At 67.3% G+C, this 45,375-nt stretch carries 55 protein-coding genes and 1 tRNA gene; 25 read left to right on the forward strand and 31 right to left on the reverse strand.

The window, feature by feature from the left end:
- Nucleotides 1-191: 191 nt before the first annotated feature.
- Both L107_RS16420 and L107_RS14015 read left to right on the forward strand, forming a co-directional pair.
- Nucleotides 192-425 (forward strand): hypothetical protein, encoded by a 234-nt coding sequence (locus L107_RS16420; protein ID WP_201295909.1) that lies wholly within the window; start codon nt 192-194, stop codon nt 423-425.
- Nucleotides 426-430: 5 nt separating this feature from the next.
- Nucleotides 431-1,174, forward strand: coding sequence for a pentapeptide repeat-containing protein (locus L107_RS14015; protein WP_159819856.1), 744 nt, complete (start codon nt 431-433; stop codon nt 1,172-1,174).
- Between the two features lie 7 nt (nt 1,175-1,181).
- Here L107_RS14015 and L107_RS14020 read toward each other — a convergent pair whose 3' ends face one another.
- The gene (locus L107_RS14020) at nt 1,182-1,574 is read right to left on the reverse strand and encodes a PilZ domain-containing protein (RefSeq protein ID WP_370515498.1); all 393 of its coding nucleotides are present in this window, start codon (nt 1,572-1,574) and stop codon (nt 1,182-1,184) included.
- A 287-nt stretch (nt 1,575-1,861) separates the two neighbouring features.
- On the opposite strand from L107_RS14020, the gene L107_RS14025 reads away from it, so the two are divergent.
- Nucleotides 1,862-2,032: a hypothetical protein gene (locus L107_RS14025; RefSeq protein WP_159819860.1), complete on the forward strand. Its 171-nt coding sequence runs from the start codon at nt 1,862-1,864 to the stop codon at nt 2,030-2,032.
- 18 nt (nt 2,033-2,050) lie between these two features.
- Here L107_RS14025 and L107_RS14030 read toward each other — a convergent pair whose 3' ends face one another.
- The 5 genes from L107_RS14030 to L107_RS14050 all read right to left on the reverse strand — a co-directional run bounded on the left by L107_RS14030 (nt 2,051) and on the right by L107_RS14050 (nt 6,604).
- Nucleotides 2,051-2,563, reverse strand: coding sequence for a hypothetical protein (locus tag L107_RS14030; protein ID WP_159819862.1), 513 nt, complete (start codon nt 2,561-2,563; stop codon nt 2,051-2,053).
- A gap of 44 nt (nt 2,564-2,607) precedes the next feature.
- Entirely contained in the window at nt 2,608-3,573 is a 966-nt protein-coding gene (locus L107_RS14035; RefSeq protein WP_159819864.1) for a histone deacetylase, read from the reverse strand.
- Nucleotides 3,573-4,193 carry a DUF3598 family protein gene (locus L107_RS14040; protein ID WP_159819866.1) on the reverse strand — a complete coding sequence of 207 codons (621 nt, stop codon included), beginning with the start codon at nt 4,191-4,193 and terminating at the stop codon, nt 3,573-3,575. Before L107_RS14040 ends, L107_RS14035 begins: the two co-directional genes overlap by 1 nt.
- 79 nt (nt 4,194-4,272) lie before the next feature.
- Nucleotides 4,273-5,556, reverse strand: a complete 1,284-nt coding sequence (gene arsJ / locus L107_RS14045; RefSeq protein ID WP_159819868.1) for an organoarsenical effux MFS transporter ArsJ — start codon at nt 5,554-5,556, stop codon at nt 4,273-4,275.
- A gap of 7 nt (nt 5,557-5,563) precedes the next feature.
- Nucleotides 5,564-6,604, reverse strand: coding sequence for an ArsJ-associated glyceraldehyde-3-phosphate dehydrogenase (locus L107_RS14050; RefSeq protein WP_159819950.1), 1,041 nt, complete (start codon nt 6,602-6,604; stop codon nt 5,564-5,566).
- Nucleotides 6,605-6,656: 52 nt separating this feature from the next.
- Here L107_RS14050 and L107_RS14055 point away from each other — a divergent pair, with 52 nt between their 5' ends.
- From L107_RS14055 to L107_RS14075, 5 genes are read left to right on the forward strand one after another with little or no spacing between them, the layout of a single operon-like run.
- A complete protein-coding gene (locus L107_RS14055) occupies nt 6,657-7,010 on the forward strand; it encodes a helix-turn-helix transcriptional regulator (protein ID WP_159819870.1) in 354 nt (117 codons plus the stop codon).
- On the forward strand, nt 7,007-8,068 hold the full coding sequence (locus tag L107_RS14060; protein ID WP_159819872.1) for a permease: 1,062 nt from the start codon (nt 7,007-7,009) through the stop codon (nt 8,066-8,068). The genes L107_RS14055 and L107_RS14060 overlap by 4 nt, the downstream gene beginning before the upstream one ends.
- A 12-nt stretch (nt 8,069-8,080) precedes the next feature.
- The gene (locus L107_RS14065) at nt 8,081-8,326 is read left to right on the forward strand and encodes a thioredoxin family protein (protein WP_159819874.1); all 246 of its coding nucleotides are present in this window, start codon (nt 8,081-8,083) and stop codon (nt 8,324-8,326) included.
- Nucleotides 8,327-8,353: 27 nt separating this feature from the next.
- Entirely contained in the window at nt 8,354-9,211 is an 858-nt protein-coding gene (locus L107_RS14070) for an arsenic resistance protein (RefSeq protein WP_159819876.1), read from the forward strand.
- A 59-nt stretch (nt 9,212-9,270) separates the two neighbouring features.
- Complete coding sequence (locus L107_RS14075) at nt 9,271-9,675, forward strand: YccF domain-containing protein (RefSeq protein WP_159819878.1); 405 nt, start codon at nt 9,271-9,273, stop codon at nt 9,673-9,675.
- Here the strand turns inward: L107_RS14075 and L107_RS14080 are convergent.
- The 13 genes from L107_RS14080 to L107_RS14140 form a co-directional block, all read right to left on the reverse strand.
- Nucleotides 9,672-9,821 (reverse strand): PIN domain-containing protein, encoded by a 150-nt coding sequence (locus L107_RS14080; RefSeq protein WP_370515500.1) that lies wholly within the window; start codon nt 9,819-9,821, stop codon nt 9,672-9,674. The two genes, L107_RS14075 and L107_RS14080, sit on opposite strands and share 4 nt — an antisense overlap.
- Before the next feature lie 15 nt (nt 9,822-9,836).
- Nucleotides 9,837-10,181, reverse strand: coding sequence for an AbrB/MazE/SpoVT family DNA-binding domain-containing protein (locus L107_RS14085; protein WP_159819882.1), 345 nt, complete (start codon nt 10,179-10,181; stop codon nt 9,837-9,839).
- A 223-nt stretch (nt 10,182-10,404) separates the two neighbouring features.
- Complete coding sequence (locus L107_RS14090; RefSeq protein WP_159819884.1) at nt 10,405-10,581, reverse strand: hypothetical protein; 177 nt, start codon at nt 10,579-10,581, stop codon at nt 10,405-10,407.
- A gap of 8 nt (nt 10,582-10,589) precedes the next feature.
- A complete protein-coding gene (locus L107_RS14095; protein ID WP_159819886.1) occupies nt 10,590-10,853 on the reverse strand; it encodes a hypothetical protein in 264 nt (87 codons plus the stop codon).
- Nucleotides 10,854-11,024: 171 nt separating this feature from the next.
- The gene (locus L107_RS14100) at nt 11,025-11,546 is read right to left on the reverse strand and encodes a hypothetical protein (RefSeq protein WP_159819887.1); all 522 of its coding nucleotides are present in this window, start codon (nt 11,544-11,546) and stop codon (nt 11,025-11,027) included.
- A 50-nt stretch (nt 11,547-11,596) separates the two neighbouring features.
- Nucleotides 11,597-11,896 carry a hypothetical protein gene (locus L107_RS14105; RefSeq protein WP_159819889.1) on the reverse strand — a complete coding sequence of 100 codons (300 nt, stop codon included), beginning with the start codon at nt 11,894-11,896 and terminating at the stop codon, nt 11,597-11,599.
- Between the two features lie 384 nt (nt 11,897-12,280).
- Nucleotides 12,281-14,053 (reverse strand): hypothetical protein, encoded by a 1,773-nt coding sequence (locus tag L107_RS14110; protein WP_159819891.1) that lies wholly within the window; start codon nt 14,051-14,053, stop codon nt 12,281-12,283.
- The gene (locus L107_RS14115; protein WP_236550712.1) at nt 14,050-14,700 is read right to left on the reverse strand and encodes a hypothetical protein; all 651 of its coding nucleotides are present in this window, start codon (nt 14,698-14,700) and stop codon (nt 14,050-14,052) included. Before L107_RS14115 ends, L107_RS14110 begins: the two co-directional genes overlap by 4 nt.
- 169 nt (nt 14,701-14,869) lie before the next feature.
- A complete protein-coding gene (locus L107_RS14120) occupies nt 14,870-15,676 on the reverse strand; it encodes a helix-turn-helix domain-containing protein (protein ID WP_159819895.1) in 807 nt (268 codons plus the stop codon).
- A gap of 580 nt (nt 15,677-16,256) precedes the next feature.
- Nucleotides 16,257-16,409 (reverse strand): hypothetical protein, encoded by a 153-nt coding sequence (locus L107_RS14125; protein WP_159819897.1) that lies wholly within the window; start codon nt 16,407-16,409, stop codon nt 16,257-16,259.
- Between the two features lie 305 nt (nt 16,410-16,714).
- Nucleotides 16,715-18,946 carry an AAA family ATPase gene (locus tag L107_RS14130; protein WP_159819899.1) on the reverse strand — a complete coding sequence of 744 codons (2,232 nt, stop codon included), beginning with the start codon at nt 18,944-18,946 and terminating at the stop codon, nt 16,715-16,717.
- A 318-nt stretch (nt 18,947-19,264) separates the two neighbouring features.
- Nucleotides 19,265-20,491: a hypothetical protein gene (locus tag L107_RS14135; protein ID WP_159819901.1), complete on the reverse strand. Its 1,227-nt coding sequence runs from the start codon at nt 20,489-20,491 to the stop codon at nt 19,265-19,267.
- Nucleotides 20,492-20,636: 145 nt separating this feature from the next.
- Nucleotides 20,637-20,710: transfer RNA gene (locus tag L107_RS14140), tRNA-Arg, on the reverse strand.
- Nucleotides 20,711-20,793: 83 nt separating this feature from the next.
- Here L107_RS14140 and L107_RS14145 point away from each other — a divergent pair.
- Nucleotides 20,794-21,666 carry a hypothetical protein gene (locus L107_RS14145; protein WP_159819903.1) on the forward strand — a complete coding sequence of 291 codons (873 nt, stop codon included), beginning with the start codon at nt 20,794-20,796 and terminating at the stop codon, nt 21,664-21,666.
- A 3-nt stretch (nt 21,667-21,669) separates the two neighbouring features.
- Here L107_RS14145 and L107_RS14150 read toward each other — a convergent pair whose 3' ends face one another.
- Both L107_RS14150 and rsmI read right to left on the reverse strand, forming a co-directional pair.
- The gene (locus tag L107_RS14150) at nt 21,670-21,909 is read right to left on the reverse strand and encodes a hypothetical protein (protein ID WP_159819905.1); all 240 of its coding nucleotides are present in this window, start codon (nt 21,907-21,909) and stop codon (nt 21,670-21,672) included.
- 24 nt (nt 21,910-21,933) lie between these two features.
- Nucleotides 21,934-22,788 carry a 16S rRNA (cytidine(1402)-2'-O)-methyltransferase gene (gene rsmI / locus L107_RS14155; RefSeq protein ID WP_201295910.1) on the reverse strand — a complete coding sequence of 285 codons (855 nt, stop codon included), beginning with the start codon at nt 22,786-22,788 and terminating at the stop codon, nt 21,934-21,936.
- Between the two features lie 32 nt (nt 22,789-22,820).
- Between rsmI and L107_RS14160 the strand changes: the two genes are divergently transcribed.
- Nucleotides 22,821-23,735 carry a 3'(2'),5'-bisphosphate nucleotidase CysQ gene (locus L107_RS14160; RefSeq protein ID WP_159819909.1) on the forward strand — a complete coding sequence of 305 codons (915 nt, stop codon included), beginning with the start codon at nt 22,821-22,823 and terminating at the stop codon, nt 23,733-23,735.
- Between the two features lie 35 nt (nt 23,736-23,770).
- Here the strand turns inward: L107_RS14160 and L107_RS14165 are convergent, their stop codons facing one another.
- The 4 genes from L107_RS14165 to rseP all read right to left on the reverse strand — a co-directional run bounded on the left by L107_RS14165 (nt 23,771) and on the right by rseP (nt 28,146).
- Nucleotides 23,771-25,900 carry a polyribonucleotide nucleotidyltransferase gene (locus L107_RS14165; protein WP_159819911.1) on the reverse strand — a complete coding sequence of 710 codons (2,130 nt, stop codon included), beginning with the start codon at nt 25,898-25,900 and terminating at the stop codon, nt 23,771-23,773.
- Between the two features lie 130 nt (nt 25,901-26,030).
- Nucleotides 26,031-26,333 (reverse strand): 30S ribosomal protein S14, encoded by a 303-nt coding sequence (gene rpsN / locus L107_RS14170; RefSeq protein ID WP_043325519.1) that lies wholly within the window; start codon nt 26,331-26,333, stop codon nt 26,031-26,033.
- Between the two features lie 75 nt (nt 26,334-26,408).
- On the reverse strand, nt 26,409-27,056 hold the full coding sequence (gene nth, locus L107_RS14175; RefSeq protein ID WP_159819913.1) for an endonuclease III: 648 nt from the start codon (nt 27,054-27,056) through the stop codon (nt 26,409-26,411).
- A gap of 1 nt (nt 27,057) precedes the next feature.
- On the reverse strand, nt 27,058-28,146 hold the full coding sequence (rseP, locus tag L107_RS14180; RefSeq protein ID WP_159819914.1) for an RIP metalloprotease RseP: 1,089 nt from the start codon (nt 28,144-28,146) through the stop codon (nt 27,058-27,060).
- A gap of 116 nt (nt 28,147-28,262) precedes the next feature.
- Between rseP and L107_RS14185 the strand changes: the two genes are divergently transcribed.
- Nucleotides 28,263-28,676 carry a PilZ domain-containing protein gene (locus L107_RS14185; RefSeq protein ID WP_159819916.1) on the forward strand — a complete coding sequence of 138 codons (414 nt, stop codon included), beginning with the start codon at nt 28,263-28,265 and terminating at the stop codon, nt 28,674-28,676.
- 200 nt (nt 28,677-28,876) lie between these two features.
- Nucleotides 28,877-31,573 (forward strand): hypothetical protein, encoded by a 2,697-nt coding sequence (locus L107_RS14190; protein WP_159819918.1) that lies wholly within the window; start codon nt 28,877-28,879, stop codon nt 31,571-31,573.
- Between the two features lie 7 nt (nt 31,574-31,580).
- On the opposite strand, the gene L107_RS16740 is transcribed toward L107_RS14190, so the two are convergent.
- The gene (locus L107_RS16740; RefSeq protein WP_236550713.1) at nt 31,581-32,087 is read right to left on the reverse strand and encodes a hypothetical protein; all 507 of its coding nucleotides are present in this window, start codon (nt 32,085-32,087) and stop codon (nt 31,581-31,583) included.
- 189 nt (nt 32,088-32,276) lie between these two features.
- Here L107_RS16740 and L107_RS14200 point away from each other — a divergent pair, with 189 nt between their 5' ends.
- From L107_RS14200 to L107_RS14210, 3 genes are read left to right on the forward strand one after another with little or no spacing between them, the layout of a single operon-like run.
- Nucleotides 32,277-32,813: a hypothetical protein gene (locus L107_RS14200; RefSeq protein ID WP_159819922.1), complete on the forward strand. Its 537-nt coding sequence runs from the start codon at nt 32,277-32,279 to the stop codon at nt 32,811-32,813.
- Nucleotides 32,810-33,454 carry a prepilin-type N-terminal cleavage/methylation domain-containing protein gene (locus L107_RS14205; protein WP_159819924.1) on the forward strand — a complete coding sequence of 215 codons (645 nt, stop codon included), beginning with the start codon at nt 32,810-32,812 and terminating at the stop codon, nt 33,452-33,454. Before L107_RS14200 ends, L107_RS14205 begins: the two co-directional genes overlap by 4 nt.
- 9 nt (nt 33,455-33,463) lie before the next feature.
- Complete coding sequence (locus tag L107_RS14210) at nt 33,464-35,110, forward strand: methyltransferase regulatory domain-containing protein (RefSeq protein ID WP_159819926.1); 1,647 nt, start codon at nt 33,464-33,466, stop codon at nt 35,108-35,110.
- Here L107_RS14210 and serS read toward each other — a convergent pair.
- Nucleotides 35,077-36,363, reverse strand: coding sequence for a serine--tRNA ligase (serS, locus tag L107_RS14215; protein WP_159819952.1), 1,287 nt, complete (start codon nt 36,361-36,363; stop codon nt 35,077-35,079). The genes L107_RS14210 and serS overlap by 34 nt on opposite strands.
- Before the next feature lie 125 nt (nt 36,364-36,488).
- On the opposite strand from serS, the gene L107_RS14220 reads away from it, so the two are divergent.
- Complete coding sequence (locus L107_RS14220; protein WP_159819928.1) at nt 36,489-36,740, forward strand: type II toxin-antitoxin system Phd/YefM family antitoxin; 252 nt, start codon at nt 36,489-36,491, stop codon at nt 36,738-36,740.
- Nucleotides 36,737-37,207, forward strand: a complete 471-nt coding sequence (locus tag L107_RS14225) for a type II toxin-antitoxin system VapC family toxin (RefSeq protein WP_159819930.1) — start codon at nt 36,737-36,739, stop codon at nt 37,205-37,207. The genes L107_RS14220 and L107_RS14225 overlap by 4 nt, the downstream gene beginning before the upstream one ends.
- A 57-nt stretch (nt 37,208-37,264) precedes the next feature.
- On the opposite strand, the gene L107_RS14230 is transcribed toward L107_RS14225, so the two are convergent.
- The gene (locus L107_RS14230) at nt 37,265-37,567 is read right to left on the reverse strand and encodes a NifU family protein (protein ID WP_370515499.1); all 303 of its coding nucleotides are present in this window, start codon (nt 37,565-37,567) and stop codon (nt 37,265-37,267) included.
- A gap of 120 nt (nt 37,568-37,687) precedes the next feature.
- Between L107_RS14230 and L107_RS14235 the strand changes: the two genes are divergently transcribed.
- Nucleotides 37,688-39,253, forward strand: a complete 1,566-nt coding sequence (locus L107_RS14235; protein ID WP_159819932.1) for a class I SAM-dependent methyltransferase — start codon at nt 37,688-37,690, stop codon at nt 39,251-39,253.
- A gap of 76 nt (nt 39,254-39,329) precedes the next feature.
- Nucleotides 39,330-41,138, forward strand: coding sequence for a translation elongation factor 4 (gene lepA / locus L107_RS14240; RefSeq protein WP_159819934.1), 1,809 nt, complete (start codon nt 39,330-39,332; stop codon nt 41,136-41,138).
- Nucleotides 41,139-41,308: 170 nt separating this feature from the next.
- On the opposite strand, the gene L107_RS14245 is transcribed toward lepA, so the two are convergent.
- Nucleotides 41,309-41,908 carry a hypothetical protein gene (locus L107_RS14245; protein ID WP_159819936.1) on the reverse strand — a complete coding sequence of 200 codons (600 nt, stop codon included), beginning with the start codon at nt 41,906-41,908 and terminating at the stop codon, nt 41,309-41,311.
- A 95-nt stretch (nt 41,909-42,003) separates the two neighbouring features.
- Here L107_RS14245 and L107_RS14250 point away from each other — a divergent pair, with 95 nt between their 5' ends.
- The 6 genes from L107_RS14250 (at nt 42,004) to L107_RS14275 (ending at nt 44,721) form a co-directional block, all read left to right on the forward strand.
- Nucleotides 42,004-42,516 carry a hypothetical protein gene (locus L107_RS14250; protein ID WP_159819938.1) on the forward strand — a complete coding sequence of 171 codons (513 nt, stop codon included), beginning with the start codon at nt 42,004-42,006 and terminating at the stop codon, nt 42,514-42,516.
- Nucleotides 42,513-42,917 (forward strand): hypothetical protein, encoded by a 405-nt coding sequence (locus L107_RS14255; RefSeq protein ID WP_159819940.1) that lies wholly within the window; start codon nt 42,513-42,515, stop codon nt 42,915-42,917. Before L107_RS14250 ends, L107_RS14255 begins: the two co-directional genes overlap by 4 nt.
- On the forward strand, nt 42,904-43,398 hold the full coding sequence (locus L107_RS14260) for a GspH/FimT family protein (protein WP_159819942.1): 495 nt from the start codon (nt 42,904-42,906) through the stop codon (nt 43,396-43,398). The genes L107_RS14255 and L107_RS14260 overlap by 14 nt, the downstream gene beginning before the upstream one ends.
- 32 nt (nt 43,399-43,430) lie before the next feature.
- Nucleotides 43,431-44,009: a type II secretion system protein J gene (locus L107_RS14265; RefSeq protein WP_159819944.1), complete on the forward strand. Its 579-nt coding sequence runs from the start codon at nt 43,431-43,433 to the stop codon at nt 44,007-44,009.
- A gap of 119 nt (nt 44,010-44,128) precedes the next feature.
- Entirely contained in the window at nt 44,129-44,329 is a 201-nt protein-coding gene (locus tag L107_RS14270) for a hypothetical protein (RefSeq protein ID WP_236550714.1), read from the forward strand.
- Nucleotides 44,329-44,721, forward strand: coding sequence for a type II toxin-antitoxin system VapC family toxin (locus L107_RS14275; protein ID WP_236550715.1), 393 nt, complete (start codon nt 44,329-44,331; stop codon nt 44,719-44,721). Before L107_RS14270 ends, L107_RS14275 begins: the two co-directional genes overlap by 1 nt.
- Nucleotides 44,722-44,836: 115 nt before the next feature.
- Here the strand turns inward: L107_RS14275 and L107_RS16820 are convergent, their stop codons facing one another.
- On the reverse strand, nt 44,837-44,977 hold the full coding sequence (locus L107_RS16820; protein ID WP_370515501.1) for a hypothetical protein: 141 nt from the start codon (nt 44,975-44,977) through the stop codon (nt 44,837-44,839).
- Between the two features lie 53 nt (nt 44,978-45,030).
- Nucleotides 45,031-45,237, reverse strand: coding sequence for a Uma2 family endonuclease (locus L107_RS16825; protein ID WP_255451621.1), 207 nt, complete (start codon nt 45,235-45,237; stop codon nt 45,031-45,033).
- Between the last annotated feature and the right edge of the window lie 138 nt (nt 45,238-45,375).

Below are 45,375 nucleotides of genomic sequence, written 5' to 3' on the forward strand. Positions count from 1 at the left end.
ATCTCCTGGAACCTTCCAACCCCCTGCTCGCGCAGGGGGTTTTTTCATGGCGACACGGCTCATGGCGACGCGGTCCGGCTGGGCGTGGCTGGGCCTCCCCGTCGCTGTGGCAGCGTGGTCTGACGGAGCTCCGCTGCCGGCGGTCCGCTCGAGCTCCGGCCCCCACGGCTGGCCCCGACGGCACGCGACCCATGAACGCTGACGCTGGTCCCGATCCCCTGCCGTCCTGGCGGGAGGGCCGCGTCAAGGCGCGACTGCTGAAGTTTGGGTCCCCCGTCAGGACCACTGGGGCCCCGGCCTACGACCGTGCCTCCCGCTTCGGCCGGCTGGACAAGGGCCTGGATCTGGCCCGACGCCATGGATGGTGCCTGGTCAGCCTGCGGCGCGACTGGGACCGGACCTTCCCTTGTTCCGCCCAGGACTGACCCCGATGCGCAGGCCCTCCCCCTCCTCCACCTGGTACGCCCGCCAGAAACGGCGGCGCGCTTCGCCGTTCTTCCGGCTGCTGGATCGCTCCTTCGCTTTCCGGGTGCTGGTGGCCGCCGTGCTCTCCTTCGGATTGCTGGCCCTGGTCAACCGTTTCGAGAACTGCCATGCCCAGGCTGGTCAGGCCGATTGTCTGACCAGCAACGTGCTGGAGATCATCAGCGTCGGCACCGTCGAGTCGTTCAGCATCGTCACGGCGGCGATCTTCTATCTGCTCGAGGCCGGACAGCGCAAGGAGAAGGAACATCATGAGATGTTCGAACTCCTGCTCACCCAGGGCCAGGCCGGGGCCTCCAACAGCCTGGGTCGACTTCGGGCCCTGGAGATGTTTTCCGCCGATGGCATCTGGCAGGACGGCTTTGATCTGGAGGGATCGGATCTCGAGGGTCTGAGGATCCCGTTCAGCCGCTGGCGTGGCGCCAATTTCTGCAACACCGTGCTGCGCAACGCCGACTGCCGAGGCGCTGATCTGGCCCAGTCCGATTTCCGCCTCTCCGATCTGAGCGGGGCGGATCTCAGGGGCGCCGATCTGCGCGGCGCCGATTTCACCGGGGCGATTCTCCATCAGGCGGATCTGCGGGGCGCCCTGGTGGAGGGGGCCCAGTTCCGCGGGGCCCAGCTCAGCCGGACGCTCACCGATGGTCCGCTCCCGGGGCTGGAGGATGGATCGGGAACGGACACCGGCTGATCCAGGCTCAGGCGACGAGCCTGGTGAGGGCGTCCTGGGAGAGCGAGGCGTTGACGAAAGCAAGGCCCACGTAGGTGTTGAAGCCGGTGTTTCGCACCCAGCGCACCTTGGAGCGCAGGGTCAGCTTCGAGCCGGCTTCGTAGTTGCGGGCTTCGAAGATGACGGTGTCGTCCTCCTTGACGTCCAGGCTGCCCTGACGCAGGACACAGGCCCCCCGCTCGCTGACGTCACGGAGATTGACGAACACCGATTGCCTCGAGGCCAGGGTGAGGCTGACGGAGACGCCCACCGGCACAGGGTGACGGGGACTGGCACGCTTCCCTTCGGGATGCTGATCCTGGGACATGAAGAAGGCACAAGGCACCCCTGCCTTGAAGCGCCAGCGAGAGGTGGTGACCATTCTAGATCCGGTGCCTGAAGACGCTACCCCCTGGGACCCCGTCCCCGCGGCCCCCTGGCCAGGGGAGGCCGCCTTATCCGCTAGGGTCAATGGATCCGGCAGAAGCCGGCGAACCTGTTGTTCGCCTTCGCCGGAGCCAGCACCGAGCCGCCCCGCGCTTCCTGGGGTCGGTCCACCAGGTCCAACGTCGGTCCATCAGGTCCAACAGTGGTTGCCGTGTGCGATTCCCCGCGGGGGAACGGCAGCCTCCCGGTGCGAGATCCATATCCCTTGTCCAAACCTTCCGAATGAACACCCTCTCCAGGCGCCCGTCCGCCGCGACCCGCCCCAGCTCCAGCCCCGCCGCCGCCGGCCGGGGCCCCCACGCCTACCCCTGCTGCCCCCTGGCGGCCCGGCCTGTCCGCCACGATCTCTGCCAGCATCCCGTCACCTGGGAGGACCTGCTCGGCCGCCGCTGAGGGCGGCGGCGTCCCTGCTCAATCGTCGTCGTCACGGCCGCGGCGCTTGTCCAGCACGTAGACGCGGCCATCGGGGGTCACCAGCCGTTTCCCCGGCTGACGGGAGGCCCGCCAGCGATCGCGTGCTTCCTCGGCACGCCTGAGCTGCCGGGCCTGGGCGGCCCGCACCCGCGGCGCGTAGGTGTTGCGGTACCACTCGTCCTGGACGAACAGGACCGGCACCGTGCAGGCCTGGTACAGCCCGCAGTAGCGGCCCCAGTCGCGGGCCTGCTGGGGGGGCACCCGCAGGTAGATGGGCTCGATCGCGGACGGGCCCCAGCGGTTGCTGCCCAAGGACGGCCTGGCGATCACCGGGCCGTAGCCAAGCACCGGCGGTGGGGCCAGGTTGCCGATGGTGATCCGGCCGAAGTAACCGGACTGCCCCAGGGGCACGGTCAGGGAGGTCTGGGCCTGGACCGGGGCGTAGACGATCCCTGCGCCGCAGACCACCACCAGGGCGGCGTGGAGCAGGCGGGAGGAACGGCTGATCATGGCGGAAGCTCCGAGGCCCCACCAGGAAAACGCCCCCGTATGACTCAGCCCTGACCGGGGCGGGGACCATCTGTGACCGGACATGACCGCTCCGTGCCGGTGGCGTGGATCCGGGAGAGCCCATCGGCGGCCCGCACCACCAGGGTGTGGCGCTCCACCAGGGCCGCCAGGTCGTCGTAGCCCCCGCCGATGACGGTGGCCACCGGCAGGCGGCGCCGCAGGGCGGCATCGATCACCAGCCGGTCCCGCCGGTACAGGCCGTCATCGCTCAGCTCCAGCCGGCCGAGGCGGTCGTCCCGGTGGGGATCGACGCCGGCGTTGTAGAGCACCAGATCCGGACGCACCTGATCCAGCAGATCCGGCAGGGTCCGCTCCAGGATCCGCAGGTAGGCGTCGTCCCCGACGCCGTCCTCCAGGGCGAGGTCGAGGTCGCCCGTCTGCTTGTGCAGGGGGAAGTTGCTGGCCGCGTGCATCGAGAAGGTGAACACCCGGGGGTCGCCTGAGAAGATCGCCGCCGTGCCGTCCCCCTGGTGCACGTCCAGATCCACCACCAGCAGCTGCCGCACCAGACCCTCGGCCAGCAGCACCCGGGCCGCCACGGCGCAGTCGTTGAAGATGCAGAAGCCGCTGCCGTGCAGCGGGAAGGCGTGGTGGGTGCCGCCGGCCAGGTGGCAGGCCAGGCCGTGGCGCAGGGCCAGCCGGGCCGTGAGCACGGTGCCCCCCACCGCCAGCCAGCTGCGGCGCACCAGGGGGGCCGAGACAGGCAGGCCGATGCGGCGCACCTCCTGGGGGGTGAGCAGTCCTCGGGAGAAGGCCTCGTGGTAGCGGCGCCCATGCACCTGCTCCAGCCAGCGACGCGGCGCCGGCAGGGGTTGGTGGATCTGCTCCGGGCGGGCCAGCTCCAGCTGCTCCAGCCGCTCCTTCAGCAGCCGGAACTTCTGCATCGGGAACCGATGGCCACTGGGCAGGGGGACCGCGTAGGCCGGGTGGTACACCAGCGGAGGCCCCATCAGTCCGGCGACAGCGGCTCCAGCAGACCGTAGGGGGTATAGCGGCGCTCGATCCGGCACGGCGGGCCCCCGGCGGGCTGCCAGCTGAGCGTCACCTGTACGGGCCCCGGCTGGCCGGGCCCAGGGGCGATGGCCACCTCCACGTCGTCGTCGAGGCGCCAGCGGCGGCCGCCGGCCTCCCCTGGGGCGATGCTCTCGATCACGGCGAACAGCGGCGTGGCGGGGCCGCCGTCGGCGAGGCCGGGCCGCCATTCCCTGGCATAGGTGAAGCTCTCCAGCCGCTCGACGCCATGGCGCAGCACCACGCGCCGGCGCCGCTCGCCATGGACGACGCAGAGCTCGGCGATCCAGGGCCAGGGGCCCATCCGATCCATGCCCAGGCTCCAGTGGCCGGCGGCGCTGATCTGCATCGCCGCCGGCGGCTCGCGGAAGCGCATCGGCACGGTGCGGCCCGAGTTGAGGTAGGTGAGGGCGGCCTCGATGGTGCCGTCCTCGTCGCTCACCCGCAGACGGGTGGGGAAACGCTCGATCTCGCGGCCATCGGGTCCGAGCCGGTGGAACAGGCCCTCCCAGGAGCCGCCATTCACCTCCAGCAACCTCTGACGGGGCGGGGCGCTCAAGGGCATGGCACGTGGGGAAGGGGTGTCCAGCATGGCGACAACGGACCCGCCGGCGGGGGCGCCGGACGGGGTTCAGCGCTCAGCCGATGGCCAGGGGGCGGGGCTGGGCCTGCCGCGGCGGTGCCGGCAGCCGGGTGCTCACCAGCCAGGCGAGCCCCACCAGCAGGGCCGAACTCCACAGGCAGGCCTGCAGGCCGCCCACCAGGAACAGGGCCCCCGAGAGCACGGTGCCGAGCAGGCGGCCACCGGCGTTGGCCATGTAATAGAAGCCCACGTTCAGGCTCACCGATTCGGCATCGGTGTAGGCCAGGATCATGTAGCTGTGGATCGAGGAATTCATGGCGAACACCACCCCGAAGGCCGCCAGTCCCGCCACCACCGCCACGCCGGGATGGCCCACCTGACGCCAGAGGGCGATGGCGATCAGGGCGGGAATGGCGGTGAGCAGGCCGCTCCAGAAGGTCACGGCGGAGACGCCCGGCGGCGCGGTCTGGCCCCAGCGGCGCCGCAGGGCCGGGGCCGATCCCTGCACCAGGCCATAGCCGATCACCCACAGCCCCATGAAGCCGCCCACCTCCCAGTAGCGCCAGCCGAGGGTGGTCTGCAGGAACACCGGCAGGGCCACCACGAACCAGACATCCCGGGCGCCGAAGAGAAAGAACCGGGCCAGGGAGATGCGATTGATGCCCGGGGACTTGGAGAACAGGGAAGTGAAGGCGGGCTTCTGTTTCATGCGGCCGATCTCCCCGGGCAGCACCAGGGTGAGCAGGAAGGCCAGGAACAGGCCGGCCGCCATGGCGGCGACGGCGGCGTTGAAGCCGATCGTGGCCAGCAGCAGGCCGCCGAGGAAGAACCCCACCCCCTTGAGGGCGTTCTTGGAGCCGGTGAGGATCGCCACCCACTGGAACAGCTGGCTCTCGCCTTTGTCGTGGTCGTCGGGGGTTTCCGGCACCACCGACTTGATGGCACTTTTGGCGCTCATCTTGTTGAGATCCTTGGCGATGCCGCTGAGCGCCTGGGCCACCATCACGTAGGCCACACTCCACCATTTCGGCCAGCTGTCGGCGACGGGCACCAGCATCAGCAGGGCCGCCACCTGCATCAGGGTGCCGGTCCAGAGGGTGAGGCGCAGGCCGAAGCGGGCCCCCAGCCAGCCGCCGCAGAGGTTGGTGACGATGCCGAAGAACTCGTAGAAGAGAAACAGAAAGGCGATCTCCAGGGTGCTGTAGCCCAGCGACCGGAAGTGGAACACCACCAGCATGCGCAGGGCGCCGTCGGTGAGGGTGAAACACCAGTAGTTGGCCGTGACGATGGCGTACTGCTGCAGGGCCGTGAGCGGCCGGCCGGAGAGGAGCGGAAGCATCGGCCGCTCACTCCGCCCGGGCGGCGTCCAGGGCCACCACGTGGCAGGCCAGATCCGCCATCCGGCAGCTGTAGCCCCACTCGTTGTCGTACCAGGCGTACACCTTCAGCTGGGTGCCGCCCGTCACCATCGTCGAGAGGGCATCGACGATCGAACTGCGGCTGTCATTGAGATAATCCACCGATACCAGCGGCCGCTCCTCGTAGCCCAGGATGCCCAGCAGGGGGCCCGCCGCCGCCGCCGCGAAGGCGCCGTTCACCTCCTCCACCGTCACCGGGCGCTCGAGCTCGAACACCGCATCGGTGAGCGAGGCATTGAGCAGGGGCACGCGCACGGCGTGGCCGTTGAGCTTGCCCTGCAGCTCAGGGAAGATCAGGCCGATGGCCCTGGCCGAGCCGGTGGTGGTGGGGATCAGGCTCTGGCCGCAGGAGCGGGCCCGGCGCAGATCGCTCTTGAAGCCGTCGATCACCACCTGGGTGTTGGTGATGTTGTGCAGGGTGGTGATCGAGCCGTGGCGGATGCCGAAGCTCCCGTGCACCACCTGCACCACCGGCGCCAGGCAGTTGGTGGTGCAGGAGGCGGCGGTGAGGATCCGGTGCCGCTCCGGCACGTAGGTGCCGTGGTTGATGCCGAAGACGATGTTGGGGATCTCCACCCCGTCCAGTTCGCCCTTCACGGGGCAGGCCACGATCACCCGCTTGACGCCGGCCTGCCGCAGGTAAGGGGCGAGGGCCTCGGGGGTCTTGACCTTGCCGCTGCACTCGAGCACCAGTTCCACCCCCGCCGCCTGCCAGGGCACCAGGGCCGGATCGCTGCCCCGTGACCAGCCCACCCGGTTGCCCTCGACCGTGAAGCCCCCGCCGTCGGCCTCGGCCGCCACCGCCCGGTTCCAGCGGCCGTGCACCGAGTCGAATTCGAGCAGATGGGCGGCGGCGGCGGCGTCCCCGGCGCTGTCGTTGACATGCACCAGCTCGAGGCCTGGCCGCCCCCAGAGGGCCCGGAACACCAGACGCCCGATGCGCCCGAAGCCGTTGATGCCGATCTTCACAGCGTCCGCCGCGACTGGGCCTACCATTGCATCAGCGGGAGTTGATGGATTTATGGCCGGGTTAAGGACCGCCGCTCCTGCGCCGATCGCCTGCGCTCCGGCTCCCCTGGCTGCCGAGGAGGCGCGCCTGCTGCTGCGGGCCCTGGCCGACCCGATCCGCCTGCAGGTGATCGAGGCCCTCGGCGGCGGCGAGCGCTGCGTCTGCGACCTCACCGCCGACCTGGGCCTGGCCCAGTCGAAGCTGTCGTTCCACCTCAAGGTGCTCAAGGACGCCGGCCTGCTGGCCGATCGGCAGGAGGGCCGATGGATCTACTACCGCCTTCGCCCGGAAGCGCTCGACGATCTGCGGGCCTGGCTGGTGACCCTGGGCGCCCAGTGCGGCAGGCCCGCGAGCCCCTGCTCGTGACTGCCCCCAACCCCACCATCCTGTGGCTGCGCACCAGCGGGAGCGGTCATGTCACCCTGCTGGCCGGCCTCGTGGCCGCCTGGCTGGTCCTTTCCCGCCTCAACGAATCCCTCTGGGAGGCGGTGCTGTTCGGCTGGCTGGGGCTGGATCCCCAGCAGCGGCTGAGCGAAACCCTGCGCTTTTTCCTCTACGACACGATCAAGATCGGCCTGCTGCTCAGCGGCATCATCTTCATCGTCACCGTTCTGCGTTCCTATCTGAGCGTGGAACGCTCCAGGGTCCTGCTGGCCGGACGTCGCGAAGGGATCGGCAATGTGCTGGCGGGTCTGCTCGGGGTGATCACCCCGTTCTGCTCCTGCAGTGCGGTGCCGGCCTTCATCGGCTTTCTGGCCGCGGGCATACCCCTGGGGGTGACGTTGAGCTTTCTGATCGCCAGCCCCATGGTGAACGAGGTGGCGATCGGCCTGCTGTTCAGCCTGTTCGGCTGGCGCATCACCCTGATCTACATCAGCTCCGGCCTGGTGATCGCGATCGGGGCGGGATGGGTGCTGGGCCGCCTGGGGCTGGAGCGCTGGGTCGAATCCTTCGTCTACGAAACCAGGCTGCACGGTCAGGCCGTGGAGAGTTCGCTGAGCCTTTCCTTCGAGCAGCGGCTGCAGATGGGAGCCGAGGAAGTGGCCTCGATCCTGCAGCAGATCTGGCCCTATCTGCTGATCGGCATCGGTGTGGGTGCCGTGATCCATGGCTGGGTGCCCACCAATTTCTTCGCCACCCATGCCGGCCGCAGCAATCCCTTCGGCGTGCTTCTGGCGGTGGGAATCGGCATCCCGCTCTATTCCAACGCGGCCGGGGTGATGCCGATGGTGCAGGCCCTTTATGAGAAGGGACTGCCGATGGGCACCGTTCTCGCCTTCATGATGAGTGTGGTGGCCCTGTCGGTGCCGGAACTGATCCTGCTGCGCCGCGTGCTCCAACCGCCGTTGCTGGCCGCCTTCTTCTCGGTCACCGGTCTTGGCATCGTCCTGATCGGCTATCTGTTCAATTCACTGCTCGCCTGAGGTTTCCCGCCCATGGACATCAAGATTCTCGGCAGCGGCTGCAAGAAATGCATCACGCTCGAAGATCACGCCCGCAGGGGGGCGGCGGACCTCGGCCTGGCGCCCAGCCTGGAAGCCATTCACGACCCCGTCGCGATCGCCGGCTACGGGGTGATGCGCACGCCCGCGCTGGTGATTGATGACCGTGTGGTCGTGGCCGGCCGGGTGCCCGCTGCCGAGGAGGTCCGCGCCTTGCTGAGTGCGGCGGCTGGCTTGTGAACCACCTCCGCTGACTCCGCAGACACCATGGGATTGTTCGAGCGGTATCTGAGCCTGTGGGTGGCCCTGGGTGCCCTGCTGCCCGGTCTGTCGGAGGCCGTGGCGGCGTTCGAATTCGCCCGTATCAACCTGCTGATCGCCCTGCTGGTGTGGGGAATGATCTATCCGATGATGCTGGCGGTGGATTTCGGCGCCATCGCCGGCCTGCGGCACCAGCCGAAGGGCCTGGTGGTCACGGTGGTCGTCAACTGGCTGATCAAGCCGCTGACGATGACGGCCATCGCCTGGCTGTTCATCCGCGGCCTGTTCGGTGCCTGGATCCCGGCGGCCCTCGGAGATCAGTACGTCGCCGGCATGATCCTGCTGGGGGTGAGCAATGTGCTTGTCCCCTGGGACACGCTGGTGACGGCTGTGGGCCTGTTCGTGGTGGTGCCCCTGGCGGCCGGCTGGCTCACCCGCCGGCTGCTGCATTCCCCCGGTCGCCTTGATCGGCTGGAGCAGCGGCTCAAACCCCTGGCGATCGTCTGTCTGATCGTGACGGTGCTGCTGCTGTTCCTGGTGCAGGCCAGGGCGATTCTCGCCAACCCGCTGGCGATCGCCCTGATCGCCATCCCGCTGACCCTGCAGACCTACCTGGTCTTCTGGATCACGGCCCGGTGGATGCGGCTCTGGCGCCAGCCCCACGCCATCGCCGCCCCTGGGGCCATGATCGGCGCCTCCAACTTCTTCGAGCTGGCGGTGGCGGTGGCCATCAGCCTGTTCGGCCTGGAGTCCGGTGCCGCCCTGGCCACGGTGGTGGGCGTGCTGGTGGAGGTGCCCGTGATGCTGTCGCTGGTGGCGATCGCCAACCGCAACCGGCGGCTGTTCCCGACGGCCGTCGCCTGAACGGAGGGGGAAATCCACGCCAGGTGCCGCCATGCTGGGGGCCGGCACCGGCCCTCCCCATGCTGCGCTTCCTGCTCAACGTCCTCTGGTTCCTGCTCGGGGGGTTCGTGATGGGCCTGGGCTGGTGGCTGGCCGGCCTGGTGGCGGCGATCACGATCGTGGGGATCCCCTGGGCCCGGGCCTGCTTCGTGATCGGCAACTTCTCCTTCTGGCCGTTCGGCTACGAGGCCGTCAGCCGCCGCGAGCTCACCGGCCGCATGGATTTCGGCACCGGCCCCCTGGGGCTGGTCGGCAACGTGATCTGGTTCCTGCTGGCCGGCTGGTGGCTGGCGATCGGCCATCTGACTTCAGCGGTGGCCTGTTTCGTGACGATCGTCGGCATCCCCTTCGGCATCCAGCACATCAAGCTGGCCCTGATCGCCCTGGCCCCGATCGGCCTGCAGGTGGTGCCGGTAAGGCGCTAATCGAGAGCTGGAGCCAGACCCAGGGCGGCGGCGGCCTGTCGCATCCGCCCGTCGAAGCTGGCCAGGTGGGTGCAGCGGCTGTGCAGGGCCACCGCCAGGTGCAGGGCATCACCGGCGCGCAAGCCGAGAGTGGGATCCTGCAGCAGCTCAGCGGCCCGGCCTCACCAGCGCTCCTGGTCCCGGCACGCTTCGATCACCGCAGGGGTGATCGGCATGCTGGCCTGCAGCTGGCGCAGGTCGGCGACAAGGGCGCGGCGATCCAGCCGTTGCAGGGGCTCCAGGCCCAGCCGGCCGTCGGGTCCGACGACGATCTCGATCGGGTCGCCTTCCCGCAGGCCGGCCTGACGCAGGCACTCGGCGGGGATCCGGACAGCCAGGCTGTTGCCCCAGCGGCGGATCCCCTGCTTGACGCGCCGGCCAGTCCCATCGGCTCGCTGATCGGGCTGTGGGCGATCGGACCTGGGCTGAGGGGGCTGAGAGCGCGAGGAGGGTGCCAATGGACCCATGCCGGTCGGCGCCGGTGTGGTGTAGATACACGACTCTACGTGGCCTGGTCGGGCTCCCGGGCCTGGATTCCCGTCCGCTGCTGCCAACGCCCCCTGATGGATTCGAACCATCGACCGGCTGCTTAGAAGGCGGAAAGCCGATGCTGAGACTCCCTGCGGTAACTGGGCTCTCTTCCTTCGTCACAGTGTGTTGCGTGAAACTGGCGTGAAGCCAGCTCCACCATCACCCCTCCAGCTCCTCCGCCAGAGCCAGCACGCCAGCCAGCACGTTCCCGAACTTCTCCGCCAGGCGGTCCCGCTCCGGCGAGCCGACCGGGGCAGCATTCACCTGCAGGCCCAGGGCCTCCAGTTGCTGGCGCAGCTCGGCCAGGCGGGCACGGCGGGGGTCAGGTTCAGGCATGGGCATCCTCACCCCTGTGGACCCGTAGCCGCGGCTAGCTGATCGGCGGTAGCCGCGGCCTGGGCCAGCTGGTTTCGCAGCATGACGCCCAAGACGATCGCTTCAGGGGTCACGTCAAACGCGGCGCCCAGCTGGGCGAAGGGTGCCTCGGCGTCGTCGCTCGCAGCAGCGGCGATCTCCACCAGGGCGGCCGCGGCCTCAGCAGCGGGGCAGGGGTGCTCGCCAGGTTGCAGGGGCCAGGGCTCGGGAAGGTCGGTGAACAGGGTTGGCATGGGGCCTCAGGTGCGGGTCAGCCCCAGGCGTAACACCATCTCCACCGCCATGTCCAAGTCAGGCGCCGCACCCCTGGCGGTGAGGTTCCGCATCCCCACCGCAGGCTGGCGGTCTGATGCGGTGGTCATGATTGGAGGGGCGCCGGGGAGGGTTACGGCTGAGCAACCGCCTCAGATCTCTTCTTCCTCGTCTTCTTCCGCTTGAGCAGCGAGCAGTGATAGAGCGTTTGCGAGACGGCTAACTCCATCCTCGACGCGCCTGACTCCAGTGCCGATGCGGTCGACTCCAGCTGCGATGCGACCGATCTCAGCGTCTGCAAGGTCTCTTCTTCTCTCTTCACGGGCCTGCCCATAGATCTGGAGCATGGCGATAGCCATGAGCAGGACGCTAGCAGTTGTGACCTGGATAGCCACCGTGCGATTGATCACAAAGCGACTGGACACCGCCAGTACCGGCGGCAGCAGCGCGGCTGGGATAGGCCAGAAACGCCCAGCTGGCCAAACCAGAAGCCAGGACCAGCAGCGGCATACGACGATGGCGGCAACCGCCACCCCTCCCCAGGTCAGCCACAGCCAGTGGTTTCTGGACCACTCGAGAAGCCATGCCCAGTCCTGAACGGCGCCGGGCAGCAGTTCGGCTGATTCCACGCCCAGGGACACAAAGCGGCCCACAACACCGGGAGGGTAAGCCAATGTGGGCCGGCCAGCAGGGCCAGAGGGCGATCCATTCCAGGGGTCAAGGCTCAGCAGGCCACCAGTGCGGCCACCAGCTGGTGCTTCCTGATCCGCTTCGAGCGGGTGCCAGCCATCGGCCGCAGCTGGGCCACGGGCAGGGCCTCAAGCTGCTCAGCCACCAGGGCCAGGGGATGCACGGCCGGCGGTGGTGCTTCGGTGGTGGCAGCCGGTGCCGGCACTGCAGGCCGCCAGCGGGCCAGCGTGAGCACCAGCGCCACCAGGGCGACGGTGAGCACCAGCAGGGCCTCGAGCGTCACCACGGCGGCCAGCAGCAGCAGCTCGACCGGGTGCATGTCGGTGTTCTTCATTGTTCTCAGGGGCGAAAGATTCGGCCCGGAGCGCATTGCTTCCAGCGCTCTACGGGCCAGGGATGCCCCTGGAACGGATCACCTGATTCGGTTGTCGAGGATCAATGGGGCGGGCGTCTCATCCATGCCGGACCCCACCGCCGGGTCTTTCGTCAGTGCCTGCTGGTGGCCGGGTGCCGATCCTGCAGCGGTGGGGGCGCCGTAGCGCTCGGGGTGTCGTTCCTTGTGACCAGGGCCGTCTCAGCGGCTGCGCCTGATGAGGGCATCATAGCGCACCCTGAGCCGATGCAACAAGAAAGCCGCCGCTCTCCCCAGAGTGACGGCCATTCGTGTACGCCGATGACGGGGAGTTGCGTTATCTCCCCGTCTTCAATCTACCGGCCCTCAGCTCAGCGTCACCTTGCAGATGCTGCGGGTGTCCATCACCGCCGTGCCGAAGTCGTGAAGGCAGCGATACAGCCGGTTACCTGTTTTGAACTCTTCTTCTTCGGAGAGAAGAGGGCCATTTCCGATACGACCGATCACCAGCGAGGGATACCTGGAATCGTGCAGGTACATCACACCGGGAGCGGTCAAGTAGTGATCGATTTCCAGGGTGAGCGTCCGGTAGGGATTCACCTCGCCGGCCTCGGTCGGGTTGTAGTCCGCGAGGGCCTGGCGAGCAGGAGCTTCCAGCTCGGGCGGCACGAGGAGGGTCGTGGGCTCGAAGGCCACCGGATTGCCTTCGATGTCCGTTTGCCGGCGCAGCTTCAGGGTGCCGGCGGTGATCCCGGCGATCACACCGGCTGCCGTGAGGCCACTGGCGGTGGTGCTGTTGGCGCTGCCGAAGCTGATCCCCAGCAGGCGGGCGGCCAGCTCGGAGCGCTCCTTCCGGGCGGCGGCACGGCCCATCTCAGCGACGAGGCGGCCGAAGATTCCGAGGTTGTCTTGAATCAACGCCTTGCGGGTCAGCGTGGCGATGGAGCCATACTCGGCAGCGGTCAGAGTGGCGGCCAGTTCCTCAGCGAAGTCGGAGGTGACGTACTCGCCACCTTCGTTCTTCTTAGCGATCTCACCGTATTGAGACACGCGGATCATTTCATGGGGGCGAAAATCCGCGAGATCCCGACTTGTGGCCAGGGCGATCACCCCAACCTGCGCTTCTTCATAGGCGCCCAGCAGCATGCGCTCGGTGGAGGATTCGAGGGCCTTGGTGAAGTCGCTGGTGCTCCAGGCCCGGTTCACCAGCTTGGTGATCGGCATGGCGGCCAGATCCAGCCCGCGGGAATCGGGGTCATTCGCCACCACTTCGCGCAGCAGGCTGTGCATGGGCATCGATGCCCATTCCCGCTTGATGCCATCACCGGAGAGGCCCATCTTCGCGGCCAGCACGCCGCCCAGGTCCCGCTGATGGGTGGGGCTGGCATATTGCGCCGGATGACCAATCGGGGCAGGGCCCGACTCACTTCTCACGTCCCCATTTTCCAGCCGGATTCTCATTGCCCTCACCGCTTCATAGGAGACGCGATCGGTGGGCAGGTCGGACTCGATCCAGCGGTCGATCACGGCCTGATCGGTGATGCCGGCGGCGCGGGCGATGTTCAGGATCGCGTTCTCCCGGCGGATCTCCTTGGCGGAGCGCTCCACGGGTTCGGTGGTGGTGGTGCTGTTGCTGGTGTTGTCGGTGCTCATGGGTTCAGAAGTGATGGAGCGGGTGACGGTGTTGGGGTCAAGCGGAACGGCGACGGCGGACACTTCCAGCAGGCGGAAGCGATCCACAACCTCCACACCGGAGCGGGAATCGGCGCGGCTGTCCTGAACCTGGAAGCTGGCGCTCCAGGACAGGGCCCCGGCCTCGATCAGGTCCAGCAGGTCGGCTGATCGCTCGGGGTGGAAGCGGGCGATGCCAACAAGGGCGTTGAGGCCCTGGGGCAACCGGTCGAAACGGATCGATTCGATCCATCCGATCTGTGCGGCTGTCGATCGCTGGTGATCGCGCAGGATCGGCAGCCGGCCCTGTGGTAGCTGGATGCCGGCCAGGTCGGAGCGAATCTGCAGCTGGTAGCCGTCAGCGCCGGGCTGATCGGTGGCCAGCACGATCTCAGCCGTCAGCGACTCGCGGTTGAAGCTCAGCGGCGGGCGGCTGGTCTGACTGGCGCGGTTGATGGTGGCGGTCATGGCGTCACCTCGAGCACGCGGTTCAACTGCTCCCGGGCCATGGCGGACCGATGGGTGGCACGGGTCACCAGACCCAGCAGCTCGGCGGCGAAGGTCTGAGCTGCGCTCGGGCAGCACCTGGCACCGACGCCCTGCAGGGTGACCCGCATGAGGTCATCGGCGGTCCGCTCGGCGGTGAGGCCGTGGCCCAGATCACGCCGGCCAGGCCCAGCCATCGCCAGACCGGCGATGGAGGCGGGCAGCAGGACAGCGGGCCCGACGAGCTCGTTTAGATCGATGGAGGCTGTCACCTCATGGCCGCCGATGTTGGCGGTGATCTGCTCTGCTTCGAGGTCAATCACCAGGCAGCCGTCGCCGAGAAGGCCAACGGCCCATGGTGTGACGATCACGGCGCCGTGCGGATCCAGTTCCTCCGTCGGTGGCAACGCTTCCCGGGTGGGGGCCCACCACGCGCCGGCTGGTGTTCGTCGTCCAGTGATGGTGGCCAGGCGATCGGCCAGGGCCTGCAGCTCGGAGACCGGCTGGAGGAGGGCGGCGTCCGATTGCAGCGCCAGCAGGCCGGCGCTCACAACGGTTCGGAGGCCGGAGGAGATGCCCTCACTACCACCGATTGCGGTGATGGCCTCCAGCTGATGCGGGGCGATCATCCCGCTGATGTTGACTCGGGGAGGGGACAAAGGGCGTTCTATTGAAACCTACAACCTCAGGCTATGCACCTGTTCCCGATGCTCCAGACGGGCGGCTCTGCGGGCCTGAGCAGAGTCGAGCGGGCTCACTTCCGGCACGTTTGGCACGTCATCGTCCGGCATGTAGGTATCAGCCCGGGGGCGATTCCCAGCCGGCGGGGAGAGCGTCTGCATCGTCATTCAGCGGTTGATGTAACCCTATGGCCGGGATCTTCCCCTGCTCCAGTTGCTCCACCATGTCGGGGTTGTACCGATACCCTTTGCCGGCACGTCCGAAACCAACACCTTCACGGCCGAACTTTCCGGCGTGCCTGTAGTTGCGCACCGTGGCGATGCAGCAGCCCAGCAGCTCGCTCACCTCGACCGCGGTGAGCCAGCCGGGCGGGGCAGGGGGCAGCGGTGTGGCCTCGGGCTCTGGCTGCTGCACCACCTCCAGCTGCGGATCCGGCTCCAGGCCGGGTGCGGGCTCCAGCTCCGGGGCTGGGGCAGCCCTGCCGGGCACGCGCTCACTGGCGGGCCTGAGCTGGCGCTTCGGGCGCACTGGAGCGGCGATGGCTGGCGGCTCGTGGTCGTCATCGATCAGCCCGGGTGGGCAAGGGGCTGGCTCCGGGGCTGGGGCAGCTGCAGGCACGTCGCCGGTCTGGCCATGCACGCGCCAGCGAACCTGATGCACGCTGTCCACCTGCTCGTCGAGCGGCGCCACAGAGAGCACCGGAACATGCAGCCGTGCCGACAACCTGCAGCTCCTAGCGATCACCGATGGAGAGAACGCCAGGAACAAATACCTGTGCGCCTCGTTGGCCAGCTCCACCAGCTCGGGCAGGGTGGGCGGAGCCGGCCGATTGTCGAGCGCTTCGGCGCGTGCCGCCAGCTGCTCCAGTTGCTCTGCCCACAACGTCCCGGCGGTGATGCCCTGCAGTAGCTGAACGCCCGTCATTCTGAAATGTGCCGCCTAGTTGCAACTTAAGGACTAGACTTAACTTGGTAACCCCGCTTAAGACCGGCGATAACGGGGTAGGGGATGTTGTGGGTAGAGTAGATTAAGCGGCTCAATTGGTAACCGATTCTGGAGACTCCCGCTACGAATTAGGGGACGATCTAATACCCTCTCAATAACGCTTTCCCAGGAGGACCCAACTCTCCCCTAATCCTTCATCTTCAACTATACAAACTCGCAACGATCAGCGCATCAGCTATAGCAACTCATCAGAGAATCAGTGAACGCAGCAGCGTCAAGCGCAGCAGCTGAGCAGCAGCGCAGAGCAGGGGCAGCCGGTCGGTGCGGCTGGTGGTGTGAAGCAGGCAGTGAGCTGGTGGTGGGCATGGGTGTGATGAGGGGCCTGCCCTGACATGCGTGAGGGCCCTGGGTTGCTGCGCCCCCTGCTCCTGATGCGGGTGGCCGGTGCTGTCGTGATGCCCTGCTACGGGCCGTAGCAGGCGCTCCAGGGGGCTCTGGCTGCTCCCATCCCCTGCTGGCCCACCTCCTGCTCCAGGGGCGTCCCAGGCGCTGCTCTGGCTCACACCAGCGGCCCTCTAGCCAGCTCCCGCACCCAGGCGGCCAGCTGCTCCTCCTCCGGCACGGGCCCCGGCTGTGCAGGGCTCCAGGGTTGCGCAGGGGCCGGCCTGGGGCGCTTGGGGCGGGCTGTGTTGCGCCAGGTGCTGATGGTCATGGCAGGGCTGTGGTTGTTGCTGGGCCAGGGATGCCACCCCCAGGCCCATGGCCCCCTGGCTGGATTCGGGGGTGGGGTCGCGCGTGGGAGAGTTCTATTGAGATGTTCACTTAGTTCATGTACTGCGCTGCAAGGGGTTTGAGGTGTTCAGGCTGAGGTTCAGGCATGTTCAGGTGGGTTCAGGTCCTGCAGCGCAAGGGGTCTGGGGGAATGGCCCTGGGCCTGAACATGCCTGAACCCTCCTGAACCCATCCCTGAACCCATCACACCGACTGCGGCGCAGTGCCTGAACCTGCTGAACCCTGCTAACCCTCTGCATCGTCCGGGAGGCAGAACGTAAGGGTGACTCCGACCTTCTTGCACACCAGCAGGCCTTTGCCGGCCAGGGTGCGCATGGTGCGCCGGATCGATGCAGGCTTCTTGCCGGTGCCATCGCCCCAGTCGTGGCCGAGGGCTTCGACAACATCCCGCGCGGTCATGGTCTTGCCCTCGTTGTCCTCCAGGGCGGCGAGGATCTCACGCTGCTGCTCCGTGAGGTTTTCGAGCACGTGCTCCTGTCGCTGCTGGCGTTTCAGCTCATCGGCAGATCCGTGGCAGTCCCACGCGCCTGTGTGATCGCTGGAGACGATCAGGTGGATGGGCGGGCCGCCTCGCTTGGTGCTGAGCAGCTCGCGGCGCGGATCGGACTCCTGGGGGAGCAGCTGGCCGGATTCCATCTTGTGGATGAGGCCCAGGCCGATCACTCGGGAAACGGCGGCATCGATGGCACCGGAACCACGGCCAGCACCGACACCGAGGTTTCCTTCCTTGCCGGCGCCCTTGCGGGTGTGATGAGTGAGGACTCCCCAGCCACCGCTGATTGCATCCTGCAGAGCATGGACAGGCCCAGCTGCGGCGGACTTGTCCTCATCGACGCCAGGGGGCAGGCAGGTGGCGAGGGAGTCAACCGCCACCATCCCGCCTGGGTGTTCATCCACCCAGCGCCGGATCATGCGCATGGTGTCGGCGTCCAGGAGGGCGCCGGATTCCATCGGGTAGAGGGTGAGGCGATCGTGGAGCTGCACGGTCTTCCCATCCGGGAGCAGGGTGCAGAGACCTACCGGCGTCAGCGTCTGGTGCCAGTCCTCCCGGCCTTGGTCGGTGCCGATGATGAGGGCATGGCGATCAGCAGCAGGTGGCCCCTGGAGCTCCCGCTGCAGCCAGGTCGGATCGCCCCGCAACCATGCCGCCATCAGCGACGCCATAAGGCGGGATTTGCCGGCGCCGGACTGCCCTACCAACAGGTTGAGGCCATGGCGGAACAGGCCATTAACCGCCCAGGGCGTGGGGTTCACCTCGAAGGTGCTCCCGGGGAGGATCGGCGCGGACGTGGCCCTGAGGCCCCGCTGGGCGGCCTCCAGCAACTGCTCCAGGTTGCGCTGGGTGAGGCGTGTCACCTCCAGGTCTGAAGCGCAGCTGGCGAGGGCGGCCAGGGCCTTGATGGTGGGCCATTCCGACCGGGCCAGCTCTGCCGCGTACTGCTCCAGGGCAGACCATCGCTCATCAAAGGTCTGCGGCCCCTTCGACGCCGGCTGCTCCTCCTGCTGCTCCTCCTGCTCGGGGGGGTCCCCACCAGGGTGTGGAGGCGGCGGCGGGCTGCTGCGCTTCGGCTCCCGATAGCCGCCCTGCTTCGCCAGGTAGTGCAGGGTGCGGATGGTGGCGGGTCTGCCCTTGTGGCCCTTCCCGAAGGACTCCCACTTCGCCAGGCACTCGGCCTCATTGAAGGCGGGCATCGGCCGGCACCATTCGACCCAGGTGCACAGGAGGCCGGGGTCTGTGTGATGCAGCGCCATGCCCACCCGCAGCCATGCGTCGTAGGTGCTGTGCGCCACCGGATCGATGTAGGCCAGCATCGCCAAAGCGCGGCCGGCGTCATCGGCGGTGGGCTCCACCGGGGCAGCATCAGGGTGCTCCTGCACCAGTAGGGCCTCGAGCAGCCAGTCCGGAGCGGGTGCCGGATCAGGGATCTCCTGGGGGCTGCAGCCCGGGAGCCAGCGATAGGCGCCGGTCTCGGGATGGGCACCGATGATGACGCTCTGGTGGCGGTCCCATCTCAGCTCCCAGAGGGTGATGGGCTCCGGCTTGCCGTTCTTCCCAAGTGGGTCTCCTTCGCGCCATGGGCGGGTGAAGGGCTGCCGGTTCTTCAGGTGCGGCCACCATTCGTCCGGCACGGCGAACACGTGGCCGGAGCGGTTCCGCTTGCCCGATGTCCAGCTGATCGTCGGCGGCAGGTCCGTGATCGGATGCCCGGTCACCCGCTGGAAGGATTCGTCCCAGCCCTCGGCATCCAGGTCAAGCACCAGGGCCCCGCCGGATGCTGGGCCGCACTTGAGCCCCCATGCCGGCGGGCCATTGCCGTTCAGCTCGGCGGCATCGTCCGGGCTGAAGTCGTCGTGGTCGAACCAGTTCTTCCCGGCGATCGGCGCCTTGTCGCGTCCGACCCGCACCATGCGGAAGTCGCATGGGAGGGCGAGCAGGTCGGCGCGGTGACTGGCCATTGCTCAGCGACCTTTGGCGGTGAGCAGTCGGCGGGAGCGCTGAGCCAGGGCCTGATCAGACGCTGCCACGTTCCAGAGCAACGGCGGACGGCTTACCCCGCTGCCCATGGCGCGGTAGTGCACCCCAGCCTTGAGCACACCCTCCTGTCGCAATCGCCGCAGGGTTGCATCACTGATTCGGAGCTGTGTCGCGGCCTCCTTGGTGGTTGCAGCGAAGACGGATTGGGCCATAGCGCTCTTGCGGTCATCCGCAGCCTATGGATCAAATCCGACAGGACCGAGCAGAGTCTTTCCCGTTTTCCACAGGTGTGTTTCGGCTCAAGGTTGGCGGGCGGTTACCCGCTCGATCACGCTGCTCACAAGCTTCGGTGAGTCAAGCCGGCGGCCATAAGTGCTCAGGTGTACGGCTGGAGAATGCCCCATCAAATCTGCGGCTTCTCGGACGTGGAGGCCGATTTTCTGGGCCAGTCGAAGGGCAAATGCATGTCGGCAGCTGTAAGGCGTCAGCTCCGGATCCAGGGAGATACCCACTGGCTGCTGTCTCTGCAGCCTGGAAAGTTGTTGCGCCATTTTCTCGCCAGGGCTCCAGTAGGCGACCAGCGAGGGCGGAAGGCCGTACTCTTTCCACCGTTTCCACAGTGAGTGGAAATCCTCCGGCCACCCTTCAGGTGCAACAGCAGGCACATTCCGTGTCCCGCTTGCCCCTTTGCTGCTGCGTTTTTCCCTAGACACTTTGGCGACAGGCACACCTTTCTGGGTGGTGATCTCAAGGCCCTGCAGTTCGGCAGGGCGTAGCCCAAACGCGATCAGGCAGTCCCAGGCCACAAGATCAGAGGGCGTCAGCTTGCTGCGCTGAATGCTCCGCTCGATGCGCGCCCGCAACTCGCCCAGCTCGGAATCGGTGAAGCCACGCACACCATCCGGGGCCTTGGCAGCCCTTCCATTGCCTCGCAGCTCCACAAGCTGGGCAGGCCATTCCCAGCCGGCCTCGCGCCACAAACGGCGGATTCGATCGTGGGCCATCTGGCGGGCTCGACTGTTCGCCGGCCAGCGGCGCAGGGTTGCCTCCACCAGTTCCCGGTCTGCTGACCAGCTGCGCTCCCCGGCGACCTGGATCAACTTCTCCAGCACTGGCGCATACATCCGCTTCCAGGTGCGTTCAGAGACCTTCTCGCCCTCTATGGATACCCTCAGCTGCTCCACCAGCCTTCGAAGGGTCGCCGGGGTAAGCCGGCGCTCATCGTCTGGGCCTGGGATCGCCGCAGCATCCGGCCATCGCCACTCGCCGGCCATCACCGCATCAAACAAGGCGCAGCACTCCTGCAGGGCAGCAGCCGCGGTCGCTGGTCCCGGTGGTGTTGCCAAGGTGACGGCTCGGCGCTTGGGCGGTGCGTCGGGGGCCTCATCAGGCCGTTGCGGGAGTGCAGCACTGACCACCCGCAGGCGATCGCGGTTCACCTCCACGAACCAGCCTGAGCGGCCCTGGCGGTGCCTCCGAAAGCCGCTGCTCAGCTCAGCCAGCCAGCGTGGGCGATCCTTGGCCATTTTCACGCCGCGTGAAATCTGCGTGAAATCCTGCCAGTCCTTGACGGTTTTAGGGCGATCTCGGCGGATCTCTTCGGATCAGGGGGTGGCCTGGAACCCAGGCCAGAACTGGCTCAAACCCCAGTTCCCGCTTGCAGACTGCCAACGCCCCCTGATGGATTCGAACCATCGACCGGCTGCTTAGAAGGCAGCTGCTCTATCCAGCTGAGCTAAGGGAGCACGGAGCGCATTGTGCCAGCGTTCGGCGGCCAGGCCACTCCGGTAGCCCCCCCTACAGTGGACGACCGCGCTTGAACCGTTCCATGGCCGCCACCCGGCTCAGCGACAGCCAGAAAACCGAGCTGGTTGGGCGATTCCGGGAGGGCTCCAGCAGCCAGCAGCTGGCGGACAGCTACGGCTGCAGCGCCAACACGGTCATCCGCGTCGTTCGCACCGAGCTCGGCGAGGAGGAGTACGAACGCCTCAAGGCGGAGCGCTCCCGCCGCCGCAGCCGGACGACGACCGGCGATGCCGAGCCGGCCGCTGCCCCGGAAACCCTGCAGACGGCCCTCGCCATCCCCACGGCCGAGCCGGAGCCCGAGCCCGTCCCCGAGCCGACCACCACCGCTCGCAGGGTCATCCCTGCGCCGCCCCGCCGCCTGACGGTGGCGGCCCCGGTGAAGGCCGAGGCGGTGGCGGAGGACGGCCCTGCGGTGCTGGCCATCGAGGATGCCGACGATTTCGGCGCCGATGACGACGACCTGCTCACCAGCGACGACAATGACGACGAAGGCTCCGACGACGGGGCCGAGGGGGGGATCAACCCGTTCCAGCCGATCCCCGTCGTGCGGCTCGACGACGGCGCCCCGGCGGCCGCCGACGGGCGGCTCCAGCCCCTGGCCAGCGCCGCCCTGCCCTCCAGCGCCTACATGCTGGTCGACAAGACCGTGGAACTGCAGGCCCGGCCCCTGAGCGAGTTCCCGGAGCTGGGCCGGCTGCCGGATGCCGAGCTGGAGCGCCAGGCGCTGGTGGTGTTCCTCAACCCCCGCCAGGCCAAGCGCCAGTGCGGCCGCACCCAGCGGGTGATCAAGCTGCCCGACCTCAAGGTGTTCGAGCTCACCGCCCCCTACCTGCTGGCCCAGGGCATCAGCCGGGTGGTGATCGAGGGTGCCCTCTACGCCCTGCCCGGCAGCTGAGCTTCAGCCCTCGTCGGCTGGGGCGTTGCCGGGCAGCAGCAGGGCGGCGCTGGCCCCGCCACTGATCACCCCCAGCACCAGGGCGACCCCCACGATGAAGCCGGCCGGCAGGGGCGCGCTGCGGGCGAAGCCGAAGCGCAGCTGGGGCCGCACCTCCAGGTTCTGGGCGCCCAGGCACAGCAGGGTCAGCAGCAGGGTGCCGCCCAGCAGGCTGCCGCACAGGAGGCGCAGGCGCAGAAGCATCGGGACGTCCCAGGACCAGACGCCTCAGTCTGACGGCTCGCGGTGCAGCAGGGCATAGAGGTCCCGGCGGCTGTGGCCGCTGCGCTCGGCCAGGGTGCGGGCGGCCTCCCGGTTGCTGAGGCCGCCCGCCACCAGCGCATCGAGGGCGCGGCGCAGGCCGGCCTCGTCCCAGATGGGGGCCGCCGCCGGCGGGGCACCGCCCAGCACCAGGGTGCACTCCCCCTGGGGCGGGGTGCGGCGGAAATGCTCCAGGGCCGCCGCCACCGTGGGGCCCACCTGCTCCTCGTGGCGCTTGGTGAGCTCCCGCGCCACCTGCAGGGGCCGGTCGCCGAGCACCGCCAGCAGGTCTTCGAGCAGGGCCAGCAGCCGGTGGGGCGCTTCGAACAGCACTAGGGTGCGCTCTTCGGCGGCCAGGGCCTCCAGCCGCTGGCGGCGGGGGCCCCCCTTCGGCGGCAGGAAGCCCTCGAAGCAGAAGCGGCCCATGGGCAGGCCGCTGCTCACCAGGGCGGTGGTGACGGCGCTGGGGCCGGGCACGCAGATCACCTGGCGGCCGGCGGCGCGGGCGGCGGCCGCCAGCTCCTGGCCGGGATCCGACACCCCCGGCAGGCCGGCATCACTGATCACGGCGATCGCCTCGCCCGCCTCCAGGGCCGCCAGCAGCTGGGGAATGCGGGCCGTCTGGTTGTGCTGGTGGAAGCTCAGCAGGGGCGCCCGGATGCCGAGGTGGTGCAGCAGCAGGCCGCTGCGGCGGGTGTCCTCGCAGGCGACCCGGTCGGCCCCCGCCAGCACCCGCCGGGCCCGGGGGGAGAGGTCGTCGAGGTTGCCGATGGGGGTGCCCACCAGATAGAGGACGCCGGCGGCGGGTTCGTGCTCCTGCACCGGGTCCTGCACAATGCCGTTTTCCGGTCTCCATGATGCCGTCTTCCTTCGCCCTGCCCGACGGCATCGGCCGTGAGCCCCTGCTGGCGGAGCTGCGCCGGCTGGCCTGGGGGGCGGCCGACATCCTGCGGGCCTACGCCCGCGGCGAAATGCCCCCCTACGGCTTCCCGCCCGCCATGAGCGTCGACCACGGCGGCGAGGGGCCCGTTTCGGCGGCGGATCTGGCGGTGAACCGCTGGCTGCTGGACGGCCTGGCGGCGGCGTTCCCGGCCGCCGGCTGGACGCTGCTGAGCGAGGAGACCGCCGCCGAGGTGCTGGTGCCGGGCCAGCCCCTGGACGCCGAGTGGCTGTGGATCCTCGATCCCCTCGATGGCACCAAGGACTTTCTGCAGGGCACCGGCGAGTACGCCGTCCACCTGGCCCTGGTGCGCGGCCAGCGGCCGGTGCTGGGGGTGGTGCTGCTGCCGGAGCCGGAGGAGCTCTGGTTCGGGCTGGTGGGGGCGGGCGAGGCCTGGCGGGAGAACCGGGCCGGTGAGCGCACCTCCGCCAGCCTCAGCGGCCGCGGCGAGGAGCTGGTGCTGGTGGCCAGCCGCAACCACCGGGACGATCGCCTGGAGCAGCTGCTGGCCGAGCTGCGGCCGGCCCGCAGCACGGCGATCGGCAGCGTCGGCGGCAAGGTGGCCACGATCCTGCGGGGGGAGGCCGACCTCTACATCTCGTTGTCGGGCCGCAGTGCCCCCAAGGACTGGGACATGGCCGCCCCGGAGGCGGTGTTGGTCGCCGCCGGCGGCGCCTTCAGCCATGCCGATGGCCGGCCCCTGCTCTACAACAGCGGTGACGTGCGCCAGGCCGGCTGCCTGATCGCCAGCCACGGTCCGGCCCACGATCAGCTCTGCCGCCGGGCGGCGGCGGCGATGGCGGTGATCGATCCAGGTTTCGCCCTCTGAGCGAGGGCCCGGCTTGTCGCCAGGCCCCTTGGCGGTCAGACCGCCGCCGGCTCCTGCTGCTCCACCCCCCGCAGGGTGAGGTTGATGCGGCCGCGGTTGTCGATCTCCCGCACCCGCACCGTCACCTGGTCGCCGACGTTGACCACGTCCTCCACCTTTTCCACCCGGGCCTCGGAGAGCTGGGAGATGTGGATCATCCCCTCCTTGCCGGGCAGGATCTCCACGAAGGCGCCGATCGGGATCACCCGGGTGACCGAACCGTTGAACACCTCCCCTTCGCTGACGCGACGGGTGAGGCCCTCGATGATGCGCTGGGCCTCCTCGGCGGCGGCGCCGTCATGGCTGGCGATGGTGACGATGCCGCCGTCCTCGATGTCGATCTTGGTGTTGGTGCGCTCGGTGATGCCCTTGATGGTGCGGCCGCCGGGGCCGATCACGGTGCCGATCAGTTCCGGATCGATGCGGAAGCTGAGCAGGCGCGGGGCGTGGGGGGAGAGGACGTCGCGGGGTTTGTCGATGGCCTCGAGCATCTTGCCGAGGATGTGCAGCCGGGCCGGCCGGGCCTGGTTGATCGCTTCGGCGATCGTTTTCACCGCCAGGCCGGTGATCTTCATGTCCATCTGCAGGGCGGTGATGCCCTTCTCGGTGCCGGCCACCTTGAAGTCCATGTCGCCGAGGAAGTCCTCGATGCCCTGGATGTCCGTGAGGATCCGCACCTCCTCCCCCTCCTTGATCAGGCCCATGGCCGCGCCGCTCACCGGGGCGGCCAGGGGCACGCCGGCGTCCATCAGCGCGAGGGTGCTGCCGCAGACCGAGCCCATCGAGGTGGAGCCGTTGGAGCTGAGGCACTCGGACACCACCCGCAGCACATAGGGGAAGCTCTCCTTGGAGGGCAGCACGGGGATCAGGGCCCGCTCAGCCAGGGCGCCGTGGCCGATCTCGCGGCGACCGGGGGAGCGCATCGGCCGGGTCTCACCGACCGAGTAGGGGGGGAAGTTGTAGTGGTGGAGGTAGGTCTTCTCGCTGTTGGGGTTGAGGTCGTCCATCTCCTGGGCGTCGCTCGGGGTGCCGAGGGTGGCGCAGGAGAGCACCTGGGTCAGCCCGCGCTGGAACAGGCCCGAGCCATGGACCCGCTTGGGCAGCACTCCGGCGGCGGCCTGGATGGGGCGAACCTCGTCGAGGCTGCGGCCATCCACCCGCTTGCCCTCGACGAGGATCTGCTGGCGCATCAGCTTCTTGGTGAGGCTCTTGTAGCTGTTGCCCAGCAGCTTGCCGTTGCTGCTCACGGCCACCTTGATCGGATCCTCGCCGTCGAGGGCGGCAATCTTCTCGGCCACCTCGGCCTTGATGGCGTCGAGCTTCTCGTCCCGTTCGGACTTGGTCTGCTCGAAGTGCTTGAGCACCTCACCGATGCCCTTGGCGCACTCCTTCTCCAGGAAGCTGGGCAGGGCGGGATCCTCGCTGCGCTCCTCGGGCAGCACCTGCTCGATGCCGAGCTCCTTGAGCAGGGCCAGCTGGGCGCGGATCAGCTCACCGACGGCCTCATAGCCGAAGTCGATGGCCTCGATCACGTCCTGCTCGGGCAGCTGGTTGGCACCCGCTTCCACCATCACCACGCCGGAGGGGGTGCCGGCCACCACCAGGTCGAGCTCGCTGCGCTCGATCTCGCGGAAGCTGGGGTTGAGGACGAAGTCGTCGCCCAGCAGGCCGACGCGCACGGCGGCCATGGGGCCCATGAAGGGGATCTTCGCCAGCAGGGTGGCCATCGAGGCGCCGGTGACGGCGAGCACGTCGGGGGGAACCCGCTCATCGAGCGACATGCAGGTGGCGACGATCTGCAGGTCGTCCCGCAGCCAGCCCGGGAACAGGGGCCGCATCGGCCGGTCGATCAGGCGGCAGGTGAGGGTGGCCCGTTCGGGGGGGCGCGCCTCCCGGCGCATGAAGCTGCCGGGGATGCGGCCGGCGGCGTAGAGGCGTTCTTCGTAGTCGCAGATCAGGGGGAGGAAATCGATGCCCTCCCGGCCTTTCGAGCGGGTGGCGGTGACCAGAATCGCCGTATCACCGCATTCCACCATCACCGAGCCCCCGGCCTGGGGCGCAAATCGGCCGCTGGTCAGCCGGATCTCCCGACCATCGAAGGAGATCGACTGAGTGTGTCCTTGCACTGGGCGTTATGTCCGTTTTGTTGTCGCCGACCATTCTCGCATCCGCCGTTCCAGGCCATGAAGAAGGCGCCCTCGCGGGGCGCCTGCTGCGACGGAAATCCGTTGCGGTGGCAGGGCCGAAGCCCGCTGCTCACCAGCTGGACTTGACCACGCCGGGGAGCTCGCCCTTGTGGGCCCGCTCGCGCAGCTGGTTGCGGCAGAGGCCGAAGTCGCGGTAGTAGCCGCGGGGTTTGCCGGTGGCCCAGCAGCGGTTGCGGATGCGGTTGGGGGCGCTGTTGCGCGGCAGCGACTGCAGCTTGCGGTGGATCTCCAGGCGCTCCATCGGATCGCCGGCCGCATCGAAGGCCTCCTTGAGGGCGGCACGGCGCGCCGCGAAGCGCTCCACGATCTTGCGGCGCTTCACGTCACGCGCGATCATCGACTTCTTCGCCATGCGGCCGGAGGAGGGGGAAACTTCAGCCCGCCATCGTACCGTCTGGCCCGCCCGATTCGGTCCGGCCCACCGGGCTCAGGGGCCCGGATGGCTGGGGCAGAGATCGGCCAGGCCGCAGCCGGCGCAGCGGGGCCTGCGGGCCACGCAGACGGCCCGGCCGTGGAAGATCAGCCGGATCGAGAGGGTCTCCCACTCCGGCCGTGGCACCAGCTTCATCAGATCGGGTTCGATCTTCTTCGGGTCACTGTGGCGGGTGAGGCGCAGGCGGTTGGCCAGCCGCTTCACGTGGGTGTCGACGGTGACGCCGGCGTTGATGCCGAAGGCGTGGGCCAGCACCACGTTGGCGGTCTTGCGGGCCACCCCCGGCAGGGGCAGCAGCTCCTCCATCGAGGCCGGCACGGCCCCCCCGTGGCGTTCCATCAGCAGGCGGGAGGCGGCCACGATGTGCTTCGCCTTGTTGCGGTAGAAGCCGGTCGACTGCACATACGGCTCCACGGCGTCGCTCTCGACGGCGGCGGCGGCGGCGGCATCGGGGAAGCGCTCGAACAGGGCCGGGGTCACCTTGTTGACCCGCTCGTCGGTGCACTGGGCCGAGAGCATGGTGGCCACCAGCAGCTCCCAGGGGGTGCGCCAGTCGAGGGAGCAGGTGGCCTCCGGGTAGAGGACGCCGAGGCGCTCCAGGATCAGGGGCGCCCGGGTGCGGGGGCTGGGGAAGCGGGGCACCTCAGCGGCTGAGCAGCTGCTGGATGGCGGGCAGCTGGCTGGTGTCCTTGACGATCAGCACCAGGGAGAGGCCCACCAGGAAGACGAAGCCCGACTGCATGAAGGCCATCTGGTAGCGGTCGGAAAGGGGCCGGCCCCGCACCCCCTCCAGCAGCAGCAGGGCGAACTGGCCGCCGTCCAGCAGGGGCAGGGGCAGGGCGTTGAGCACCGCCAGGTTGATGGAGATCAGGGCGGTGAACAGGAACAGGCTGCTGCCCCCCTGGCTGGCCAGGGAGGCCCCCATCTCGACGATCTTCACCGGCCCCGACACCTGGGGGGCGGTTTCGCCGAAGTGGGTGAGCAGGGTGCCGAAGCCCTCCACGGTGCGGCGGGTGAGCACGATGAAGTCGTGGTTGGCCTGCAGGATCGGCTCCAGCGGGCTGGTGGCCGGCCGGAAGGACTCGGTGCCGTTGGGCTGCAGCTGGGCGCCGATGCGGCCGATGCCGCCGCTGTCGGTGGGGGTGAGGGGCAGCCGCAGGACAGTGCCGTTGCGCTCGGCCTGCAGGCGCAGGGTGCGGCCGGGGGCGTCCTTGATGCGCTCCACCAGGGCCATGACCGCGTCCTGGCCGCCGGCCAGGGCAGTGCCGTCGACCGCCACGATGCGATCGCCCGGCTGCAGGCCGGAGCCGGCGGCCGCCTGGCCGGGCTGAACCGCGGCCACCACCACGCCGGGGGTGGCGCTGAAGCCCGACGGGATGCCGAGCACCAGCCCCTGGGCCAGCAGCACGCTCCATGCCAGCAGCAGGTTGGCGATCACGCCGGCGGCGATCACCAGGGCCCGCTGGGGCAGGGGCCGGTTGCCCATCAGGTCGGGATCGTCGGCGGCGATGCTGCTGTCCTCCTCGTCGTCGGGGAAGGCCACGAAACCGCCCAGGGGGATGGCCCGCAGGGCGAAGAGCACGCCGTGCCGCTTCCGCTGGATCAGGGCGGGCCCGAAGCCGATCGAGAAGCCGCTGACCCGGATGCCCTGCCAGGTGGCGGCGAAGAAGTGGCCGGCCTCATGCACCACGATCAGGCCCGCCAGGATCGCCAGCGCCATCAGCACACCCATTCCGTTACCCGGCTGCAGTTGACGCCATTCTGCGGGAATCGCCCCGGCACCGGGACACGCTGGCGCTGGCGGAGGGGGCCGATAGCATGGAACCGTTGATGGGCGGGTCTGCCTGCATGGCCGAGCAACAGACCAGTGGGCAATCAGCCGCTGAGCAAGCAGCCGCTGAAGAGCCCCAGGAGCTGCGCACCTCCCTGCGCCACGCCCTTCCCGGTGGTGTCTCCGCCAGCATCCGGCTGTCCACCGGCCGCACGGTGTACGTGACGGTGGGCGACGTCAGCCGCACGGGCGCCTGCGTGGTGCGCCGGGGCTCCCTCGAGGTGACGGCCAACGAGGAGGTGCTGCTCGACATCAGCGACTACGAGAAGCACCAGAGCGTTTCCCTGCCGGCGCGGGTCCAGTGGGTGAACAGCCGCAGCTACAACACGCTCGTCGGCCTGGCCTTCAGCGACGGCCCGCTGCTGCCCGGCACCATGCTCGACCAGTACTTCGACCAGACCCTGCAGATGCGGGGCAACTACGAAGGCTGAGCCTCACTTGAACGCTGGAACCGAACCACCGAGGTCATGCCGTTGGCTTGTGAAGGCTCTAGGGTTAAGCAGTTGTTCAACCGTGAGCGTACGCTGACCTTTGGTTGGGCAAGCTTTTTGGTCGCGCCGTGACTCCCAAACTTCTCCTTCACCTCCTGTCCTCGCGCTCAAGGGGACCTCGCCGTCAGACAGGTTTTTCGATGCTGGCGGGCATCCTGATCCTCCTGGCGCTGGTTGCTGGGACTGTCGGGCTCACGACCCTGACCGCCAACAACCTTCTGGCAACCCGAAAGCAGGACACCCGTGCTGACGCGCTCTCGGTTGCCGAAGCTGGTGCCGATCAAGTGATTGCTCTCTTCAATCAGGTGGAGAACCGCAAGATGCTGGTGTCCGGCGAGCGGATGAACCAGTGGTCTTCGGCTGATTTCACGAGCCCTTGCCGCGATAAGTCGAACAATCCCCCTCCTGCCCCCACAGCGGCGGCACGCAGTCTTGGGGATGGCCAGTTTCGTAACCTCGACAATCTTGTCGCTAACACGGGAGATCGACGATTCGCCCTCAAGTCGGTAACATTTGCGGCAGGTCAGCCAGGCTCAGCCAACCGGCGCAGCGAATCCAGGACGACGACGGTTGGATCGAATACCACTGTCAACCAAGGGACTTTCAGCAGTGACCTTATCAACCTTGACGATCCGACCGACACTCCGAGCGTTAAGCTACCTGGTTTCAACAAAGGATTCATCACCCTGACTGTGGAGGGTCAAGTGCTCCGGAACGGTGTGGTGCAATCCACGGCCACGGTGACACGGGAATTTGAGGTTTTGCCTAAGTGTTGTGGAGCTTCGCTCGGTTCCAATGGCTCTGGGGGACTTGCCGCTGCGGACCCCGGTCAGTCGGTTGGGGGTGAGAGTCGCTTTTGTGGAGTCGAATTCGGCATGATTGTGGGTCTTAATGGAGGAACGATCTGGAGTAACGCCGCCAACGACCGCTTTACCAAGAGAGTCTCCAGTACCAAGATCACGGACATTTCGAACGCGATTGGTATTGTTGCTAAGGATGGTGATCCATTTGATCGAGCTTCCAACCGAGTTGTACCCAATGCTTTTTCTACAACAGTCCCCGATCCTTGTGACCCGGCCCGGTGGACGGGTGGTACCTGTGGGAGCTCTACGTGGGTCGGTCTGAAGAATGCCACTCCAGGAGCATTTTATGGCACGAAAGACGACATCCTAGGCACCTCAATCTCGGGCATACCCATTATTCCTTCAGCGATCACACTGCCGGCAATTGGCAGCCAGATAACTTCAGGAAAATACAATTTTACCTGGACTTCGGGAAGTGGGCCAAGTTCTCGCGTTGCGACCACTAAGGAGTATGCCACACTCAACCCACCTGGGGCCAGCGGCTATAAATTTCGATTCCGTACTCGCAACGATACATCTCCGCCTCGCATTGAAGTCTGCAACGAGTCCCCTGCTTCTCTGGGCGGTACCAATGGATGTACCAGCACAACGTGGAGTACCATCAGCGGTACCGCTGGAGCTGTGAATAATTTTGAGACATTTACCGGGATGCTGAACGGGTCCACTGCGACGACAGCCTATAGAACTGGTGAAACAATCACTTCTCAGCCCAATTGGCGCAACATCGGCTCGACCAGGCAGTGGTACGGATTGGACGGGGGAAGCAACAGTAATGACACTAACTCAACCGCTGGCAATGTTCAGTATATCTCTGGGGGTGGCCAGGGATACATCCGTATTGGACAGGCTTCAGGAACCATGACGGCTCAGCAGAATGGGATTTGCCGGGCAGCCGTTCTCAATGGCAATCTAGGACGTGCCACCTTCTCATTCAAGCAATCGGGTAGCACATTGATTGATACGTCCGATGAACTCTGGGTGCAGGTGCGTACGGATGCAGGAACGGACACGACCCAATGTACTGGTACCGCTGGTACTAACATCACGTCCAATTGGGTCACTGTCGCCAAGTTCCCCGGGGTCAACTCAGGAGCAAAAACCAATGAAGCCGTCAGAGTAGTGAGCCTGGCTGATTATCAAAGCAGTACTACCCGTGTCCGCATCGTCAATGGAACCAACACCACCACTGGAGAGTTCCATGTCGTTGACGATATCAATCTAAGTCTCAGTGATTGGTGTGAATACTCCGCCAGCTCGCCTGCGTCAGCAGCCCCAGGTTTCCATTGCCTTGGGCCCCATTTTAACCTGTCCGTTGATACGTCTCTTTGGACGAGCAGTCCAGCCGGGGGGCAAGTGTATATCGACACGAGCGGCGGACCCGTCTCTTTTTACTACACGCGAACTGACGATTTACGTGGTAATTCATTCACAGATGTTAACCCCACTGTTGACTCAAATCCGTTGATTTCCGTGGGCAACGGTGGTTTTCTGCGCCTCGTTGAATGCGCAGGCGCTCCCAGCGACAATTGCACCACGCCTGTACCCGAAAACGATGTGGCTTTGGTAGGCGATCCTGACAACCTCAACATCTTTGGTCGCGATAGTGGACCCTTGCAGATCATTAACTTTGGAGTCGTCAGTACAAGCACTGGGTTTGGCCGGATTTCAGGGGCCTGGTTTTACATGCCGGTGGGATATTTTGAGCTCAAGTCCTATGGGTGTGCCGGTTACAATCCACCGGGTACGGGACCGGGTGTCACAGCAGACGATTCTTGGATCTTTAATGGAAGAATTTGGACTCAATCTTTCAAGCCCTGCGGCGATATTCACATCCGCGTTCCTCCCTCGTCGGCCGCTAATTTGGGTGCAGTCGTTGCGGCAAGCTCCTTGTTGGACGATATCAACTTTGTGCCTTGGACAGGAGTTGACTGGGTGGCCCGCAGCGTTACCAACTCCCAGCCCTATAGTCAGTGAAGAACATTTACCGGCCCATTTCTGCAGCAGGCTTCACTATTGTTGAGCCTGTTATCTTGATGGTGATGTTACTCATCGTTGGTGCTGGAACTTCTGTAATGGTGGACAGCATCAATCGAAGTTCGCTGAGCAGTAGGCGTGAAATAAAGGTGAACGAGGACATTGAATCCGACATCGCCACGATACGCGGATCGGCCGATCGGCTCACCTGTTGTTCTGGCACCTGTGTGGTGGCTACTGTTAATTCCACCACGGGCCTAGCCACCTTTCCCTCCATCGATTCAGGTACGGCTAATTCTTCTTGTGCTACCAATAATCCCCGTAGCAGTGCTTTCTTTTTCCCCACCCGCGATAACATTTCCACCACTGCTCCTATCGCACCTTCCACCTCGGCGCGCGAGCCGGATGCGGTGACTGAATTCTGCGCGGATAACTCCGTCACTTCGCCGGTGATGACGCCGCTGTTGACCGCCGTCAATGCGCTGCCTAATCCATTGGCGACCCAGAATATCAATCGGATTGTCAGTATTCAGCCGAACAAGGTGCTCCGTGTGATCTATCGGGAGACCACTCCCACCATCAGAGATCTACGGCTGATCAGCATTGTTCCGCCGATGGCCAACTTTTGCACATGACACCTGCCTACCTACGAGGTCGCCACTGGCTGCGGACTCACCGCCCAGTGTCGCGAGGCTTCTCCACCATGGAGATCATGGTCACCGTGGCCGTGCTTGGCGTGGTGGCTGCCGTGGTGGTTCCGGCCAACCAGAGTCAATGGCGGCGGGAGCGGGTGAACGCTGCCGCCGTTGAGCTCACCTCGTGGTTGCAGGTCATCGCCCAGACATCCGATCAACGCCTCACCCGCTGCGATGTCACAATCACGGCGGGAGCTAACCGGGCGGCTGGGGCCGTGCTCGCCACGGTGGTTTCAAACCCTTCCGGCATCGCCTGTGCGCCAGAAAGCACGCTTAATCTTCCTGCAACTGTGCTGGGAGCCTCTACATACAACGTGGGTGCCTCCAGAACCACATTCAGTTTTACCCCTCGGGGGGCAATCTCAACAGATGGTGTAGGCACTGCCGTCAATGAGAATATACAAATTCGGATCAGCATCGACGGTCAATCGCCCCTGCGTTGTGTTCAGCTCACGGGTCTCTTGGGGTTGATCCGGCTAGGCAACAATAACGCCACTGGCAATGTCGCCACCGCCTGTGCCCCCGATCAGTTCAACCGAGCATGAACCATCATCTTCACCAACGGTCCACCGGCACGGGTTTTACCCTGGTAGAACTCCTTGTGGGGGTGGTTGTTGGGGGGATTGCTCTGGCAGCCATTGCCAGCGTTGCCGTGAGCCATATCCGCACCACCAACCGGGTGACTTGGAACAACCAAACACAGCGCGACATCGCCAAGATCAATTCCTTCTTGGCTGTTGAATCACGGGAAGCCTGTGCATTCTCCGCCGCGGCCGTGGCCCCGACCAACTGGGCCACTGATCCGATGCCTACCCCTTCTCCCTGCACAACACCACCCTGCGCCACGGCCGCTGGCACGGAATTGCGGCTGCTGGTGCCCTTCAGCACCAGCGTCAACGCGGCTCCGATCCCGAGGGTGATCCGGTTCTACACCGCCCTTAACGCCACCACCGGACGGACAGAGCTGCGTCGCGATGGCCCCCGGATTCTGATCAATGGCCAGCTTGATTCCACGACCGCTAACAACAACGCTGTTTTGATTGATGGGGTCAACACCTTCACTGTCAGCGTTTCCGCTGACTGCCGCACCGCGAATCTCCAGTTGAGCCTTGACGTTCCCAATGGTGGCGGCACCACCCCCCTGGAGCCGATCACCCTTTCCACCGGTGTGCGGATGTTCTCCTGAGGCGAAGGCATGGGCTGGGACCACGGGTACTACTCCCATTCCACCTACACCAGTGCATTCTTCCGGGAACTTGCCCCCTCCTGGCTTGATTTCGCTGCGCTGATCAAGGGCCACTGTCCACCCCGCGGGGAGGAAGGCCAGCCATTCCGTTATCTCGAGTTGGGCTGTGGCATGGGCTTCGGGCTTTGTGTGCTGGCGGCGCTTCACCCGGAGGGCACCTTTGTCGGCATCGACTTCAATCCCAGCCACATCAGCCATGCGGAAGGGCTCAGCCGTCGACTGGCCCTCACGAACGTGCGTTTTCTGGAGGCCGATTTCCTGGCCCTGGCAGAGGATCCATCCCCCCTGGGACCTGGGCCGGAGTTCGGGGGTGGCTTTCACTATGTGGCGGCCCATGGCATCGCCACCTGGGTGCGGGAGACGGTTCAGCAGGCGCTTTTCTTCGTGGCCTCCGCCGCTCTTCGGCCGGCGGGCCTGTTTTATTGCTCGTACAACACCCTGCCGGGCTGGCTGGGGCGAACGACCTTTCAGCAGCTCTATGAGCTCGAGCGCGGCCGGTCGGATCCTGCCGAGCCCAAGGTTCCCCTGCGTCGTGCCATCGCCGGCCTTAAAGCTCTGCTGGGAACGGTCGACCAGCCCACTGCCCTCAGGCATGCGATTCCCCAGCTCGAGGAGGATCTGGCTGGACTCGATCCTGAACAGTTCGATTACCTCTGTGGTGAGTTCGCCAACGAGGGCTGGCAGCCCCTTTACGTCGCCGACCTCCACCGGAGATGTATGTCCCACAAGTTGCATCCGCTTGGCACCGCCACACTGCCGGAAGCCTTTGATCAGCTGCTGGCCCCTTCCATCCAGGGACCGATTTTCGCAGAGGCTAATTCCCTGATCCGCCAAACGATGATTGACCTGGCCACCAACAAGTCCTTCCGTCGCGATGTCTTCGTCAAGGGCCTCGATCCCCTCACTCTGCAGGATGCGGAGATGCGGATCGGTGGCCTGGGCCTGAGGCCGCTGCATCTGCCCTCGGCCCCCTCCGAAGGCCCTCCATCCTTCAGCTTTGGCACCAGCTTCGGCCAGGTGCATGGTGATCCTGATGTTTATGGTCCGATCGTTGAACGACTGGCTTCCAGAGGCTGCACGGTCTTTGAGCTGCAACAGCACAGCGGCCAGTCCGCTGCGGAGCTGCTGATGGTCCTGTCTCTTTTCCTCAACGCCGGTTGGATCGGCTTCGACCGCAGCCGGCAAGCCGGGGCCGGCAAATTGATCACCCAATGCCAGCGCTGCAACGGCGTGCTGATGGAGCTGATCGCTGGGGGGCGACCCTATGCATCCCTCTTGCTTCCCGAGGTGGGAACGGCCCTGCCGGTCTCCCTGGTGGACGTCCTGATTCACAAGGCCATGGACCAGGGGCTCCAGGAGCCGATGCTCAGCACCTGCGTTCTGATGGGTCTGGATCAAATGGGCGTGCACCTCCTGGCCGCCGACAAGAGTCCGATCACCGATCCTGAGGCGAAGCTGAGCCGGTTGCAGGCACTGATCGGCGATTTTCGCGAGTATCGCCTGCCCATCCTTTGGCGGCTGGGGGGCCTGCCTAGCCCGAAGGAACGGCAGCCGCGATCCGCTCAGCGCCGAAGTAGGGCACCAGCGCCGAAATAAGGCACCAGCGCCGCCGGCAGCCTGACGCTGCCATCGGGTTGCTGGCCCGCCTCCAGCAGGGCGGCCATGGTGCGGCCCACGGCCAGGCCGCTGCCGTTGAGGGTGTGCAGCAGGCGGGTGGACTTGCCGTCACGGCAGCGGATCGAGGCCCGTCGGGCCTGGAAGTCGCCGCAGGTGCTGCAGCTGGAGATCTCCCGGTAGGTGCCGGCGCCCGCCAGCCACACCTCCAGGTCGTAGGTGCGGGCGGCGGAGAAGCCCAGATCGCCGGTGCACAGCTCGATGCGGCGGTAGGGCAGCTCCAGGGCCTCCAGGATCGCCTCGGCATCGAGGGTGAGCTGCTCGTGGGCCGCCTCCGATGCCTCCGGGGCCACGAACCAGTACAGCTCCACCTTGTTGAACTGGTGCAGGCGGATCAGACCGCGGGTGTCTCGGCCGTAGGAGCCGGCCTCGCGGCGGAAGCAGGGGGTGTAGGCGGCGTACTTCAGCGGCAGCTGCTCGGCCCCCAGCACCTCGCCGCGATGCAGGGACGTGACCGGCACCTCGGCGGTGGGGGTGAGCCAGAGGTCGTCGTCGGCGCAGCGGAAGCTCTCCTCGGCGAACTTGGGCAGCTGGCCGGAGCCGGTGAGGCTGGCGGTGTTCACCAGCACCGGCGGCAGCACCTCGGTGTAGCCCCGCTGGCCGTGGCGATCGAGCATGAAGCTGATCAGGGCCCGCTCCAGCCGGGCGCCCTGGCCCAGCAGGGTGACGAAGCGGCTCTGGGCGATGCGCACCGAGCGCTCGCTGTCGACGATGCCGAGCCGCTCGGCGATCTGCCAGTGCTCCTGGAGCTCCTCGCCCGCGGCGGCGACGCGCGGCGTGCCCCAGCGCTTCACCTCCACGTTGTCGGCCTCGCTGCGGCCATCGGGGCACAGGGGGGAGGGCAGGTTGGGCAGCACCATCAGCTGCTCCAGCAGCTGGGCCTCGATCCCCTTCTCCTGGTCTTCGAGCTCAGCCACCTGGCGTTTGATCCGGTTGCCCTGCTCCCGAAGCTCCTTCACCTCCTCACCCCCAGGGGCGGCGCCGCCCCGGATCCGCTCGCCCACCTCCTTGCCGATGCGGTTGCCCTCCGCCTGCAGCTCACTGCGCCGCTGCTCCAGGTCGCGGGCCTCCAGGGCCAGCTGGCGCAGCCCGGACAGGTCGGTGGCCATGCCGCGCCGCGCCAGCGGGCCGGTGATCAGCGTCGGGTCGTTGCGCAGCAGGCGCTGATCCAGCACGGGAGGGCCCATCGTCTTGGGGGCAGCCTACGGACCCGACGTTCCAGGTCCGAAGCAGGGATTCCGATGGCACCTGCAGCGGAGAGCCGTCGCTGCATCGGCCTATCACTCTTGACCATCTGACCATGCGTTCCGTTGGCCTGGCTGAGGCGAAAGCGCAGCTCTCCGCCCTTCTGGATGCGGTCGAGATGGGCGACGAGGTGGTGATCACCCGCCGCGGCCAACCGGTGGCCCGACTGGTGCGCGAGATCCCGGCCCCGTTGGAGGACGCCCCGACGCCATGGCCGGAGCGGCTGCGGCGGTTCCATGCCAACCAGGCCCCATTTCCAGGTGACGCTGTCGCTCTGGTGGGTGAGCTGCGGCGGGATCGGGGATGACGCCCCAGCCCAGGGACCCGGTGGAGGCTCCTTATGTGGACACCTGCGTGCTGCTCTCCCTTTTTCTGAACGACGCCGGCTTCCCTGCGGCGGAGCAGTGGCTTCTCGATCAGGGGGATTCACCCCTGTGGGTCAGTCACTGGGCGCTCGTGGAGTTCGCCGGCGTGGTCTCCCTCTGCAGGCGGCGGGGTGATCTCACCAACGATCGGGCCGCGGCCATTCACAAGGAATTGGAAAGCTTCCGCCGCGAGCGCCTGCAGTTGCTGGAACCGCGGGGAACCGATTTCCTGCAGGCCAGGCAGTGGTTGCAGGAGCTGGCGAGCCTGCCGCTACGCAGTGGGGATGCTCTCCATCTGGCCATCGCCGGGAGGGAGAAGTTGCGCCTCGCCACAGCTGACCAGACACTGATCCGAGCCGCTCCAGCCCTGGGTCTGGTCCACCAAGCGATCGGCAATACGTTGATGTAGCCAGCAAGGGATGGTCGACTGGTGGGCCGGAGGTTGGCCCTGTGGGGCTTCCAGGGCTCAGAGCACCTGCACCACTTCGTTCACTTCGGGGATCGCCTCGCGCAGCTTGCGCTCGATGCCCATCTTCAGGGTCATGGTGCTGCTGGGGCAGGACCCGCAGGCACCCTGCAGCCGCACCTTCACCACCGGTCCGTCGATCTCGACGATCTCCACGTTGCCGCCATCGGCCATCAGGTAGGGGCGCAGCTCGTCGAGGACCCGCTCCACGTTCTCGATCGTCAGGGCGCGGGGATCGCTGTCCACGGCGGGTGCCACGGTCCCGGCGTCGGCGGTTTCGGGGCTGGCGGTTTCGGTGGTCATGGCTCGGTTACGCACTGGAACGAGCTTAGGCGCCGTCTCCGTGGGGCCGACGAACCCTGCGGCGGATGGCAGGGCCCGGTTCCTGAGGCATCCTGCGCGCAAAGCGCCTGCGCCACCGGGATGGATTCCACGCCTGCCTATCCCATCGAAAAGACCTACGGGGCCTTCCTGCACCGGGAGCTTTCGGTGTCCTGGATCCTGCTGGCCACCCTGATGGGCGGCCGCCACCGGGTCGATCCGGGCCTGATCGGCAGCAGCTTCCGGTACCTCGATGTCGGTTGTGGCCACGGCCTGAACCTGCTGTTCAACGCCGCCGCCCACCCCGAGGCCAGCTTCTACGGCGTGGACCTGAACCCGAGCCATATCGCCGGCGCCCATGCCAAGGCCGAGGCCCTGGGCCTGGGCAACGTTCATTTCGCCCTGGCCGATCTGACGACCTTCGCGGAGGGGCTGCCCAGCGGCGGCCCCTGCCGTGGCTGGCCCGAGTCCTACGACTTCGTCGTCGCCCACGGGGTGGCGAGCTGGGTGGGGGCGGAGGTGAGGACGGGCCTGATCACCGCGGCAAGTGAGCGATTGCGGCCCGGTGGGATCTTCTACTGCTCCTACAACACCTATCCGGGCTGGTTGTCGCGCAGCACCCTGCAGATGCTGAGTGTGGAGGAGGCCGCTCGAGCCGGCGGCAGCACCTCCCTGGCCGGCATTCGCAAGGCGGCGCAGACCCTGCTGCGGCTCTCGGGCACGGAGGACAGCGACTGGCCCCTCGGCAGGGAGTTGCCGGAGCTTCGCTCACAGATTGAGAAGATCCTGCCGATGCCGGAGTCCTATCTGGTGGGTGAGTACCAGGCGGCCCACCAACCGCTTTATGTGGGCCCGATGCACCGGCTCTGCTCAGCCCATGGCCTCAGCTTCATCGGCTCGGCCTCCCTGCCGGAGATGTTCCCGGAGATGCTGGATCCGGATCGCCGCGCCCTTGTCATGGAGGCGGCTGATGATCCGATGCGCGAGGTGTTGCTGGATCTGGCGATCAACCAGACGTTCCGGCGGGATCTCTTCGCCCGGGGAGCCTGTCCGCCATCGCCACCATGGCGTCGCCAGACCCTGGCGGACCTGCAGCTGCATGCCAGCGCAGGTTCAGAAGACGAGCGGGACGCCTTCGATACAAGTCTGGGACGTCTGGGGGTTGATCCGGATTTCGTTCGGACCTTGAAGGATGTCCTCACCGATGGTCCCCAGAGCCTGGGCTGGCTGATGGAGCAGGCCTCGCTGGATCTGGAGGATGCCGTGATGCGGCTCTCGGTTCTCGTCGGTGCGGGGGTGATCGGTGTGGGTTTCTCAAGTGTTGCGGAATCGTCCGGGCCTGCCATCGCCGCGTTCAACCAGCGGTGCCTCGATCAGATCACGGCGGGCGAGGAGATCGGTGCCCTGCTCTCGCCGGTCCTGCAACAGCCGGTCACCATCAGCCCGCCGGAGGCGTTCTTCCTGCAGGTGGCCGATTCGGGCCTGCCGGCGGAGGGGGTGGCCCAGATGGTGTGGATGGGCATCACCATGGCGGGCGGCAACGTGAATGACGCCGAGGGACGGCCGATCAAGGACCCCTCCCAGGCCCTGGGCCAGCTCCAGGAGTTCTGGGAATCCTTCGCCTCCGGGCGTCTGCCGGTGCTGCGGCGCCTCGGCCTCGGCGCCTGATCGTCGCCGAGGGAACCCGGGGGAGCTGCCTAGGATCGGGCCCTTGTTCCCTTCGCGGCTGAGCCTCCGGGCGCCCATGACCGACGTTCCCGCCCAGCGGATCCGTAACTTCTGCATCATCGCCCACATCGACCACGGCAAATCGACCCTGGCCGACCGCCTGCTGCAGGACACCGGCACCGTGGCCGCCCGGGACATGCAGGCCCAGTTCCTCGACAACATGGAGCTGGAGCGGGAGCGGGGCATCACGATCAAGCTCCAGGCGGCCCGCATGGAGTACCAGGCGGCCGACGGCCAGACCTACATCCTCAACCTGATCGACACCCCGGGCCACGTCGACTTTTCCTATGAGGTGAGCCGCAGCCTGCTGGCCTGCGAGGGCGCCCTGCTGGTGGTGGACGCCAGCCAGGGGGTGGAAGCCCAGACCCTGGCCAACGTGTACCTGGCGCTGGAGAACGATCTCGAGATCATCCCAGTGCTCAACAAGATCGACCTGCCCGGGGCCGATCCCGACCGGATCAAGGCGGAGATCGAGGCGATCATCGGCCTCGACACCTCCACGGCCATCAACTGCTCCGCCAAGACCGGCCTGGGGGTGCCGGAGATCCTGCAGGCGGTGGTGGACCGGGTGCCGGCGCCGCCGGACCAGGCGGATGAACCGTTGCGGGCCCTGATCTTCGACTCCTACTACGACCCCTACCGGGGGGTGATCGTCTACTTCCGGGTGATCAGCGGCGTGATCGCCCGCAAGGACAAAGTGCTGCTGATGGCCAGCGGCAAGGTGGTGGAGCTCGACGAGGTGGGGGTGATGGCGCCGGACCAGCGCCAGGTGGACAGCCTGCATGCCGGTGAGGTGGGCTACCTGTCCGCCTCGATCAAGGCGGTGGCCGATGCCCGCGTCGGCGACACCATCACCCTGGCGTCCAACCCGGCGAGCGAACCGCTGCCCGGCTACGCCGAGGCCACGCCGATGGTGTTCTGCGGCCTGTTCCCCACCGACGCCGACCAGTACCCCGACCTGCGGGAGGCCCTCGACAAGCTGCAGCTCTCCGATGCGGCGCTGCAGTACGAACCGGAGACCAGCAGTGCCATGGGCTTCGGCTTCCGCTGCGGCTTCCTGGGCCTGCTGCACATGGAGATCGTGCAGGAGCGGCTGGAGCGGGAGTACGACCTCGACCTGATCGTCACCGCGCCTTCGGTGATCTACCAGGTGAACATGATCGACGGCAGCACCCTGATGGTGGACAATCCCGCCACCCTTCCCGATCCCCAGAAGCGGGAATCGATCGAGGAACCCTATGTGAAGCTGGAGATCTACACGCCCAACGTGTACAACGGCGCCCTGATGGAACTGTGCCAGGAGCGGCGTGGTGAGTTCATCGACATGAAGTACATCACCACCGACCGGGTGACGCTGCACTACGAGCTGCCCCTGGCGGAAGTGGTGACCGACTTCTTCGATCAGATGAAGAGCCGCACCAAGGGCTACGCCTCGATGGAATACAGCCTGATCGGCTACCGCCGCAACGAGCTGGTGCGCCTCGATGTGCTGATCAACGGCGAGAAGGCCGATCCGCTCACCACCATCGTGCACCGGGACAAGGCCTACAACGTGGGCAAGAGCCTGGTGGAGAAGCTCAAGGAACTGATCCCCCGGCAGCAGTTCAAGATTCCCATCCAGGCCTCGATCGGCAGCCGCATCATCGCCAGCGAGAGCATCAGCGCCATCCGCAAGGACGTGCTGGCCAAGTGCTACGGCGGTGACATCTCCCGCAAGAAGAAGCTGCTCAAGAAGCAGGCCAAGGGCAAGAAGCGCATGAAGGCGATGGGTCGGGTGGAGGTGCCCCAGGAGGCCTTCATGGCGGTGCTGAAGCTGAACCAGTGAGCTGGCTCTGAAGCGGCGGGCCGCTCTGGATTGGAAGGACGTTCAGCTCCCGGCCTTACCTCCCGCAGTGCGAAACAGACTCTGTACAGGTTGTACAGACCTGGACATCCTCCGCTCAACGTCTCGACTTCCTCCGGCCGACAGCGCGTGTCCCGGCCCACGGGCCGTTCCTAATCCGTCGAGCGCCTGCGGTGCAGATGGACCGGTCCGGTGGCATCGGTGCGGAAGAACAGGCTTGGGGTCAGCCCCACCCGCCGCATCTGGTGCCGGCCGCGCAGCTGCATCAGCACCAGCCCGGCGCCGGTGACCCCCTGGAGCAGCAGGGTCGTGATCAGGCGCACCGGGTTGAGCAGGTGCTGCTGCATGGGGGGGAGGGGCGCCAGATGGCGCTGGCTGAACAGGATGGCGACGTCATGGATGGTGACCGCCGGCAGCAGCAGCAGGATCAGCCCCAGGGGCAGCAGGGTGCGGTGCAGGGCGCCGGTCCAGGGCTGCTCGCGTCGGTGGCGGCGATGGCCGCCGCCGAGCAGGTAGAGGCCGAAACCGAGGGGCAGCAGCGGCAGGGCAGGGGAGAGGCCGATCAGGCCGTTGAGCCGGCCGGCGGGAGCCTCGACGCTGGCGAAGCTGCCCGCCAGCAGCAGGGTGCTCAGCTCCAGCACCAGCAGCACCAATCCCACCAGCCGCAGCTGGCCCAGGGAATAGTCCAGCTGGTGGCGATTCACGACGCCGTCCACCGCGTCGCGGGTGTCCCTGTGCCGGCTGTGGTTCATGGCCCGCTGGAGAAAGGCACGGTCACTTGGGGCAGTTTCCCCCAGCCACGGTGTCCCTGGGCGGGAACGTTGAAAAGGTGTTCGCTGCCATCGCCATGCCCACGTTGCATCGCCACCGCGCCGGGGAGCAGGGGTTCGTCCTGCCCCTGGCCATGGGGGCCTCGATGGTTCTGCTGCTGGGGAGCCTCTCGGCCCACACCGCCAGCCTGCAGCTGCGTCTGCAGGGGATCCGGGAGCAGCAGCAGCGCCGGGCGGAGGACCGGCTGGCCTCGGCGGGTCAGCAGCTGCTGGCGGAGCTGCACCGCAGCCATCGCTGCCTGCTGGCGCTGCCGCTGCCCCAGTGGGACGTCCAGGGCCTGGCCTGCGCCCCGGCCCCGGCGATCGCGGCCCTGCGCCAGGGCCAGGTGCTGGGGGGCTCCTACCGCCTGGTCGCCTGGCGCCCGGACCTGCAGCCGGCCGAACTGCTGCTGGAGCTGGCCGCCGGCGGGGGCCAGCCGGCGCGCCAGGGGGCGTTCACGGTCCAGCTGGCCCCGGCCCAGCCGCCAGGCCAGCCCCAGCCGCAGATCACCGACGTGCGGCTGGTGGGCCTGCGGGGGGTGGCGCCATGAGCCTGATCGAACTGGTGACCGGGTCGGTGGTGTTCCTGAGTGCGGCGGGATCCTCGCTGCAGCTCTGGGCCCTGGCGGGCGCCGCGGCCGTGGCCGAGCAGCGCCAGCAGGAGCGGCTGGAGCAGGCGGAGGTGGCTCTGGCGCGGGCCGAAGCCTCCCTGCGCGGCCTGGCCCCATCGGCTGGTGACTGCACCACGGCGATGGCCCAGCTGCTGCAGGCCCTGGCGGCCCAGCCCCTGGCCCCGGGGCTGGCACGCCAGCTGGAGGTGTCGGCCAGCGGAGACGGGGTGGTGCTGCGGCTGGCGGTGGCCGGCGAGGCCGAACCGCGCCAGCGCCTGTACGTGCCGGCGGCCTTCGGCCGCTGCGGGCCTGCGCCGGGAGGGGGCGGTGGCACACCCTGAGCCGGGGGGCTTCACCCTGCCGGAAGCCCTGCTGACCCTGGTGCTGGTCGGACTGCTGGCCCAGCTGGGGTTCACCTCCGCCAGCCGGGACCTGGCCGCCGCCCGGCTGGAGGGGGCCAGCCGCCGGGTGATGGTGGGGCTGGAGCGGGGACGGGACGCCGCCCTGCGCAGCGGCCGTCCCTGTGCCCTGAGCCTGGAGGCCACGGGCTGGCGGGAGCCCCAGGCGGGCAGCCTGCCGGCCTGCGAGGGGGCGGCCCTGGAGCTGGGGGAGGGGATCGGCGGGCTGCCGGGGAACGTCAGCCACAACCTGCCGGCGGCGGTGCGCTTCACCAGCAACGGGCTGATCATCGACGGCGGCACCGTGTTGCTGAGCACCGAGGGCACCGATCTGGTGCGCTGCGTGGTGGTGGCCCTGCCCCTCGGGGTGACCCGCCTGGGACGGCAGGGGCCGGGCGGCTGCCTGCCGGATCCCCAGTCGTGAGCCGCCCTGATCTTTATCACCGGAGCTGCGTCATGGTCTTGCTGCATTCCCACGGCCGTTCCGTCAGGGGGCCGGCCGGCTTCTCGCTGGCGGAGCTGCTCGTGGCGGTGAGCGTCGGGTTGCTGCTGTGGGGGGTGGTGCTGCAGGCCCTGGTGGCGGAGGGCCGGCAGGTGGAGCGGATGGTGCGGCAGGTGCGGGAACGGGGCCAGCAGCGGCGGGTGCTGGCCCTGCTGCGGGGGGATCTGCAGCGGGCCACCCGGGTGGATCCGGGCCTGGGGACCGGGGCCGCCTGCGCCCTGGGCGGCCGGGATCCGGTGCTGCAGCTGCAGACACCGGCCGGTCCGATCACCTACACGGCCGGCAGCCCACCGAGCCCCATCTGGCGCCGGCGGGTGCTGATGCGCTGCGGCCCGGCCTTCGGGCTGGACGGCGAACCGAGCGCCGGAGCGGCCCAGAACCGGGTGCTGCTGGATGGGCTCAGCCAGCCGGGGCTGGAGGCCGCCGTGGAACCCGACGGCCTGCTGCACCTGCGGCTGCGGCAGGAATTCGAGCCATCAGGGGGAGGAGTCCAGCGAATCGAGACGGAGGTGCGGGTACTGGCGGGGGGATGAGGCACTCCATCGCGCTGCCAGAACATGCGCTTTGCATGCAATCTGAGTCGATTGATTGCACCTGTGGTCTTGTCATGGCCTCCCTGCAGATATGCGATGTACCGGATCCGCTTCCCTGCTTGTTGAAGTGCCGGGCCAGCGCCCAGAAGTGCAGCCACAGCCAGCAGGCCCTTGCTGATCTGGAGGCCATGGCAGGCGGAGACCCGCGGCAGCGGCGCCGGCTGGCGCTGGGGAGGATCGCCGAGCGATGGCAGCAGTGGCAAGCGCTGTCATGGGAGGAGACTCCGGAATCCCTGATCCGCTGCGACCGCGAGCGCTGATGGCACTGGCGCTGGTTCTCGATGCCTCGGCTGTGCTGCGCATGATCACGCATGACCTGATGGCGCACGACTGTGCGGAGCAGCTGGGACAGGCCCCACTGGTGCTGGCTCCCGAGCTGATGCTCACAGGAGTGGCGAACGGGCTGTGGAAGCTGCGGCGCAGCGCTGGGCTGGCGGGCATGGATCCCCAGCAGCTGCTGGCGGACGCCACCAATCTTGTGGATCAAGTCGAGTCCGACCGCCATCTGCAGGTGGAAGCGCTCGCCCTTGCCTGCCATCTGAACCACCCCGTCTACGACTGTCTGGACCTGGCGCTGGCTCGGCGTGAAGCTACCCTGCTGGTCACTGCCGATCAGCGTCTGCGTCGGCTGGCTGATCAGGTTCTGCCCTGAATTGTTCAGGCCCCCCATATCTCAGCCAACTCCAGGCGCAGCCCGGGGAATGGCGCGTCACCCTCCAGGGTGGTGGTACCCTCAAGGCGCATGGACTCCCCGCTGGCCTTGCTGCTCAAGATCGCCACAGCCTGCTCTTGGGGACCAGCAGCCAGCCCAGCCTGGCGCCATTGGCCCGGTAAGCAGCCATCTTCTGCCGCAATGCCGTGAAACCGCTGGGACTGTCGTCGCCGGGGCTGGCGAGTTCGACCAGCAGATTTGGGCAGAGGGGCGGGAACTCACGGCGCTCCTACCTGGCGAGCGGGCCCGTCATCGCTGCAGAGCAACCAGTGGGGCATCGGGGCTGCGCACCGAGCCTTCGGGTAAGAGGAAGCTCGTGGAGCTGTCGAACAACTGCCAACCGCCCACCCTGTCGCCCCAGGCCAGCAGGTGCAGCAGCAAACGGCTCTTGCGGGCGCCAGTCTCGCTGCCTGTGGGCATCATGTCGATGAGGTGGCCCTCGGCGGTGAGTTCCACCACCGCCTGGTGGTTGGCGCTGCAGACGGCGCCGAACTGCTCGGGGCTAAGAGCCTGCTGAAATACCCGCCAATCCGAGCTCTGCCAAATCGGCCTGGGCCCTCCGCGGAGTCAATCGGCAGGCCGGTTCGACAATGC

This window comes from Cyanobium sp. Copco_Reservoir_LC18, from assembly GCF_009834675.1.
GTDB classification, from domain to species: domain Bacteria; phylum Cyanobacteriota; class Cyanobacteriia; order PCC-6307; family Cyanobiaceae; genus Cyanobium; species Cyanobium minutissimum.

Bases quoted from the DNA above. Each gene is read 5' to 3' on its own strand.
- L107_RS16420 (WP_201295909.1), top strand. From the start codon at position 192: ATGAACGCTGACGCTGGTCCCGATCCCCTGCCGTCCTGGCGGGAGGGC.
- L107_RS14015 (WP_159819856.1), top strand. From the start codon at position 431: ATGCGCAGGCCCTCCCCCTCCTCCACCTGGTACGCCCGCCAGAAACGG.
- L107_RS14020 (WP_370515498.1), bottom strand. From the start codon at position 1,574: ATGGTCACCACCTCTCGCTGGCGCTTCAAGGCAGGGGTGCCTTGTGCC.
- L107_RS14025 (WP_159819860.1), top strand. From the start codon at position 1,862: ATGAACACCCTCTCCAGGCGCCCGTCCGCCGCGACCCGCCCCAGCTCC.
- L107_RS14030 (WP_159819862.1), bottom strand. From the start codon at position 2,563: ATGATCAGCCGTTCCTCCCGCCTGCTCCACGCCGCCCTGGTGGTGGTC.
- L107_RS14035 (WP_159819864.1), bottom strand. From the start codon at position 3,573: ATGGGGCCTCCGCTGGTGTACCACCCGGCCTACGCGGTCCCCCTGCCC.
- arsJ (WP_159819868.1), bottom strand. From the start codon at position 5,556: ATGCTTCCGCTCCTCTCCGGCCGGCCGCTCACGGCCCTGCAGCAGTAC.
- L107_RS14055 (WP_159819870.1), top strand. From the start codon at position 6,657: ATGGCCGGGTTAAGGACCGCCGCTCCTGCGCCGATCGCCTGCGCTCCG.
- L107_RS14065 (WP_159819874.1), top strand. From the start codon at position 8,081: ATGGACATCAAGATTCTCGGCAGCGGCTGCAAGAAATGCATCACGCTC.
- L107_RS14070 (WP_159819876.1), top strand. From the start codon at position 8,354: ATGGGATTGTTCGAGCGGTATCTGAGCCTGTGGGTGGCCCTGGGTGCC.
- L107_RS14075 (WP_159819878.1), top strand. From the start codon at position 9,271: ATGCTGCGCTTCCTGCTCAACGTCCTCTGGTTCCTGCTCGGGGGGTTC.
- L107_RS14085 (WP_159819882.1), bottom strand. From the start codon at position 10,181: ATGGGTCCATTGGCACCCTCCTCGCGCTCTCAGCCCCCTCAGCCCAGG.
- L107_RS14090 (WP_159819884.1), bottom strand. From the start codon at position 10,581: ATGCCTGAACCTGACCCCCGCCGTGCCCGCCTGGCCGAGCTGCGCCAG.
- L107_RS14095 (WP_159819886.1), bottom strand. From the start codon at position 10,853: ATGCCAACCCTGTTCACCGACCTTCCCGAGCCCTGGCCCCTGCAACCT.
- L107_RS14105 (WP_159819889.1), bottom strand. From the start codon at position 11,896: ATGAAGAACACCGACATGCACCCGGTCGAGCTGCTGCTGCTGGCCGCC.
- L107_RS14110 (WP_159819891.1), bottom strand. From the start codon at position 14,053: ATGACCGCCACCATCAACCGCGCCAGTCAGACCAGCCGCCCGCCGCTG.
- L107_RS14115 (WP_236550712.1), bottom strand. From the start codon at position 14,700: ATGATCGCCCCGCATCAGCTGGAGGCCATCACCGCAATCGGTGGTAGT.
- L107_RS14120 (WP_159819895.1), bottom strand. From the start codon at position 15,676: ATGACGGGCGTTCAGCTACTGCAGGGCATCACCGCCGGGACGTTGTGG.
- L107_RS14125 (WP_159819897.1), bottom strand. From the start codon at position 16,409: ATGACCATCAGCACCTGGCGCAACACAGCCCGCCCCAAGCGCCCCAGG.
- L107_RS14130 (WP_159819899.1), bottom strand. From the start codon at position 18,946: ATGGCCAGTCACCGCGCCGACCTGCTCGCCCTCCCATGCGACTTCCGC.
- L107_RS14135 (WP_159819901.1), bottom strand. From the start codon at position 20,491: ATGGCCAAGGATCGCCCACGCTGGCTGGCTGAGCTGAGCAGCGGCTTT.
- L107_RS14145 (WP_159819903.1), top strand. From the start codon at position 20,794: ATGGCCGCCACCCGGCTCAGCGACAGCCAGAAAACCGAGCTGGTTGGG.
- L107_RS14150 (WP_159819905.1), bottom strand. From the start codon at position 21,909: ATGCTTCTGCGCCTGCGCCTCCTGTGCGGCAGCCTGCTGGGCGGCACC.
- L107_RS14160 (WP_159819909.1), top strand. From the start codon at position 22,821: ATGATGCCGTCTTCCTTCGCCCTGCCCGACGGCATCGGCCGTGAGCCC.
- rpsN (WP_043325519.1), bottom strand. From the start codon at position 26,333: ATGGCGAAGAAGTCGATGATCGCGCGTGACGTGAAGCGCCGCAAGATC.
- rseP (WP_159819914.1), bottom strand. From the start codon at position 28,146: ATGGGTGTGCTGATGGCGCTGGCGATCCTGGCGGGCCTGATCGTGGTG.
- L107_RS14185 (WP_159819916.1), top strand. From the start codon at position 28,263: ATGGCCGAGCAACAGACCAGTGGGCAATCAGCCGCTGAGCAAGCAGCC.
- L107_RS14190 (WP_159819918.1), top strand. From the start codon at position 28,877: ATGCTGGCGGGCATCCTGATCCTCCTGGCGCTGGTTGCTGGGACTGTC.
- L107_RS14200 (WP_159819922.1), top strand. From the start codon at position 32,277: ATGGAGATCATGGTCACCGTGGCCGTGCTTGGCGTGGTGGCTGCCGTG.
- L107_RS14205 (WP_159819924.1), top strand. From the start codon at position 32,810: ATGAACCATCATCTTCACCAACGGTCCACCGGCACGGGTTTTACCCTG.
- L107_RS14210 (WP_159819926.1), top strand. From the start codon at position 33,464: ATGGGCTGGGACCACGGGTACTACTCCCATTCCACCTACACCAGTGCA.
- L107_RS14220 (WP_159819928.1), top strand. From the start codon at position 36,489: ATGCGTTCCGTTGGCCTGGCTGAGGCGAAAGCGCAGCTCTCCGCCCTT.
- L107_RS14225 (WP_159819930.1), top strand. From the start codon at position 36,737: ATGACGCCCCAGCCCAGGGACCCGGTGGAGGCTCCTTATGTGGACACC.
- L107_RS14230 (WP_370515499.1), bottom strand. From the start codon at position 37,567: ATGACCACCGAAACCGCCAGCCCCGAAACCGCCGACGCCGGGACCGTG.
- L107_RS14235 (WP_159819932.1), top strand. From the start codon at position 37,688: ATGGATTCCACGCCTGCCTATCCCATCGAAAAGACCTACGGGGCCTTC.
- lepA (WP_159819934.1), top strand. From the start codon at position 39,330: ATGACCGACGTTCCCGCCCAGCGGATCCGTAACTTCTGCATCATCGCC.
- L107_RS14245 (WP_159819936.1), bottom strand. From the start codon at position 41,908: ATGAACCACAGCCGGCACAGGGACACCCGCGACGCGGTGGACGGCGTC.
- L107_RS14250 (WP_159819938.1), top strand. From the start codon at position 42,004: ATGCCCACGTTGCATCGCCACCGCGCCGGGGAGCAGGGGTTCGTCCTG.
- L107_RS14255 (WP_159819940.1), top strand. From the start codon at position 42,513: ATGAGCCTGATCGAACTGGTGACCGGGTCGGTGGTGTTCCTGAGTGCG.
- L107_RS14265 (WP_159819944.1), top strand. From the start codon at position 43,431: ATGGTCTTGCTGCATTCCCACGGCCGTTCCGTCAGGGGGCCGGCCGGC.
- L107_RS14275 (WP_236550715.1), top strand. From the start codon at position 44,329: ATGGCACTGGCGCTGGTTCTCGATGCCTCGGCTGTGCTGCGCATGATC.